The organism is Azospirillum himalayense (assembly GCF_042657465.1).
Lineage (GTDB): Bacteria > Pseudomonadota > Alphaproteobacteria > Azospirillales > Azospirillaceae > Azospirillum > Azospirillum himalayense.
In genome coordinates, this window is record NZ_JBHSLC010000120.1 from 1 (window position 1) to 53,484 (window position 53,484).

Annotated in this window: 44 protein-coding genes and 1 rRNA gene; 21 read left to right on the top strand and 24 right to left on the bottom strand. The window is 69.7% G+C overall.

Features of this window, described 5'->3' with window-relative positions:
* Positions 1–97: 97 nt before the first annotated feature.
* The 3 genes from ACFPMG_RS34040 to ACFPMG_RS34050 are packed head-to-tail and all read right to left on the bottom strand — an operon-like array spanning position 98 to position 1,780.
* Entirely contained in the window at positions 98–661 is a 564-nt protein-coding gene (locus ACFPMG_RS34040) for a DUF3306 domain-containing protein (protein ID WP_377000449.1), read from the bottom strand.
* Entirely contained in the window at positions 654–1,178 is a 525-nt protein-coding gene (locus ACFPMG_RS34045; RefSeq protein ID WP_377000450.1) for a DUF3305 domain-containing protein, read from the bottom strand. The genes ACFPMG_RS34040 and ACFPMG_RS34045 overlap by 8 nt, the downstream gene beginning before the upstream one ends.
* Positions 1,175–1,780 (bottom strand): biotin/lipoate--protein ligase family protein, encoded by a 606-nt coding sequence (locus tag ACFPMG_RS34050; RefSeq protein WP_377000452.1) that lies wholly within the window; start codon positions 1,778–1,780, stop codon positions 1,175–1,177. Before ACFPMG_RS34050 ends, ACFPMG_RS34045 begins: the two co-directional genes overlap by 4 nt.
* 91 nt (positions 1,781–1,871) lie before the next feature.
* Here ACFPMG_RS34050 and ACFPMG_RS34055 point away from each other — a divergent pair, with 91 nt between their 5' ends.
* The 5 genes from ACFPMG_RS34055 to ACFPMG_RS34075 all read left to right on the top strand — a co-directional run bounded on the left by ACFPMG_RS34055 (position 1,872) and on the right by ACFPMG_RS34075 (position 6,588).
* Positions 1,872–2,219, top strand: a complete 348-nt coding sequence (locus tag ACFPMG_RS34055; protein ID WP_237905426.1) for a hypothetical protein — start codon at positions 1,872–1,874, stop codon at positions 2,217–2,219.
* A 101-nt stretch (positions 2,220–2,320) separates the two neighbouring features.
* Positions 2,321–3,331, top strand: a complete 1,011-nt coding sequence (gene nadA / locus ACFPMG_RS34060) for a quinolinate synthase NadA (protein WP_377000454.1) — start codon at positions 2,321–2,323, stop codon at positions 3,329–3,331.
* A 154-nt stretch (positions 3,332–3,485) separates the two neighbouring features.
* On the top strand, positions 3,486–5,108 hold the full coding sequence (locus ACFPMG_RS34065) for an L-aspartate oxidase (protein ID WP_377000456.1): 1,623 nt from the start codon (positions 3,486–3,488) through the stop codon (positions 5,106–5,108).
* A complete protein-coding gene (gene nadC, locus ACFPMG_RS34070; RefSeq protein ID WP_377000458.1) occupies positions 5,093–5,926 on the top strand; it encodes a carboxylating nicotinate-nucleotide diphosphorylase in 834 nt (277 codons plus the stop codon). The genes ACFPMG_RS34065 and nadC overlap by 16 nt, the downstream gene beginning before the upstream one ends.
* Positions 5,927–6,012: 86 nt before the next feature.
* Positions 6,013–6,588 carry a class I SAM-dependent methyltransferase gene (locus tag ACFPMG_RS34075; RefSeq protein ID WP_377000460.1) on the top strand — a complete coding sequence of 192 codons (576 nt, stop codon included), beginning with the start codon at positions 6,013–6,015 and terminating at the stop codon, positions 6,586–6,588.
* Positions 6,589–6,664: 76 nt separating this feature from the next.
* Here the strand turns inward: ACFPMG_RS34075 and ACFPMG_RS34080 are convergent, their stop codons facing one another.
* The 6 genes from ACFPMG_RS34080 to uraD all read right to left on the bottom strand — a co-directional run bounded on the left by ACFPMG_RS34080 (position 6,665) and on the right by uraD (position 12,402).
* Positions 6,665–6,841 (bottom strand): hypothetical protein, encoded by a 177-nt coding sequence (locus ACFPMG_RS34080; protein WP_186466174.1) that lies wholly within the window; start codon positions 6,839–6,841, stop codon positions 6,665–6,667.
* The gene (glf, locus tag ACFPMG_RS34085; RefSeq protein ID WP_377000462.1) at positions 6,838–8,091 is read right to left on the bottom strand and encodes a UDP-galactopyranose mutase; all 1,254 of its coding nucleotides are present in this window, start codon (positions 8,089–8,091) and stop codon (positions 6,838–6,840) included. Before glf ends, ACFPMG_RS34080 begins: the two co-directional genes overlap by 4 nt.
* A 157-nt stretch (positions 8,092–8,248) precedes the next feature.
* Entirely contained in the window at positions 8,249–9,292 is a 1,044-nt protein-coding gene (locus ACFPMG_RS34090) for a GMP reductase (protein ID WP_377000464.1), read from the bottom strand.
* A 145-nt stretch (positions 9,293–9,437) separates the two neighbouring features.
* Positions 9,438–10,670 (bottom strand): M20/M25/M40 family metallo-hydrolase, encoded by a 1,233-nt coding sequence (locus ACFPMG_RS34095; protein ID WP_377000466.1) that lies wholly within the window; start codon positions 10,668–10,670, stop codon positions 9,438–9,440.
* A complete protein-coding gene (locus tag ACFPMG_RS34100; RefSeq protein ID WP_377000468.1) occupies positions 10,667–11,908 on the bottom strand; it encodes an allantoate amidohydrolase in 1,242 nt (413 codons plus the stop codon). The genes ACFPMG_RS34095 and ACFPMG_RS34100 overlap by 4 nt, the downstream gene beginning before the upstream one ends.
* A complete protein-coding gene (gene uraD, locus ACFPMG_RS34105; RefSeq protein ID WP_377000470.1) occupies positions 11,905–12,402 on the bottom strand; it encodes a 2-oxo-4-hydroxy-4-carboxy-5-ureidoimidazoline decarboxylase in 498 nt (165 codons plus the stop codon). Before uraD ends, ACFPMG_RS34100 begins: the two co-directional genes overlap by 4 nt.
* 190 nt (positions 12,403–12,592) lie before the next feature.
* Between uraD and uraH the strand changes: the two genes are divergently transcribed.
* The gene (gene uraH, locus ACFPMG_RS34110; protein WP_377000472.1) at positions 12,593–12,955 is read left to right on the top strand and encodes a hydroxyisourate hydrolase; all 363 of its coding nucleotides are present in this window, start codon (positions 12,593–12,595) and stop codon (positions 12,953–12,955) included.
* Here the strand turns inward: uraH and ACFPMG_RS34115 are convergent.
* On the bottom strand, positions 12,940–14,127 hold the full coding sequence (locus tag ACFPMG_RS34115; RefSeq protein ID WP_377000474.1) for a urate hydroxylase PuuD: 1,188 nt from the start codon (positions 14,125–14,127) through the stop codon (positions 12,940–12,942). The genes uraH and ACFPMG_RS34115 overlap by 16 nt on opposite strands.
* A gap of 147 nt (positions 14,128–14,274) precedes the next feature.
* Here ACFPMG_RS34115 and ACFPMG_RS34120 point away from each other — a divergent pair, with 147 nt between their 5' ends.
* From ACFPMG_RS34120 to ACFPMG_RS34135, 4 genes are all read left to right on the top strand, one after another.
* Entirely contained in the window at positions 14,275–15,210 is a 936-nt protein-coding gene (locus tag ACFPMG_RS34120) for a LysR family transcriptional regulator (RefSeq protein WP_377000476.1), read from the top strand.
* A gap of 87 nt (positions 15,211–15,297) precedes the next feature.
* Complete coding sequence (locus ACFPMG_RS34125; RefSeq protein ID WP_377000478.1) at positions 15,298–16,422, top strand: LacI family DNA-binding transcriptional regulator; 1,125 nt, start codon at positions 15,298–15,300, stop codon at positions 16,420–16,422.
* A gap of 99 nt (positions 16,423–16,521) precedes the next feature.
* Positions 16,522–18,366 (top strand): excinuclease ABC subunit UvrC, encoded by a 1,845-nt coding sequence (uvrC, locus tag ACFPMG_RS34130; protein ID WP_377000480.1) that lies wholly within the window; start codon positions 16,522–16,524, stop codon positions 18,364–18,366.
* A gap of 257 nt (positions 18,367–18,623) precedes the next feature.
* Positions 18,624–18,833, top strand: a complete 210-nt coding sequence (locus ACFPMG_RS34135; protein ID WP_014198000.1) for a hypothetical protein — start codon at positions 18,624–18,626, stop codon at positions 18,831–18,833.
* 102 nt (positions 18,834–18,935) lie between these two features.
* Here the strand turns inward: ACFPMG_RS34135 and ACFPMG_RS34140 are convergent, their stop codons facing one another.
* The 3 genes from ACFPMG_RS34140 to ACFPMG_RS34150 all read right to left on the bottom strand — a co-directional run bounded on the left by ACFPMG_RS34140 (position 18,936) and on the right by ACFPMG_RS34150 (position 20,201).
* Complete coding sequence (locus ACFPMG_RS34140; RefSeq protein WP_377000482.1) at positions 18,936–19,160, bottom strand: hypothetical protein; 225 nt, start codon at positions 19,158–19,160, stop codon at positions 18,936–18,938.
* Between the two features lie 47 nt (positions 19,161–19,207).
* Positions 19,208–19,402 carry a hypothetical protein gene (locus ACFPMG_RS34145; RefSeq protein WP_183181124.1) on the bottom strand — a complete coding sequence of 65 codons (195 nt, stop codon included), beginning with the start codon at positions 19,400–19,402 and terminating at the stop codon, positions 19,208–19,210.
* 247 nt (positions 19,403–19,649) lie between these two features.
* Positions 19,650–20,201 carry a YcbK family protein gene (locus ACFPMG_RS34150; protein WP_377000484.1) on the bottom strand — a complete coding sequence of 184 codons (552 nt, stop codon included), beginning with the start codon at positions 20,199–20,201 and terminating at the stop codon, positions 19,650–19,652.
* A gap of 565 nt (positions 20,202–20,766) precedes the next feature.
* Here ACFPMG_RS34150 and ACFPMG_RS34155 point away from each other — a divergent pair.
* Complete coding sequence (locus tag ACFPMG_RS34155) at positions 20,767–22,584, top strand: hypothetical protein (RefSeq protein ID WP_377000486.1); 1,818 nt, start codon at positions 20,767–20,769, stop codon at positions 22,582–22,584.
* A gap of 63 nt (positions 22,585–22,647) precedes the next feature.
* Here ACFPMG_RS34155 and ACFPMG_RS34160 read toward each other — a convergent pair whose 3' ends face one another.
* On the bottom strand, positions 22,648–22,830 hold the full coding sequence (locus tag ACFPMG_RS34160; RefSeq protein WP_377000488.1) for a hypothetical protein: 183 nt from the start codon (positions 22,828–22,830) through the stop codon (positions 22,648–22,650).
* 63 nt (positions 22,831–22,893) lie between these two features.
* Positions 22,894–23,079, bottom strand: coding sequence for a hypothetical protein (locus ACFPMG_RS34165; RefSeq protein ID WP_377000490.1), 186 nt, complete (start codon positions 23,077–23,079; stop codon positions 22,894–22,896).
* 402 nt (positions 23,080–23,481) lie between these two features.
* Here ACFPMG_RS34165 and ACFPMG_RS34170 point away from each other — a divergent pair, with 402 nt between their 5' ends.
* Entirely contained in the window at positions 23,482–25,458 is a 1,977-nt protein-coding gene (locus tag ACFPMG_RS34170; protein ID WP_377000522.1) for a YgiQ family radical SAM protein, read from the top strand.
* 158 nt (positions 25,459–25,616) lie between these two features.
* Here the strand turns inward: ACFPMG_RS34170 and ACFPMG_RS34175 are convergent, their stop codons facing one another.
* Positions 25,617–26,270, bottom strand: coding sequence for a hypothetical protein (locus tag ACFPMG_RS34175; protein ID WP_377000492.1), 654 nt, complete (start codon positions 26,268–26,270; stop codon positions 25,617–25,619).
* A 114-nt stretch (positions 26,271–26,384) separates the two neighbouring features.
* Here ACFPMG_RS34175 and ACFPMG_RS34180 point away from each other — a divergent pair, with 114 nt between their 5' ends.
* The gene (locus tag ACFPMG_RS34180) at positions 26,385–27,164 is read left to right on the top strand and encodes a C40 family peptidase (RefSeq protein WP_377000494.1); all 780 of its coding nucleotides are present in this window, start codon (positions 26,385–26,387) and stop codon (positions 27,162–27,164) included.
* Here the strand turns inward: ACFPMG_RS34180 and cobA are convergent.
* From cobA to nirB, 4 genes are all read right to left on the bottom strand, one after another.
* Entirely contained in the window at positions 27,087–28,034 is a 948-nt protein-coding gene (gene cobA, locus ACFPMG_RS34185) for a uroporphyrinogen-III C-methyltransferase (protein ID WP_417281726.1), read from the bottom strand. The two genes, ACFPMG_RS34180 and cobA, sit on opposite strands and share 78 nt — an antisense overlap.
* Positions 28,009–30,645, bottom strand: a complete 2,637-nt coding sequence (locus tag ACFPMG_RS34190; protein ID WP_377000498.1) for a molybdopterin-dependent oxidoreductase — start codon at positions 30,643–30,645, stop codon at positions 28,009–28,011. The genes cobA and ACFPMG_RS34190 overlap by 26 nt, the downstream gene beginning before the upstream one ends.
* 163 nt (positions 30,646–30,808) lie before the next feature.
* Positions 30,809–31,165: a nitrite reductase small subunit NirD gene (nirD, locus tag ACFPMG_RS34195; protein ID WP_035677835.1), complete on the bottom strand. Its 357-nt coding sequence runs from the start codon at positions 31,163–31,165 to the stop codon at positions 30,809–30,811.
* 6 nt (positions 31,166–31,171) lie between these two features.
* Positions 31,172–33,637, bottom strand: coding sequence for a nitrite reductase large subunit NirB (gene nirB / locus ACFPMG_RS34200; RefSeq protein WP_377000501.1), 2,466 nt, complete (start codon positions 33,635–33,637; stop codon positions 31,172–31,174).
* Between the two features lie 645 nt (positions 33,638–34,282).
* Between nirB and ACFPMG_RS34205 the strand changes: the two genes are divergently transcribed.
* From ACFPMG_RS34205 to ACFPMG_RS34230, 6 genes are all read left to right on the top strand, one after another.
* Entirely contained in the window at positions 34,283–35,671 is a 1,389-nt protein-coding gene (locus tag ACFPMG_RS34205) for a CmpA/NrtA family ABC transporter substrate-binding protein (protein ID WP_377000503.1), read from the top strand.
* 157 nt (positions 35,672–35,828) lie between these two features.
* The gene (locus ACFPMG_RS34210; RefSeq protein WP_377000505.1) at positions 35,829–36,920 is read left to right on the top strand and encodes an ABC transporter permease; all 1,092 of its coding nucleotides are present in this window, start codon (positions 35,829–35,831) and stop codon (positions 36,918–36,920) included.
* Positions 36,921–36,933: 13 nt separating this feature from the next.
* Positions 36,934–38,598 carry an ABC transporter ATP-binding protein gene (locus ACFPMG_RS34215; RefSeq protein ID WP_377000507.1) on the top strand — a complete coding sequence of 555 codons (1,665 nt, stop codon included), beginning with the start codon at positions 36,934–36,936 and terminating at the stop codon, positions 38,596–38,598.
* A gap of 46 nt (positions 38,599–38,644) precedes the next feature.
* Complete coding sequence (locus ACFPMG_RS34220; RefSeq protein WP_377000509.1) at positions 38,645–39,235, top strand: ANTAR domain-containing response regulator; 591 nt, start codon at positions 38,645–38,647, stop codon at positions 39,233–39,235.
* A 542-nt stretch (positions 39,236–39,777) separates the two neighbouring features.
* The gene (locus tag ACFPMG_RS34225; RefSeq protein WP_377000511.1) at positions 39,778–42,744 is read left to right on the top strand and encodes a methyl-accepting chemotaxis protein; all 2,967 of its coding nucleotides are present in this window, start codon (positions 39,778–39,780) and stop codon (positions 42,742–42,744) included.
* 131 nt (positions 42,745–42,875) lie between these two features.
* Complete coding sequence (locus ACFPMG_RS34230; protein WP_377000513.1) at positions 42,876–43,412, top strand: mismatch-specific DNA-glycosylase; 537 nt, start codon at positions 42,876–42,878, stop codon at positions 43,410–43,412.
* Between the two features lie 40 nt (positions 43,413–43,452).
* Here the strand turns inward: ACFPMG_RS34230 and ACFPMG_RS34235 are convergent, their stop codons facing one another.
* Positions 43,453–44,334, bottom strand: coding sequence for a ParB/RepB/Spo0J family partition protein (locus ACFPMG_RS34235; protein ID WP_377000515.1), 882 nt, complete (start codon positions 44,332–44,334; stop codon positions 43,453–43,455).
* Positions 44,324–45,343 carry a ParA family protein gene (locus ACFPMG_RS34240; RefSeq protein WP_014197973.1) on the bottom strand — a complete coding sequence of 340 codons (1,020 nt, stop codon included), beginning with the start codon at positions 45,341–45,343 and terminating at the stop codon, positions 44,324–44,326. Before ACFPMG_RS34240 ends, ACFPMG_RS34235 begins: the two co-directional genes overlap by 11 nt.
* Before the next feature lie 1,082 nt (positions 45,344–46,425).
* Here ACFPMG_RS34240 and ACFPMG_RS34245 point away from each other — a divergent pair.
* Complete coding sequence (locus ACFPMG_RS34245; RefSeq protein WP_014197970.1) at positions 46,426–47,397, top strand: replication protein RepA; 972 nt, start codon at positions 46,426–46,428, stop codon at positions 47,395–47,397.
* A gap of 313 nt (positions 47,398–47,710) precedes the next feature.
* Here ACFPMG_RS34245 and ACFPMG_RS34250 read toward each other — a convergent pair whose 3' ends face one another.
* Both ACFPMG_RS34250 and ACFPMG_RS34255 read right to left on the bottom strand, forming a co-directional pair.
* Positions 47,711–51,466: an AAA family ATPase gene (locus ACFPMG_RS34250; RefSeq protein WP_377000518.1), complete on the bottom strand. Its 3,756-nt coding sequence runs from the start codon at positions 51,464–51,466 to the stop codon at positions 47,711–47,713.
* On the bottom strand, positions 51,466–52,722 hold the full coding sequence (locus tag ACFPMG_RS34255) for an exonuclease SbcCD subunit D C-terminal domain-containing protein (protein ID WP_377000520.1): 1,257 nt from the start codon (positions 52,720–52,722) through the stop codon (positions 51,466–51,468). The genes ACFPMG_RS34250 and ACFPMG_RS34255 overlap by 1 nt, the downstream gene beginning before the upstream one ends.
* A 476-nt stretch (positions 52,723–53,198) precedes the next feature.
* Here ACFPMG_RS34255 and ACFPMG_RS34260 point away from each other — a divergent pair.
* A 16S ribosomal RNA gene (locus ACFPMG_RS34260) occupies positions 53,199–53,484 on the top strand; the annotation flags it as partial.

Here is a 53,484-nt window from a genome sequence, read left to right on the forward strand (position 1 = left end):
CGTCCGAGCCCCGCATCGCCCCCTCGCTGGCTGCATTCTCCACGACCGTAGAGAATCACGACAGGCCGGCAGGCAACAGACCTTTTTCCGCGTCCTGCTAACTCTCCCCCGCTTTCGCAGGGGAGGGGACTGCCGCCGCTTCGCCTAAGGCACCCTCCCCTGCGCAGCGGGGGAGGGCCGGGGTGGGGGCAAGACCCCCACTTTCCTCAGACTCATCCATGTCAGCGACCACCACCTCCTCCGGCTTCTCCTCGTCCGGCGGCTTCTCGTCGGTGGCGATGCGGTCCAGCAGGTCGGCGATGCGGTCGGTGTCGAGCAGTTTGCCGTAGCCGGGAGCGTTGCAGTCCCAGTCATACTCGGCGAAGCCGCGGAAGCCCGCGATCACCGGGTCGCTGGTCCAGGCCTTGCGCAGGGCCAACCGTTTCAGCTCCTGCGGGACGTTGCCGGCGAGGAAACCGGTGTAGTCGCTGTCCGCGCCCAGGCTCTCCACCGGCGGCAGGCTCTCCGGGTCGAAGGGTTCCGGCGGCGGAGCGGCGATGGCCTGCGGTTGCTCCGCCGTGTCCCGCTCCTCCTGCGGTTCGGGGGTCTCGACGGGCGCCGTGCGCGCCTCCTGCTTGCGCCGCGACCAGCGGGACAGGAAGCCTTCCGACCCGTCATCCATGGCGCTGATCCTTTCCAGGATGAGCAACCGGGGCACGGCGGGCCAGCGCCTCCGGGTCGGCGCGGTCGCGCTGGCGCTTGTAAAAGGGCCGTTCGGTGTGGTGGCGGGCCACGAAATCGCGCATCCATTCCGCGAGGTCGGGCGGCAGGGGAATCGCTTCGATCAGGTCGTCGCCCGCGTCGGAATGGGCGTCGACCTCGCCGGGATCGACGGTGACAGCGAGCAGCCGCAGCCCCGGGTCCTCGGCGCTGCGGCGCAGGATGACGTAGAGCATCGGGTGGCCGCCCTTCAGATTCTCGACGTAGTTCTCCGTCTCGCCAGGATGGAGCACGATCTCCGCGACGCCCGCGTAATAGCCGGTGCGCTCCCCGTCCTGTGCCAGCACGGTCCAGGGCGCGCGGTCGGGCAGCGCCGGCAGGGCGCCGGTCACCCGCCAGCGGGCGTCCACCCACGGGTTGTCGATGCGCTGGCGCTCCACCGTGATCCCGACGCCGCGCCGTTCGGCCTGTCCGGTCATGACCGCCTCCCCTCTGCCTTGCGGATCAGCCGCTGTTCCCAGACCCGCCGCACCGGCTCGAAGCCCGCGTCCATCCAGCGGTCGATCCAGGTCAGGAAATGCCGGGTGAAGCTCTCCAGTACCGCCACTGCGTCGGTCTCGCCAAATCCCTCCTCGCGCAGCGCCGTGCGGTCGGGGTGACGTCCGGGGTCGGGGTCGTCGGGGTCGCCCAGCACCTCCAACTCCGCGCCGACCACGGCCCAGGCGGGAAGCCCGTCCTCGGCGCCGGGGCCGAGAGCGACGGTCACCCCGCCGGCCACCGCGCCGTTGAGCAGCAGGCGGCCCGCGCCGTCGAAACGGATGCTTTGGTTCGGCGGCCCCAGCGCCTCCAGCGCGTCGGCCAGCGCGACCAGGGTGACGGCGGCGAGGCCGTCCCCCGCGTCCGGCCGGTCGGGCACCAGCACCACCGCCACGTCCAGCCGGTCGCGCCGGCCCGCGTGGACGAGCGTGCCGGGCGCCGCCCCTTCCGCGGCGAAGCGGCAGGCGGTGGCGAAGGAGCCGCCCGCCTCGGCGGGCCAAGGGCGGAAGATGGGCGGCAAAGTCGGGGCGTCGGTCGGGTCCATGCCCCTGATAACGCACGAACGGGAGGGTTGGTGCCCGCGCCTGTTGGTGAGGGACGGCCTTGTCCCCCCTTGCGCAAAGGAGTTCGCCGCCTTGCTCGCCGCTCTCATTTCTTCCAGCCTTGTCGCCGGGCTGCTGATGACCGGCAACGTCATCGCCCAGGAAGCCACCAAGGAGTCGCTGTCCAACGACATCAAGGTGCAGCAAAGCCAGGAGCCGCCGCCCAACCAGCAGGGCGTCCGCGCGCCGAAGGCCACCACCAGCGGCGAAACCCAGGGGGCGGAGCTTCAGCAGGCCCTGGCCGACGTCCGCCGTGCGCCACCCGACCTCCAGGGCAACCCGGTGCCCCGGCCGAACCAGTGGGCCAGCGAACCCGACATGGGGCACGAGCCGACCCGCTCGGAGAACCCTTCCGACCTGAGCAGCCAGGAGGCGAAGTAGGGCGAAACACCGACGATCCGCAAGGCGCCTTCTTTTCCGCTTGATATGCTCGTATCGAGTATTTATGGTTTTGCTCATAGCGAGCATTAAAGGAATGCGCCATGCGCGATACCACCGGCCTTGCCTACACGCCCGACATCGCCGCGGCGACGCAGCCGATCTACGAGCGCATGAAGCGCGTAGTCCCCGCCGTCGAATGGCCGTTCCACGCCCCGCTGGTCCATGAGATCAACCGCCTGAAGCGGGAACGCAACGCGGTAATCCTCGCCCACAACTACCAGACGCCGGAGATCTTCCACGGCGTGGCCGACATCGTCGGCGACAGCCTGGCGCTCGCCGCCCGCGCGACCGAGACCGACGCCGATGTCATCGTGCTCGCCGGCGTGCATTTCATGGCGGAGACGGCGAAGCTGCTGAACCCGGTGAAGACGGTGCTGATCCCCGACACCGGGGCGGGCTGTTCGCTCGCCGAATCGATCACCTCCGCCGACGTGCGGCTGTTGCGCGAGCGCTATCCGGGCGTGCCGGTGGTCGCCTACGTCAACACCTCGGCCGACGTGAAGGCGGAGGTGGACATCTGCTGCACCTCCGGCAACGCGGTGGAGGTAGTGGAATCGCTGGGCGTCCCGCGCGTCATCATGCTGCCCGATGAGTATCTGGCGAAATACGTCGCCACCCAGACCAGCGTCGAGATCATCGCCTGGAAGGGCCATTGCGAGGTGCACGAGCGCTTCACCGGCGACGAGATCCGCGAGTTCCGCGGGCGCTTCGACGAGTTGATCGTCATCGCCCACCCGGAATGCCCGCCCGACGTCCTGGAGGCCGCGGACTTCGTCGGCTCCACCGCGCGCATGGTCGATTTCGTGGCGGACCGCCGGCCGCCGCGGGTGCTGATGGTCACCGAATGCTCGATGAGCGACAACGTGGCCGCCGCCTCGCCGGAGACGGAGTTCGTGCGGCCCTGCAACCTGTGCCCGCACATGAAGAAGATCACGCTGGCGAACATCCTCGACAGCCTGCGCACGCTGGAACCGCAGGTGACCATCGCGCCGGAGGTCGCCGACCGCGCCCGCCGTTCGGTGGAACGGATGCTGGCGGTAAAGCCGCGCTGATCCCGTATTCCCTCTCCCCTCTAGGGAGAGGGTCAGGGTGAGGGGGTTGCGCTTGTGCCGAACGCACCGCCACGCGCATCCCCCTCACCGGCCCTTCGGGCCACCCTCTCCCCGGAGGGGAGAGGGCTAGATTCTCCATCGAGAGAACCCGCCCATGCCCACCCCTTACACGGTCCGCGATTCGGAGGTGGTCGTCATCGGCTCCGGCATGGCCGGGCTGACCGCCGCCCTGCATCTGGCGCCGCGCGCCGTCACGCTGCTGACCAAGACGCCGGACCTGCCGGGCGGGTCCAGCAACCACGCCCAGGGCGGCATCGCCGCCGCCATCGGTCCCGGCGACGGGCCGGAGGCGCACGCCGCCGACACGGTGGCCGCCGGCGCCGGCTTCGTGGACGCGAACCGCGCCCTGCTGCTGACCCGCGAGGGGGCGGAGCGGGTGCGGGCGCTGCTCCTCGCCGGGCTGCCCTTCGACCGCGGTGCCGACGGCACGCCCCTGCTGGGGCGGGAGGCGGCGCACGGGGCGGCGCGCATCGTCCATGCCGGCGGCGACGCCACAGGGGCGACACTGGTCGCGGCGCTGGCCGAGCGGGTGCGCGCCACCCCGTCGATCCGGGTGGAGAGCGACGCCTTCGCCGTCGATCTGGCGGTGCGCCACGGGCGGGTCTGCGGCGTGCTCGCCTGCCACCCCGAAGGCTGGGTGTTCCACCGCACGCCGCGCGTGGTGCTGGCGACCGGCGGGGTCGGCGGGGCCTACGCCCGCACCACCAACCCGCCGGAGGCGACCGGCGACGGGCTGGCGCTGGCCGCGCGGGCCGGGGCACTGCTCGCCGACGTGGAGTTCGTGCAGTTCCACCCGACGGCGCTCGCCGTGGACGCCGATCCCGCCCCGCTGCTGACCGAGGCGCTGCGCGGCGCCGGGGCGCTGCTGCTCGACCGGCGCGGGGTCCGTTTCATGGCGGCGGAACATCCCTTGGCCGAGCTGGCGCCGCGCGACGTGGTGGCCCGCGCCATCGGCGCCCGCGTCGCGGCGGGGGAGCCGGTGCGGCTGGACCTGCGCCCGGCGCTGGCCGCCAAGCCGGACGGCTTCCCCACCGTGCTGGCGCTCTGCGCCGCCCATGGGCTGGACCCCTGGCGGGAGCCGGTGCCGGTCGCCCCGGCGGCGCATTACCACATGGGCGGGGTGGTCACCGATCCCGCCGGGCGGACCAGCCTGGACGGGCTGTGGGCCTGCGGCGAGGTCGCCTGCACCGGCGTCCACGGCGCCAACCGGCTGGCCAGCAACTCCCTGCTGGAGGCCCTGGTGTTCGGCGCGCGGGTGGCCCGCGACGTCGCCGGGCGGGACCTGCCCCCCCTGCCGCCCGTCGCTCTGCCCGACGCCCCGGCCGTCGCCGGGGGGATCGGGGCCGGCCTGCTCGACGCCATCACCGACGAGTCCCGCCGCACGCTCTACCAAGGTGCCGGGCTGGTCCGCGACGGGGTGGGGCTGCTGGCCGCCCGGCGCAAGCTGGACCGGCTCGCCGTGGCGCTCGACGCGCTGTGCGGCGGCGGCCCGGCGGACCTCGCCGCCGTCCGCCGCTGGGGCGAGGCGCGCAACCGCCTGCTGGCCGGGCGGCTGATCGTCCACGCAGCGCTCGCCCGCAGCGAAAGCCGCGGGGCGCATTTCCGCACCGATTTCCCTCAGGAAGACCCGGCGGCGCAGCGCCACCGCTTCACCCTCACCGACCTGACCGGGGCCGCCGGCCCCCTTTCCGGAGACGCCGCATGCTCCATCCTCTGACCTATGAACCGATCGTCCGCGCCGCCCTGGCGGAGGACCTCGGGCGGGCCGGCGACATCACCACCGACAGCATCGTCCCGGCGGACGCCGTGGCGACGGCACGGGTGGCCGCGCGCAAGGACGGGCGCGTCGCCGGGCTGGAGGTCGCCCTGTCCGCCTTCCGCACCCTCGACCCGGCGGCGGAACTGCGGGTGGAGCACGGCGACGGCGCCGACGTGGCCCCCGGCGACACCATCGCCACCGTGACCGCCCGCGCCCGCGCCCTGCTGACGGCGGAGCGCACGGCGCTGAACCTGCTGGGCCGCCTGTCGGGCATCGCCACCGCGACCCGCGCGCTGGTCCGGGAGGTTGACGGGACCCGCGCCCGCATCGTCTGCACCCGCAAGACCACCCCCGGCCTGCGCGTCCTGGAGAAGCAGGCGGTGCGGCTGGGCGGCGGCTTCAACCACCGCTTCGGGCTCGACGACGCGGTTCTGGTCAAGGACAACCACATCGCCGTGGCCGGCGGCATCCGCCCGGCGGTCGAGCGCGTCCGCGCCGCCATCGGCCACATGGTGAAGGTGGAGGTTGAGGTCGACACGCTGGCCCAGTTGGAGGAGCTGCTGACCCTGCCGGTCGACGTCGTTCTGCTCGACAACATGGACCCGCAGACGCTGCGCCGCGCCGTCGCCATGGTCGACGGCCGCATGGTGACCGAGGCGTCGGGCAACGTCACCCTGTCCACCGTTCGCGCCATCGCCGAGGCGGGCGTCGACATGATCTCGGTCGGCTGGCTGACCCACAGCGCGCCGAACCTGGACGTCGGGCTGGATATGTAGGGTGGGCGTCCCCCGACCTGTCGTCGCGGACGCGGACGGTGTACGGTCTTGCCGGTGGCAACAACGGCGGACCGAAGGCGCGCAGGATGTCGGACCTCAAGCTCAACCTCGGCTGCGGCGACACGCGGCTTCCCGGCTATGTGAATGTGGACAAGTACGGCACCTTCGGGCCGGACATCCAGGCCGACCTGGAAGCCGTGCCCTGGCCGTTCGAGACGGACAGCGTCGCCGACATCCAGCTCATCCACGCGCTGGAGCATATGGGCCAGACGACCGGGCAGTTCCTGAACATCATGACGGAGATGCACCGCGTCTGCCGGCACGGCGCGCGGATCACCATCAAGGTGCCGCACCCGCGCAGCGACGGGTTCCTCGGCGACCCGACCCATGTCCGGCCGATCACGCCCAACGTGCTGAGCCTGTTCTCGATGGAGGAGAACCGGAAATTCATCGAGCGCGGCTGGCCCAACACCCGGCTGGCCATGCATCTGAACGTGGATTTCCGCATCCTGTCGGTCGGCTACAAGCTGATGCCGCGCTGGCAGCAACGGCTGAAGGCGGGACAGGTCACGAACCAGGACATCGCCGAGGCCATCGAGAGCCAAAACAACGTGGTCGATGAGATCACCATCCTGCTGGAGGCGGTGAAGGACGCCGCCTGACCCGGCCGCGGCGTCCAAACCTCCCTCATCTCCCCCCGGCCTCAGGGACGGGATCGAACCTGCGAAGCGGCGGCCGTCACTCCGCCGGGTGGCCCATGAAGTTGCGGTACTGCACGGTGTTGTCCTGGCTCAGCCGGACCGAGGGGGCGGCGTAGGTCTGGTCGGCGGTGCGGCCGAGCGTGCCCTCCAGGATCACGCTGGCGCCGATGGCGAGGACGACCGCGGTGGCCAGGGCCATTCCGAACGCTTTCATGACGCTTCCCTCCTGCTGTGGACCGGAGCGGACGATGGAGCGGGCTGCGGGGCGGCGCCGATCCCGGAAATGCCGCGCGCGCCCTCCGCCACGGCGCCTTCGGCCTTGGCGATGCGGGTGTAGAGCGCCAGCGCCTGTGCCACCACCTGATCCATGTTGTAGTAGCGGTAGGTCGCCAGCCGCCCGACGAAATGGACGTTCGGCGTCGCGTCGGCCAGTTCCTGGTACTTGCGGTAGAGGGCCGCGTTCTCCGCGCGGGGGATCGGGTAGTAGGGGTCGCCCTCCGCCGACGGGTATTCGTAGGTCAGGCTGGTCCGCGGGTTGGTCTGGCCGGTCAGATGCTTGTATTCGGTGATGCGGGTGTGCGGCACCTCCTCGCCGGGGTAGTTCACCACGGCGACGGGCTGGAACCATTCCTGATCGACCGTCTCGTGCCGGAAGGTCAGGGAACGGTAGGGCAGCTTGCCGAAACGGTACTCGAAATACTCATCCACCGGGCCGGTGAAGATCAGGTTGCGGTAGCGCGCGTCGCGCACCACGTCGCGGAAATCGGCGCCCAGGCGGATGGTGATGTTCGGGTGGTCGAGCATGTTCTCGAACATCCGCGTGAAGCCGTGCAGCGGCATGTTCTGGAAGCTGTCGCCGAAATAGCGGTCGTCGTCGTTGGTCCGCGTCGGCACCCGCGCCGTCACCGCCTTGTCGAGGTCCGAGGGGTCGAGGCCCCATTGCTTGCGCGTGTAGCCGCGGAAGAACTTCTCGTACAGTTCCCGCCCGACCGCGCCGACCACCACGTCCTCCGAGGTGCGGACGTCAGCCACCGGTTCCGCGCGGCTTTTGAGGAACTCCGCCACGCCGGCCTCGTCGAGGTCCAGCCCGTACAGTTTGTTGACCGTCGTCCGGTTGATCGGGATCGGGACGAGCTGCCCGTCCACATGGGCGAGCACCCGGTGCTCGTAGGGGCGCCACTGGGTGAAGCGGGACAGATAGTCCGCCACCGGCTGCGAATTGGTGTGGAAGATGTGCGGGCCGTAGCGATGGATCAGCACGCCCGCGTCGTCGTGATGGTCGTAGGCGTTGCCGCCGATGTGCGGGCGCCGATCGATCAGCAGCACCCGCTTGCCCAGCCCCGCCGCCAGCCGCTCCGCCAGCACGCTGCCGGCGAAACCGGCGCCGACGATCAGGTAATCGAAAACCGCCGGCCCGTCCGTCCGCCCCACATAAGCCGGAGCGGCTCCATCGAAATCACGCATAAGGTCTGCCTTCCTCGTCCCGCCAAAAGGCGGACGAGCGGGGCAAGCCGTCCGGCGCCCCACCCGTCCGCACATCCTGCGAACGGTGGAAGCCGCCGGTGGTTCCGGAGGAAGACGGTCGAGAAGGAGGTACCGATGCAGGGTACCTCCGGTGGCATCACCCCCCGAAGACGGTGTTCAGCTGCGCGCCGACGCGGACGAAGGTGGTCCGCTTCGACACCTCCTTCAGCTTGGTGGCGCCGATGTAGGTCATCATGCTGCGCACGCCGCCCATGATCTCCTGCATCGTGCCGTCGATCGGTCCGCGGTAGGGCACCTCCACGGTCTTGCCCTCCGATGCGCGATAGGAGGCGACGCCGCCCGCGTACTTGTGCATCGCCGTGTCGGACGACATGCCGTAGAAGGTCATCGCCACCGGCACCTTCTGCCCGCCGCGCTCCTCGTAGCGGATGTCGCCCTCGCACTCGTCGTGGCCGGCCAGCATGCCGCCGAGCATCACGAAGTCCGAACCGGCGCCGTAGGCCTTGGAGATGTCGCCCGGCACCGTGCAGCCGCCGTCGCCGCAGACCTGCCCCTTCAGCCCGTGGGCGGCGTCGGCGCATTCGATGATGGCGGAAAGCTGCGGATAGCCGACGCCGGTCATCTTGCGCGTCGTGCAGACCGACCCCGGCCCGATGCCGACCTTGATGATGTCGGCCCCGGCGAGCACCAGCGCCTCGGTCATGTCGCCGGTCACCACGTTACCGGCCATGATGACCATGTCCGGGTTCTCCGTCCGCAACCGGCCGATGACGCGCACGAAGCGTTCCGTGTAGCCGTTGGCGACGTCCAGGCAGAGCTTGGCCACCGGAGCCTTGGCCTTCACCGCCTGGAACTTGTCGTAGTCGGCCTCCGTCGTGCCCAGCGAGTAGAAGACGTTGGCCGTGTCCTCGTCGCGGAAGAAGGGGATCAGGGCGTCGGCCGGGTAGTGCTTGTGCAGCGCGGTCATCGCGCCGAAGCGCGCCAGGGCGCGGGCGACGGCCATGGTGCCGACCACGTCCATGTTGGCCGCGATCAGCGGGAAGCCCGTCCATTCCAGCCCGCTGTGGACGAAGCGGAAGGTCCGCTCGATGTCCACGTCGTTGCGGCTTTCCAGGGTGCTGCGCTTCGGGCGGATCAGCACGTCCTTGAAGTCCAGCTTCAGATCGTTCTCGATGATCACCGGCGGGTCGTCCTTGTCATTATGGGGGCGGGCCGTTGCCCCCTCCCCGGCCCTCCCCCGCTTCGCAGGGGAAGGAGATTAAAGTCCCCTCCCCTGCGCAGCGGGGGAGGGTTAGGGTGGGGGCAAGGTCAGCACCAGTGCAGCCTCACCCCTCGCTCAGCATCTCCAACAGCGACAGCGCCACAACCTCCGTCGCCTTGAACAGGTCGGACAGCGGCAGGCGCTCGTCGGCGCGGTGGGCGTTGGCCTCCTCGATGGTGTGGGGGCCGGCGCCGAACAGCGCGATGGACACGCCCGCGTCGGAGTAATGGCGCGCGTCGGTGTAGAGCGGCACGCCCTTGGTCTCCACCGGCTCGCCCATCACGCGGCTGGCGTGGGCGCAGAGGACGGCGGCCAGCCGGTCGGTGCCGGGCAGCGGAGTCAGCGGGCGGGCCAGCAGGATGCGGCGAATCTCCACACGGGCCTTCGGAAAAGCCTTGGCCGCGTCGGCGATGACCGCGCGCAACGACTCCTCCACCGTCTCCGGCGCCTCCTCCGGGATCATGCGGCGGTCGAGGCGCAGGGTCACGCGGTCGGGGACGACGTTGGTGTTGATGCCGCCCTTGATGAGGCCGACCGTCAACTGCGGCGATCCGATGCCGCCCACCGCCGATACGGTGCCGGCGTAGCCCTTGCGGTGCTCGTAGAGCGCGGCGAGGATCGCGGTCGTCGCCTCCAGCGCGTCGATGCCGGTCATCGGCAGGGCGGCGTGTGCCGACTTGCCGGTGACCTCGACCTCCAGATGCAGGCAGCCGTTGTGGGCGGTGACGACGCCGTAGCTGAAGCCCGCGGCGATGGCGAAGTCCGGCTTGGTCAGCCCCTCGTCGAGCAGCCATTTCGGCCCGATCTCGCCGCCGGCCTCCTCGTCGTAGGTCAGGTGCAGTTCCACCGTGCCGCGATCCAGACCGGCCTTCTCCAGCGCCAGCAGCGCGTAGGTGTAGGTCACGAAGTCGGACTTCGAGACGGCGACGCCGCGCCCGTACATCCAGCCGTCCACCACCTCCGCCCCGTAGGGGTCGCGGGTCCAGCCCTCGCCCGGCGGCACCACGTCGCCGTGGGCGTTCAGCGCCACGGTCGGCCCGTCGCCGAAGCGGTGGCGCACGATCAGGTTGGTGGCGGAGATCATGCCGTTGGCCCGCACCAGCTCCGCCGGGACCGGGTGACGCTCCACCGTCAGGCCCATGGCCTCCAGCAACTCGGCGGCGCGCTCCGCGTGGGGGGCGCAGTCACCGGCCGGGTTGTCGGAAGGCACCTTGACCAGTTCGGCCAGGAAGCGGACCTGCTCGTCGCGGGTCCGCTCCAGGAAAGCGCGGATGGCCTTTTGGGCGGTGTCGGTCATCGTGTCGGGGTCTCGTGCTCGAAGTGGCGGATGATGTCCAGGAGGATCCGCACCGACAGGTCGGCGTCCTCCGCGGTGATGGATTCGGCAGGGTTGTGGCTGATGCCGCCCGCGCAGCGGACGAACAGCATGCCCATCGGCAGCACGCCGGCGAAGGCCATGGCGTCGTGCCCGGCACCGCTGGGCAGCGACAGGGGGCGGACGCCGGCGCGGGTCACGGCGGCCTCGATCTGCCGCCGGATGCCGGGGGAGCAGGGGGCGGCCGCCGCGTCGTGGGTGGTCTCCACGGCCAGTTCCACGCCGCGGCGGGCGGCGATCGCTTCGAAGTCGGCGAGGATGGCCGCGCAGGCGTCCCGCCGCACGGCATCCTCCGGCGCGCGGACGTCGAGGGTGAAGGCGGCCTCGCCGGGGATGACGTTGACCGCTCCCGGCTTCGCCTCGATCCGCCCCACCGTCGCCACCAGCCCGGCGTCGGAGGCCGCGGCCACCCGCTCCGCCGCCAGGGTCATCTCGGCGGCGGCGGCCAGCGCGTCGCGGCGCAGCGCCATGGGCACCGTGCCGGCGTGGCCGGCCATGCCGCGCAGCCGGACGGCGAAGCGCGTGGCGCCGTTGATGGCCGTGACGATGCCGACCGGCAACCCTTCCGCCTCCAGCACCGGCCCCTGTTCGATGTGAACCTCCAGGAAGGCCAGCGCCTCCCCCGGCTTGCGGGCCGCCGCGGCGATGGCCTCGGGGTCGCCGCCGAAGGCGCGCAGCGCGTCGGCCATGCGCACGCCGTCGCGGTCCCGCGTCTCCAGCGCCGCCGGGTCGAAGCGGCCGGCCACGGCGCGGCTGCCGGTCAGGGTCACCGGGAAGCGCACCCCCTCCTCGTCGCCGAAGCCCAGCACCTCGATGGCGAAGGGCAGGCGCTCGCCGCGCCGGTCCAGCTCCGCCACCGCCGCGACGGCGGCGAGCACGCCCAGATTCCCGTCATACCGGCCGGCGTTGCGCACCGTGTCGATGTGGGAGCCGATCAGCAGGGCCGGCGCGCCCGGCACGGTCCCCTCGTAGCGGCCGACCACCGTGCCCGCCGGGTCGAGCCGGGCGTTCATCCCGGCCTTGCCCATCAATTCCATCAGCCAGTCCGCGGCGGCGCGGTGCTGCGGGGTCAGGAACAGGCGGGTCAGCAGCCCTGGCTCCTCCGTGAAACCGGCGAAGGCGTCCAGCCGCGCCATCAGGTCCGCGCCGAACGCCGTCATGGCCCGATGTCCTTGGGAAGCAGATCCTTGAGACGCAGCCAGGTGATGCGCTCGACCTGGGCCAGCGCCGTGGCGAACTCCTCCTCCGGACCGTTGGACAGGCGGGTCTCGAACGCCTCCAGGATGTCGGCGCGGCTGCGGCCCTTGACCGCCAGGATGAAGGGGAAGCCGAAGCGCGCCTTGTAGGCGTCGTTCAATTCGGTGAAGCGGGCGAACTCCTCGGGCGTGCAGCGGTCCAGCCCGGCGCTCGCCTGCTCCGCCGTGCTGTCGGCGGTCAGTTCGCCGCGCAGCGCCAGCCGGCCCGCCAGATCGGGGTGGGCGTTCAGCAGCGCCAGCTTCCGGTCATGGTCGGCGGCGCGCAGGACGACGACCATGGCGGCGTGCAGCCCGTCCGCGTCGTCCGGCACGTTTCCGGCATCCCAGGCGCCTTCGGCGACCCAGGGCGAATGTTCGAACACGCCGCCGAATCGGGCGACGAAACTTGCACGGTCCATCTCGCTCGGTCGCATCCCGGCCTTCCCTGATCGGTCCCCTGCCCCGCAGCATAACCGCAATCGCCGAGGTCCGCTTTTTCGATCCGTTTGAAAGTCTTTTTGCGCAGGCCCCGTTCGGACCCCGCGGCGGTGCGGCATGGGGTGCGGTATAAGGTCTCTTCGCGGCATTCCACGGCGAGGAGAGAGACCCATGTCCGGAAGCGGGCGCCTGACCACCCATGTTCTCGACACGACGCACGGCCGGCCCGGCGCCGGGATCGCCGTCACCCTCTACCGCATCGACGGGGAGCGGCGGGAGCGGCTGACCCGGACCCGCACCAACGCCGATGGGCGCTGCGACGCGCCGCTCCTCGCCGGGGCCGACCTGACGCCGGGGGTCTATGAGCTGGTGTTCGAAGCCGGCGACTATTTCCGCGCCTCCGGCCTGGAGATCCTCGAACCCGCCTTCCTCGACGTGGTGCCGATCCGCTTCGGCGTCGCCAACGCGGACCAGCACTATCACGTGCCGCTGCTCGTCTCCCCCTACAGCTACTCGACCTACCGGGGAAGCTGATCGGTCCAGGCGGCGAGCAGGCGGCGCTCCTCCGGCGTGATCCCGGTGACGTTTCCGGGGGGCATCGCGTCGGACAGCGCCGCCCAGACGCGGATCTGGGGCGCGTGGCGGCTGATCGACTCCGCGCTGTCCAGCGTCACGCCGCGCGGCGCCACGCCGATCCCTTCCCACACCGGCTGCGCCGCGTGGCACATGGAGCAGCGGGAGAGCACCACCTCCTCCACCTGCGCGAACTCGACTTTGACCGGCGCGGCGGCGCTCTCGGTCCGCGTGCCGGCGGCGCTCACGCCCACGATGACGGCGACGCCCGCGGCGGCCACCGCCCAGGTCCACCAGGGCGTCGGCTTGCCGGCGTGGCGGCTGTTGAAGAAATGGCGGATCACCGCCCCCACCACCAGCACCACAGCAACGATCACCCAGCTGTAGCGCGTGCCGAAGGCCAGCGGGTAGTGGTTTGAGATCATCAGGAAGACGACCGGCAGCGTCAGGTAGTTGTTGTGCAGCGAGCGCTGCTTGGCCTGCTTGCCCAGCGCCGGGTCGGGAACCTGTCCCGCCTTCATGGCGGCGACGGCCTTGGTCTGGTTGGGGATGATGATGCGGAAGACGTTGGCCGACATCATCGTGCCGATCAGCGCCCCGACATGAAGCATCGCCGCCCGCCCGCTGAAGAGGTGGCTGAGGCCCCAGGCGACCAGCACCAGGAAGACGAAGCCCGCCGCCGCCAGCTTCACGTCGTCCTTGCCCAGCGGCGACTTGCACAGCCGGTCATAGACGTGCCAGCCCATGCCGAGAGCGCCCAGGCTGAGCAGCACCGCGCCCCACCAGGGGATGTCCAGCACCGCCGGGTCGATCATGTAGAGCGCGGCGCCGTGGTAGTAGAGCACCGACAGCAGCGCGAAGCCGCTGAGCCAGGTGGCGTAGGCTTCCCATTTGAACCAGGTCAGCTTTTCCGGCAGCTCCGGCGGGGCGACCGTGTATTTCATCATGTTGTAGAAGCCGCCGCCGTGGACCTGCCACGCCTCCCCCGCCACGCCGGGGGGCAGGCCGTCGCGCCGCCGCAGGGACAGGTCCAGGTGGATGAAATAGAAGCTCGACCCGATCCAGGCGATGGCCGTGATGACGTGCAGCCAGCGCACCAGAACGTTGACCCACTCCCAGACGATCGGCTCCATGCGTCACGGCCTCTTCCGTTCGGTGATCCTCACCCTGAACTCTACGGTTGCCGCAGCGCAGCGGGGAAGCGGATGCGTGCGCCAGCACTTTCAAAAAAAACGGAAAGGTGGGAGGATTCTCTATGGCGTGTGGGGAAAGGGCCAAGCGTGGCGCTGCTGGAGAACATGCGGGTGTTCGTGCGGGTGGTGGAGCTGGGCAGCCTGTCCGCCGCCGGGCGCAGCCTGCGCCTGTCGCCCGCCGTGGTCAGCCACCGGCTGCAAAGCCTGGAGGAGCATCTGAACGCCCGCCTGCTCAACCGCACCACCCGGCAGGTGCAGTTCACCGAGGCCGGCAAGGTCTTCTTCGAGCATTGCCTGGAGGTGCTGGAGGCGGCGGAACGGGCGGAGAGCAGCGTCGGCGCCATCGGCGGGGCGCCGGTGGGCAGCCTGCGGGTGACGGCGCCGCTGGGCTTCGGCCGGCGCATCCTGGCCCCGATGGTGCCGCGTTTCCGCGCCGCCTACCCCCAGGTGGATGTGCGGCTGCGCCTGTCCGACCATCTGCTGGACCTGCTGCGGGAGGCGACCGACGTCGCGATCCGCATGGCGCCGCTGAAGGATTCCAGCTTCGTCGCGCGCAAGATCGCCGACCTGCCGCGGGTGCTCTGCGCCGCCCCCGCCTACCTGGAGCGGCGGGGCGTGCCGGCCCGGCCGGAGGATCTGCTGTCCCACCACTGCCTGCTGCTGCGCTTTCCCGGCTCGCAGCAGTTCCAGTGGACGCTGACCACGCCGCAAGGCCCGATGACCCTGCCGGTGTCCGGCCAGTTCGACGCCGACGACGGCGACGTGCTGACCGGCTGGGCGCTGGCCGGGGAAGGAATCGTGCTGAAGCCGCTGTGGGAGGTCGCCGACCATCTGCGCCGCGGGGAGCTGCGCGTCGTCCTGCCGCACTGCCCGCCGGAGCCGGTGACGCTCGCCGTGCTCTACCCCCACCGCAACCTGCTGCCCGCCAAGATCCGCGTCTTCATCGACTTCTTCGCGGAGCAGGCGCGCGCCGCCCTGGCGGACACGGAAATGGCCGGAGCGGAACCCAATGCCGCGCCCTGACCGTTCCCGCATTTCCCCCGCTTTTCCAACGGCGTGCTATGATGCCGCCCCGCCGCGCGGCGGGGTTCGCCGCAGGGAAGGACGAGAATGACCGCACAGCCGCCCGCCAAGCCGTTTCCGCCGAAACCCGCCAAACCCATCCGCAAGAAGACCCGCCGCGCCACCGAGCGGCTGACCATGACGGACGTGGCCAACGCCGCCGGCGTGTCGCCCAGCACCGTCTCGCTCTATCTGCGCAAGCCGGAGGCGGTGTCGGAGGAGCTGGCGACCCGCGTGCGGACGGTGATCGACCAACTCGGCTACGTGCCGAACCTCGTGGCGGGCAGCCTCGCCGCGGCGAAGAGCCGGACGGTGGGGGTGATTCTGCCCTCCATCACCAACTCCTTCTTCGCGGAAACCTACAACACGCTGCAAAGCGCCTTCCAGACCGCCCATTACCAGACGCTGCTGGGCGTCAGCGAGTTCGATCCGGAGCGGGAGGAGGAGCTGATCCGCGCCTTCCTCGCCTGGTCGCCCGCCGCGGTGGTGGTCACCGGCCTGCACCACACCGAGCGGACGCGCGCCATGCTGCGCTCCTCCGGCGTGCCGGTGGTGGAGATGTGGGACATCCCTTCCGCCCAGACCCCGGCGGTGGACATGACGGTCGGCTTCTCCCACTTCGAGGTCGGGCGGCGGCAGGCCAGCCACCTTTACGACCAGGGCAGCCGCAAGGTCGCCTACATCGGCGCCGCCGTGCACCAGGACATGCGCGTGCGCAGCCGCACCGACGGCTATGAGGACGAGGTGCGCCGCCGCGGCCTGCACGAGCCGATCGCCTTCACCGCCCCCGACACCGCCTCCACCCCCGTCGGCATCTGGCTGATCGACGAGGTGTTCGCCCTGCATCCCGACATCGACGGGGTTGTCTGCTCCAACGACGCCATGGCGCTGGGCGTGCTGTTCGAAGCGAACCGGCGCGGGCTGAGCGTGCCCGACGATCTGGCGGTGATCGGCTTCGGCGACCTGACCTTCAGCGCCGCCTGCCTGCCGCCGCTGTCCACCGTCCGCCCACCGCAGCGCGAGATCGGCGAACTGGCCGCCGGCCAGATCCTGGCCCGGCTGAACGGCACCACGGTGGCCCAGCCGCATCATGGGCTGGATTGCGAATTGGTCGTCCGCGACAGCACCCGCCCGGACGCGGCGGCGGGCGTGGAGCGGCAGACGGCGGGGTGAGTTTATCCCGGAAGGACAGGGCCGACGATTGTCCCTTGTCCACGGTTCGTTCCCCTGCTTCCTTCCGGCCCATTGTGATCAACACACCGGATTTGCGTGATGGATGGAGCCGCGGTGATCCGCGCCACCCTGCCGACGCTGCCGGACACGCCCGGCGTCTACCGGATGATCGGGGCGGACGGGCGCATCCTGTATGTCGGCAAGGCGAAGAACTTGAAACGCCGGGTGGCCAGCTACACCCGGACGGACGGGCTGCCCAACCGCACCCGCCGCATGGTGGCGCTGACCCGCTCCATGGAATTCGTCACCACCCACACCGAGGCGGAGGCCCTCCTGCTGGAGGCGAACCTGATCCGCCGCCTGCTGCCGCCCTTCAACGTGCTGGTGAAGGACGACCGGTCCTTCTCCTACATCGCGCTCGGCGAGGGTCACGAATTCCCCAGGCTGATGCACCATCGCGGCAGCGCCGATCGGCATGGCAGGAAGCGCGACCTGTTCGGCCCCTACGCCTCCCCCGCCCTGGTCGGCATGACCATCGGGGCGTTGCAGCGCGCCTTCCTGCTGCGCAACTGCGACGACGCCACCTTCACCGCGCGCACGCGGCCCTGCCTCCAGCACCAGATCAAGCGCTGCTCCGCCCCCTGCGTCGGCCGCGTTTCGGCGGAGGAGTACGCCACGCAGATGCAGGGCGTGCGCGACGTGCTGACCGGGCGCAGCGCCGCCGTCCAGGCGGAGTTCGCCCGCCACATGATGGACTGCTCCGACCGGCTGGCCTACGAGGACGCCGCCCGCTGGCGCGACCGCATCCGCGCCCTGACCGCCCTGCAAAGCCGCCAGGACATCAATCTGGAAGGCGTGCTGGAGGACGCCGACGTGCTGGCCGTCCATGCCGAGGGCGGGACCGCCTGCATCCAGGCCTTCTTCTTCCGCGGCGGGCGCAACCAGGGCACCCGCGCCTTCTTCCCTCGGCACGACGGGGAGGAGGAGCCCGCCGCGATCCTCGCCGCCTTCGCCGCGCAGCTCTACGAAGGGACGCCACCGCCCCGCCACCTGCTGCTCAGCCACGCCATCCCGGAGCGCACCCTGCTGGCCGAGGCGCTGACGCTGACCGCCGGGCGGCGGGTGGAGGTCGAGGTGCCCCAGCGCGGTCCCAAGCGCCGCGTCGTCGAGCACGCCCTGACCAACGCGCGCGAGGCACACGGGCGGCGCATGGCCGAACGCTCCGCCCAGGGCAAGCTGCTGGCCGGGGTGGCGCGTGTCTTCGGACTTCCGAAGACTCCGGCCCGTATCGAGATCTACGACAACTCGCACATCCAGGGGTCCTTTCCGGTCGGCGCCATGGTGGTCGCCGGGCCGGAGGGCATCCAGCGCAACGCGGGGCGCCGCTTCCACATCAAGGACCCCGCCGCCGCGGGCGACGACTGCGCGATGCTGCGCGAGGTGCTGGCCCGCCGCTTCGGGCGCGCGCTGCGCGAGGACCCGCAACGCAGCGGCGGCCAATGGCCCGATCTGGTGCTGATCGACGGGGGCTTGGGCCAGTTGAACACCGCCCGCGCGGTGCTGGACGGGCTGGGCATCGCGGGCGTGCCGCTGGCCGCCATCGCCAAGGGTCCGGACCGCGACGCCGGGCGCGAGCGCTTCTTCCTGCCGGACCGCGAGCCCTTCCGGCTGGAGCCCAACGACCCGGTGCTGTACTTCCTGCAGCGGCTGCGCGACGAGGCCCACCGGACAGCCATCGACGCCCACCGCACCCGCCGCCTGAAGGCGATGGACCACACCCGCATCGACGGCATCCCCGGCGTCGGCCCGTCGCGCAAGAAGGCCCTGCTGCACCATTTCGGCAGTTCCACCGCGGTGGCCTCGGCCGGGCTGAAGGATCTGGAGGCCACCCCCGGCATCAGCGCGGCGCTGGCCCGGCGGGTGTTCGAGCATTTTCATGGGTGAGCCGCTGGCCCCCACCCCGGCCCTCCCCCGCTAACGCAGGGGAGGGAGACACACGCGAAGCTGCGCCAGTCCCCTCCCCTGCGAAGCGAGGGAGGGTTAGGGTGGGGGCACAGTACCGCCCGAATTATTCCAAGGACACCGATGCAGCCGCCGCTCATCAGTCCTGCGTTTGTGCGGATTTTGGTTAGTGCTTCCTTAACCCAGCGGGATCATGGTCCGCCCACCGCAAACAGAGCATATGCACAAGGCGCCTGACCATGGGCCAGAAGACCATCAAGTTCTCCGACAAGAACGGCTACCGCGACGTCGAACTCGACAGCCTGCCGCGCAACGTGCGCGCCGCCGTCACCGACATGGCCGCGAAGAACCCCGTCGCCAGCATCATCGTCGACCAGACGGGCATGCTGTACCGGATTCACCTGACCGAGCCGGCGAACGTCTATCTGGACGTGCTCTCGGTCGCCTGAACCGCGGCACTCCATAAGGTTCAGGAACAACGGCGGCGCACCCGGTGCGCCGCCGTTTCCATTTCAGCGTGCCGTTATGAGTATGCCGTCACGAGCGTTCCGTCACTCCGGCAGGACGGACACCGTGCGGTCCAGGGCATCGCGCGGAACCGTCGAGCCGAAACCGGACAGGATCGCGCGGGCGTGCCCCGGTGCCAAGCCGGTCATCCGGGCCAGATCGCCGGCGTCCAGCCCCTGCTGTTCGGCGGCGTGGCGGATGCGGGTGATGGCGTCGCGTTTCTCCGTGCGGTCCATGGCGCTGCTCCGTTTGCGGATGTGATGGGTCATGCGGTCCTCCTGTGCCGACGGGCAGGGAGAGGCGGGTTTGCGGCTCCTCAGTGCGGGCGGCCTTCCAGGCGGCGCAGCGCGCGGTCGAGCGTGCTCACGGGCATCATGAACACGGTGCCGTCCAGAACCGCCCGGACATCCTCGATGTCCAGGCCGGTGGCGGCTGCCACGCCACGCTCGTCCAGGCCGCGGTCCTCGGCGATCACGGCGATCCAGCCCGCCAGCGTGCGGGCCTGGGCCATCCGGGCGGGGTCCGTCAGCGGGTGACGGTGCGCCGATCGGCTGCGGCCTCGGGGGTCCGCAAGGTCGGTTGGGGTTAGCATGGGCTCCTCCCAAAGAGCATTGGCCGGATCATTCGGCCTTCTTTTTCGGGCTATCGTGCGCTTCCTCCGTCCTGCGCACAATCCATCCATCGGCGTAATGCCCTTCGCCCGATGCCCCCTGGCAAAAGGTTCTGCGACGAAAAGTCCCGATTCCGTGCCGCCACGTTCAGGCTCCCATCCAGCGCCGCGTCGGCCCGGTGTCCACATGGACGAAGTTCCGCTTGGCGTAGCAGCCCGCCCCGCCGTCGCCGAAGGACAGGGCGCAACGGTAGAGGTCCACCGCGCGCCGTCCCTGCAGGCGCAGGTCGACCGCCCGCCCCTGCAGATGCAGGCTGCCCGTCGCCGCCCCTTTGACGCGGCGGTTGGTTTCCTTGGAGCGGAAGGCCGACAGCACCTCGAACGGATGCTGGCTGTCCAACTTCTCCTGCATCTCCGACAGACGATTCAGCAGGGCGAGATCGATGCGGTGGCAATCGTCGCTGCGATGGTCGCGCAGCACCCAGTCGATGCGGGCCATCGCCTCCGCGATCGGGCGCCCCTCCGCCCAGTAGACGCCGTCGAAGCCTTCTCCCGTCAGGCAGTTGTAGATCCGCAGCGTGCGCTCCGGTGCCGGTTCCCACGCCGCCGCGCTGCGGCTGTTGCAGACGCCGATCGCGACGGCGGCTCCCAGCCCGAAGATGCCGCGGCGCGTCAGCGCGGACGCGGCGGGCTGGTCCATCGGGGATTTCTGGGGAAACGTTTGAAGGTGAGGGGTCGGATAGCGGCGCGACGGAACGTTCAGAGACGACAAGAAAGACGAAGACAAAAAAGGCATGGAACCACCGGTGCGTTGCGTTACCGAAGCCGAGAACAGGGAAAACCGGGAAATGTCGGCACGCCTTATCGACGGCGGGGGATGCGCGTCGGTGAGCCGGGCGTGCCGCGGGGACGGGAGAAACCTTCAGCCAGTGTTCGGGCTCTCCCGTGTCGAGTCCCCTGTCCGGCGGCGGGTAACCCGGACAACCGCCCGACCGTTCCGCCGCGGCGGGTAGCATACGGTAGTTTACGCCCCGTTCGGCGGGGGTGGCTCCCGCCGCCTTCGGACGTGCGGCGACATCCTTTGGATAGGCGCCCTACCCCAACGATCAGAGAAACGGGCGGACTTCGGGAACATGATCCGTCCTAAAAGCACAGGGCCAATGGACATCAGTTTTTCCCGATGAAAGAATGCCGCCAACACCTCGACCCACCCCTTTTGAGAAAGATCGCCTGTGGTCTTTCTCAACGTTCGGGAGACGTCACGAATGACCGAGGAAACTCCGCCCGCGCAGGGGTGGGCATTGGATGATCGTGCCGTCAGGACCCAGCTTGAGCGGATATTGGCGAGCGACCATTTCGACGCGTCGGACCGCAACCGCCGCTTCCTGCGCTATGTGGTCGAGGAGTGCCTGGACGGGCGGGCGCAGCAAATCAAGGCCTACTGCATCGCCGTCAGCGTCTTCAACCGAGAGCCGAGCTTCGACCCGCAATCCGATCCCATCGTGCGGTTGGAGGCCGGGCGGCTGCGCCGCAGCCTGGAGCATTACTATCTGACCGCAGGCCGTGACGACCCGATCCGCATCGTCGTCCCGAAGGGCGGCTATGCCCCCCGCTTCGAACGGCTGAACGGCGATCCGTCCCCTGCCCTGCCCACCCCTCACGCCATTCCGGCGGCGGAAGCAGTGCGCAGGCCCGTTTCCCTGCGCGTCGCCGGATTGGCCGCTGTGGTGCTGATCGCCGTCGGGCTGGCCGGCTTGCTGGTCGGACGAAACCTCGCCCCACCCATCGACGTGGAAGAGGCCCTGGCGCTCGGTCCGCATCCGATCGCGGCCAGCGCGGAGTCGAGGGGGAACGAGCCGGTGCTGCCCCAATCGACGATGCTGTCGGCGGCCCCGCCGGTGGCGGTCGATGCATCGATGACCCTCGTCGTCGGCCCCTTCCGCACCACCGGCCAGTCGGCGGAGGACGGCGCGCTCGCCGCCATGCTGACCGACGAGATTGCCAACAGCCTCGCCAACCGGACCGATCTTCCGGTGCGGATCGCCCCGCCGCCCACCGCCACCCTGCCCCAGCAAGGATTTCGCCTGTCCGGAAGCCTTCAGGGGCATGATACGGCGGTGCGTCTGGTCGTGCACTTGACCGACCTCGCCACCGGGGCGGTGCTGTGGTCCAGCAGCCTGGACCGGACAGTCGGGCCGGAGGGAGCGCCCACCCCACAAGCCTTGGCGGCCGGCATCGTTGAGCCGCTGACCGCTGCGCAGGGCCCGCTGCTGCCGGTTGCCACCGCGCGTCTGCGCACCAAACCGACCACCAGCCTGTCGCCGCGCGAGTGCGCCTTCCTCGCCACCGGTCGGCATGAAGTTCCGCCCGCCGAGCGGACCGCCCTGAGCGGTTGCCTGACCTCGGCCGCCAGCGCGCTGACGACCAACGCCAGCGAGTCCGCCCGGCTGTGGTCGGCGCTGTCCCTTCTGCAGTCCGACGCCTATCGGACGGAACGGAACGACGTCGCCCTCAACGATGCCCTGACGGCCGCCCTGCGCGCCACCGAACTGGAGCCGACCTCGCCGCGCCCGTTGACGGCGCTCTACACCGCCTATTGCCTGCGCGGGCAGTACGTTTCCTGCTTCGCCGCCGGCCAGCGCGCCTTGCGGGCGTCCCCTGGGAACGCCCATGTGCTGGGTGACCTCGGCCTCTGGCATGTCGAAGCCGGCCAGCCCGCGAAGGGCCTCCCCCTGCTGGAGCAGGCGATGGAACGCGATCCCGCGCAGCGGGAACGGCTCCTGCCCGCCTATAGCCTCGCTCTCCAGCGCCATGGACACCCGGACAGCACGAAGCTTGAGTTCGAGGTGACCGCCGCCGCCCCGGCCCAGGCCGCCCTGGCCGTCGCCTTCGTGCAGATGGGCCGAATGGACGAGGCCAAGGCGGCGGCGACGCGAGCCCTGGCGGCGGACCCCGATTTCGCCCGCCGCGCCGCGCGGGAGCAGCGCATCCAGCCCCTGCCCCCGACGCTGGACGCGGCCATCCGCAGCAGCTATGCCATGGTTGGATTGGCCGCGCCCGCGGGCGAGAGCGTCACCCGGTAGCTTTCATACCCAGTCGCTCTCATACGACGTCGTATGATGAAACCGACGACGCTTTCCGGCCCGTCAACCGGTGCCCGGCTGGACGGACCCGTCATCCTCTTCCGCCCGCCGTCGCAGTTCGTCGGACGTGGTCCCGGCGGGAACGGCGTCCTGGAGCGTCCCGTCACCGGGCGTCTTGGTCTTGTCCTCCAACGGGGAATCCTTCCCCGTCCCAGGAGGGCTGTCGGGTGTCTTCTCGTCAGCCATGGCGAACCTCCGCTTTGTTGTGGTTCCAGCGAACAACGTCCGCGGTGCGTGCGGGGGTCCCCGTCACGGCTGGGGTGCGCTGTCCGGAGAGTCGTCCGTGCCCGGCGCCTTATCCCTTCTGGTGTCGGCGCCCGGCCCTTCGATGTTCTGGAAGCCCATCTTCTCCTCGTCGATGGCGGGGTCGGCGCGGGTGTTCTTGATGTCGAGCGGCTCGTCGCGCTGGTCGCCGTATCGCTTGTCGGTGCTCATGGTTTACTCCTATCCATGGGTGAAGCTTGCGTCTCAGCCCTTCCCAACAGGGTGCTAGGACAGCTGTTGCAACAGGCCCCTTGCCGAGGACGCCACGGCTGCACACATCACGGCGTCATAATCGCGTATAAAGTTGACCCCGACGGTCAGGCAATCCTTGACCGCGCCGCGGCACTTCCGTAGGGACTCGCGCGGTGGACCATGCCGGACATTGCCGGTATGAAACCGGCACCCGACCATCAAGCACCCCGCCCCGGCAGCGCGCCTCGCGCACCGGCGGCCCGAACGGAGAGCGTCATGCTCAACGAAGCCACGCCCACCGTCGCCGTTCCGGCGGCGCGGGACATCTTCTCCCTCCCCCGGCACCGGACGGAGGCCCGGCGGCCGGCGCCCTTCCTGCCGATGACGCGGGCGGAGATGGACCGGCTGGGCTGGGATTTCTGCGACATCGTGGTGGTGACGGGCGACGCCTATGTCGACCATCCCAGCTTCGGCATGGCGATCATCGGGCGGCTGCTGGAGGCGCAGGGCTTCCGCGTCGGCATCATTGCCCAGCCGGACTGGAGCAGCGCCGAGCCGTTCAAGGCGCTGGGCAAGCCGAACCTGTTCTTCGGGGTGACCGGCGGCAACATGGACTCGATGGTGAACCACTACACCTCGGACCGCCGCCTGCGTCACAACGACAGCTACACCCCCAACGACGAGGGCGGCAAGCGGCCCGATCGCGCGGTGATCGTCTACAGCCAGCGCTGCCGCGAAGCCTACAAGGACGTGCCCATCGTGCTCGGCGGCATCGAGGCGAGCCTCCGCCGCATCGCCCAGTACGATCATTGGAGCGAGAAGGTCCGCCGCTCCATCCTCGTGGACTCCAAGGCGGACATCCTGTGCTACGGCAACGCGGAGCGCGCGATCATCGACGTCGCCCACCGCATCGCCGCCGGGGAGAAGGCGCGGGAGATCGACGACGTCCGCGGCACCTCCATCGTCCGCAGCTGCGTGCCGGACGGCTGGACCGTTATCGACAGCAGCAGCATCGACGAGCTGACCCCCGCCGCCCCGCGCGCAGCCGGGGCCGACCGCACCGTGGTCCGCCTGCCCTCCTTCGAGCAGGTCAGCGCCGACAAGGTGCTCTACGCCCACGCGTCGCGCGTGCTGCACCAGGAGAGCAACCCCGGCAACGCCCGTGCGCTGGTGCAGCGGCACGGCGACCGCGAGGTCTGGCTGACCACGCCGCCGATCCCGCTGACCACGGCGGAGATGGACGGGGTCTACGGGCTGCCCTACGCCCGGGCACCCCACCCGTCCTACGGCGACGCGCGCATCCCGGCCTGGGAGATGATCCGCTTCTCGGTGAACATCATGCGCGGCTGCTTTGGCGGCTGTTCCTTCTGCTCGATCACCGAGCATGAGGGGCGCATCATCCAGAGCCGGTCGGAGGGGTCGATCCTCAAGGAGATCGAGGAGATCCGCGACAAGGTGAAGGGCTTCACCGGCGTCATCTCCGACATGGGCGGGCCGACCGCCAACATGTACCGCATGGCCTGCAAGGACCCGGAGATCGAGAAGGTCTGCCGCCGCCCGTCCTGCGTCTTCCCGGACATCTGCAAGAACCTGAACACCGACCACAGCGACCTGATCCAGCTCTACCGCAAGGCGCGCGCCATCCCCGGCGTGAAGAAGATCAACATCGCCTCGGGCCTGCGCTACGACCTCGCCGTCCGCAGCCCGGAGTATGTGAAGGAGCTGGTGACCCACCATGTCGGCGGTTACCTGAAGATCGCGCCGGAGCACACCGAGCCCGGCCCGCTTTCCAAGATGATGAAGCCGGGAATCGGCACCTACGACCGCTTCAAGGAGATGTTCGAGAAGGCGGCCAAGGCGGCGGGCAAGAAGCTCTACCTGATCCCCTACTTCATCGCCGCCCACCCCGGCACCAGCGACGAGGACATGATGAACCTCGCCTTGTGGCTGAAGCGGAACGGGTTCAAGGCCGATCAGGTGCAGACCTATTTGCCCTCCCCCATGGCGCTCGCCACGGCAATGTACCACAGCGACCGCAACCCGCTGCGCCCGATCCGCCGCGAGGGTTCGGAGACGGTGTTCTCCGCCAAGGGGCTGAAGCAGCGCCGCCTGCACAAGGCCTTCCTGCGCTACCACGACCCGGAGAACTGGCCGGTGCTGCGCGACGCGCTGAAGGCGATGGGCCGCAGCGACCTGATCGGACCGGGCGAGCACCAGCTCGTTCCGGCTTGGCAGACGACGGGGGGCGTGGGCAAGGCGGAGAAGCCGAAGCCCGGCAAGACCTTCTACACCCAGCAGGCCGGCAAGGGCCGCCGGGCGCCGGCCAAGGCCGGCAAGCCGACGGGACGGGTAAGGTAGCCATACACCCCCTCTCCCGCCCCGGGAGAGGGAAGGGGCCCACGCGCCAGCGTGGGAAGGGTGAGGGTACCGGCAAGGACCAGCGCCCCATTCTCGGCCTTACCCTCACCCGGCGCATGCGGCGCCACCCTCTCCCCAGAGGGGAGAGGGAATGAGGCTCAGCAGTCGTTGAGCGCCTTGATGCGTTCGATCAGTGCCAACCCGTCGCGCTCGGCCAGAGCGACCTCGGCGACGCCGTCGCAGGCGCGGCCGCTCACATGGACATAGTGGTAGCGCACGCGCACGGCGTCCCGGCCAATGGGCTCCGCGGCCAGCAGGCGGACGGGAACGCTCATGTTGCCGTAGAAGCGGGTCATGGACGCGATGTCGTAAGCCCCGCTGCCTCGCTTCTCGGGAATGACGTAGGTGTTGGCCCGCGCGGCGTCCGCCTGCCCCAAGGCGTCATAGAAGGCGCGCACCGCCGCGACCCCGTCGGTCGGTTGGGGGCGCGGCGTGGGCGGATGGATTTGGGCCGGGTCAGCGCTCGCGGCGGGCTGCGGGATGGGCGCAGGGTTGGCCACGGGCTGACCCGGCCGGACCACCGTGGCCGCCGGGGACGGCTGCGATGGAACGGGGACCGGCGGGGCAGGGGGCTGCTCCACCGCCGGAGAAGGAGCCGGAGAGGGAATGGGCTGCGGCACGAGCCGCAGGGGACCGCTGGTGGCGGCCTGGGGGATGGCCGCCTGGGGGGTCGTCTGTGCGGCGGCTATACCGGCCAGCAGACATGTTCCTGCCGCCGCCGCGAGCCCCAGACGCCTCACACGGTTGCCCATCGCACTCTCCTGTCGAAAAGCGTCAAATCCATAGCAAATCCCTGTTCGCCGGAGGATTGTCCGGAACGGTCCTCTGGCTTGCATTCCAGCGGGGCGGGCTCTAGCGTGACCGGCATGACCGATGCACAGACCACTCCGATCCGCCGGCTCGCCGCCCCGCAGGCCGTTCTTCTGGAACAGCCGAGGCACGGTGTCCCGCAAACCAGCGAGATGCTGTTCGGTGAGACATGTACGCCGCTCGACCAGGATGGCGACTGGGTGAAGGTGGAAAACCGCACCGACGGGCATGTCGGCTGGCTTCCTCCCGGCACGGACCTGACGGAGCCGGTCGCCCCGACGCACCGCGTGTCCGGGCGCGTGGCAAACCTGCATCCGGCGCCCACCCACAAGGCGGTGCCCGTGGCGGCGCTGAGCTTCGGCAGTCTGGTGACCGTGGCGGAGCAAGCGGATAGCGGCTGGGTCCGGCTGGACAACGGGCTCTGGACCTTCGACAAGCGGCTGGAGCCGGTGAACGTGCCGCTGGACCGCGTTCCGGTGGAAACGGCGCTGCGCTTCCTGGAAACGCCCTATGTCTGGGGCGGGCGGAGCGCCTTCGGCATCGACTGTTCCGGCCTCGTCCAGGTGGCGCTGAGGGCGGCGGGGATCACCACCCACCACAGCAGCGGGATGCAGCGCAACGACGACCGGCTGGGGCCGATGCTGTCCACAGACGGGCAGGGGGTCGATTACCGCCGTGGCGACATCGTGTTCTTCCCCGGCCATGTCGGCATCATGCTGGACGGCGCCACGCTGCTGCACGCCACCGTCTTCACCATGTCAGTCGTGACCGAACCCCTGGCCGACGTGGCCGCCCGCGCGGAGGGCATCACCGGCGTGCGCCGCCCGCTCATATAGCGCCCGGTCCTCTAGCGCCCAGCCGATCAGAAGCAGCGTCGGGCCGTCGCCCGCCGCCACGCCCCGCTCGGCCATGGCGCCCAGCGTCGTCCGGTGGTGGCGCTCGTCGGGGCGGCAACCGTTCTCCACCGCCAGCACCGGCGTGTCGGGGGACAGGCCGCCGGCGGTCAGGCCGCGCCCGACGCGGCGGGCGGCCTCGCGGCCCATGTAGATCGCCAGCGTGCCCTTGGGGTCGGCCAGCCGCGCCCAGTCCGGCTCGGTCGCATCGCCCTCGCGGGCGTGGGCGGTGACGAAGGTGACGGCGCGCGACACGCCGCGCTTGGTCAGCGACAGGCCGGCGCTGGACGCGCAGCCAAGCGCCGCGGTGATTCCAGGGATGACCGACACGCTGATTCCGACACGCTCCAGATGCTCGATCTCCTCGCCGGCCCGGCCGAAGATCATCGGGTCGCCGCCCTTCAGCCGGACGGTGCGCCGCCCGGTGCGAGCCTGCGCCGCGATCAGGGCGTTGATGGCCTCCTGCGAGTGGGAATGCTGGCCAGACCGCTTGCCGACGCAGATCAGCTCCGCCCCCGGCTGCGCCAGGGCGAGGATGCCCGGCCCGACGAGGTGGTCGTAGAGGATCACTTCGGCCTGCGAAATCGCCCGCGCCGCCGCGACGGTCAGCAGGTCGGGGTCCCCCGGCCCGGCGCCGACCAGCATCACGTGGGGCGTCCGCGTGCCTGCCTGCGGGATGGCCCGGGCGACGCGGCGGGCCGTGCGCGGACGCAGCGCCGATCCCAGCGCGGCGCGCAAGGCGACGATGAAGTTGAAACGCTTGCCCCCGGACCGGGAGACAAGACCGTCAAGCCACATGGCAGCGCTGGGCATCGGCAAGGATCTCCTTGAGTTCGGGAATGCAGGAGCCGCAGTTGGTCCCGGCCCGCAGGGCCGTTCCGACCTCCTGGACCGTGGTCAGGCCTTGGCTTTGGATGGCGGCGATCAGGCGGTTGACGCCGACGCCGAAGCAGGAACAGACCGTCCGCCCCTCGTCCATCGTGGGAACCGGCGAGCGGCCGGAGAGCAGGGCGCGGCGGGCGGATGCGTCCAGCGCCTCCGCCGACAGCAGGTCGACCAGCCAGCCCCGGCTCGGCAAACCGCCGGAGGTGGACAGGAACAGGCAGGCCTCCAGCCGGTCGTGGGTCACCCAGGCGCGGCGCAGCATGCCGCGGGCGGCGTCGCTGTAATCGACCGTCGCCCCGGCGAAGCCGAACGCCAGCGCGTCGGGGGCGGGCAGGGCACCCTCGCCGGCCAGCTCAATCAAGTGGCCGCCGGGGACGACGCGGCGGGACCAGTAGCCGCCATGGGTGGGCTCCACCGGGGTCCGAGCGATCAGGAAGCCGGTCCAGGCGGTGGGGTAGGGGACGACCGTCACCGGCATCCGCTTCAGGTCGGGCTGGCCCGACACCGGGTCCACGGCCATGTCGTCCACCAGCCGCCCGACGACGCAGGAGGCGGCGAAGCGGTCGGTCCAGTGCATGGGCAGGAAGGCCTCCCCCACCCGCTGCGCCTCGGTCACGCGCAGCCGGGCCAGCGCCGTGCCGACAGGGGTCGAGAGGCTGACCAGGGCGCCGTCCGTCAAGCCGCGCGCCGCCGCGTCCTGCGGGTGGAGGTCCAGGCAGGGTTCCGGCGCGTGGGCGGAGAGGCGCGGCGACAGGCCGGTGCGCGTCATGGTGTGCCATTGGTCGCGCAGGCGGCCGGTGTTCAACATCAGCGAACCCGGCTCCACGGAGCGGGGCAGGGGGCGGGAGATGACCGGGACGAAGCGCGCCCGGCCGTCCTCGGTGAAGAAGCGCCCGTCGGTGTAGAGACGGCGCGTCGGACCCTCGCCGACCCGCCGCGGCCAGGGGGCGGGAGCGAGCGTTTCAAATTCAGCGTCGGACAGCCCGGCAAGGCCGCCGATGTCGAAGGCGCGCGTGCCGTCGTTCTCGAAGGCGGAGAGGGCGGCGTGCTCGCGGAACAGGTCGGCGGGCGTCTCGAAGGGGAAGGCGTCGGCGAAGCCCATCGCGCGGGCGACCTGGGTGACGATCCACCAGTCGGGCCGCGCCTCGCCCGCCAGGGGACGGAAGGCCCGCTGGCGGGAGATCGTCCGGTCGGAATTGGTGACGGTGCCGTCCTTCTCGCTCCAGCCCGCGGCGGGCAGACGGATGTGGGCCAGCCGCGCCGTGTCGGTGTCGGCGATGCAGTCCGACACGATCACCGTCTCGCATTTGGCCAGCGCGCGGCGGACGCGGGCGGCGTCGGGCATGCTGACCGCCGGGTTGGTCGCCATCACCCAGACGGCGCGGACCGTGCCTGCCTCCACGGCGCGGAACAGGTCCACCGCCTTCAGGCCGGGCTTGTCGGCCACGCGCGGCGCGTTCCAGAAGCGGCGCAGCCGGTCCACCGACTCCGGCTCGAACCCCATGTGCGCGGCAAGTTGGTTGGCGAGCCCGCCGACCTCGCGTCCGCCCATGGCGTTGGGCTGGCCGGTGACCGAGAAGGGACCCATGCCCGGCGCGCCGATCCGCCCGGTCAGGAAATGGACGTTCAGGATGGCGTTGACCGTGTCCGTCCCCTGCGAGGACTGGTTCACCCCCTGGGAGTAGACGGTGACGGTGCGGCGGACCGTTGCGACTTCAGCGTAGAAGGCCTCGATCTCGGCCCGCGGCACACCGCAGCGGGCGGCGACATGGGCGGGGGAGGGCGCGTCGGCACGCGCCGCCTCCAGCGCCTTGGCCAGACCGGCGGTGTGCTCCGCGACGAAGCGGGCGTCGATCAGGCCGTGGTCGGCAAGATGGACGAGCAGCCCGTTGAACAGCAGGGCGTCGGTGCCGGGTCGGATGGGCAGGTGCCGGTCTGCCCCGTCCACCGAGGCGGTGCGGCGCGGGTCGATGACGACGATGCGGGTACCGCGCGTCCGCTTGGCCGCCAAAAGCCGCTGGTTCAGGATCGGGTGGCACCAGGCGAGGTTGGAGCCGACCAACAGGACCAAATCGGCCTCGTCCAGATCCTCGTAGGTCACCGGCACCGCGTCGGCGCCGAAGCCGCGCTTGTGGCCCGCTACGCTGGAGGCCATGCAGAGGCGCGAGTTGGTGTCGATGTTGGCGGTGCCGAGGAAGCCCTTCGCCAGCTTGTTGACGGCGTAATAGTCCTCGGTCAGCAACTGGCCGGAGACGTAGAAGGCGACCGAGTCCGGCCCGTACTTCGCGATGGTGTCGGACAGGCGCGTTGCGACTTCCGCGATCGCCTCGTCCCAGGCAACGCGCCGCCCGTCCACCTGCGGGTGGAGCAGCCGCTCGCCGAGGCCCAGCGTGTCGGGCAGGTTAGTGCCCTTGGAGCAGAGCTTCCCCCGGTTGGCCGGGTGGTCGGGATCGCCGGAGACGGTGACGGCGCCGTCGGCGGAGACGGAGGCCAGGACGCCGCAGCCGACGCCGCAGTAAGGGCAGGTGGTGCGGACCATGTACCCTCCCATTTCCCTCTCCCGCCTCGGGAGAGGGTGCCCGCGCAGCGGGCGGGTGAGGGTCGTGCGAGGATCAAGGCGCTGGTCCTCGGCAGCACCCTCACCCTCCCACGCTGGCGCGTGGGTCCCTCCCTCTCCCGGGGCGGGAGAGGGGCTATCAGCGTCACCCATGGCCGCACCCTCCGCGTCCGGGACGGAAAGCCGCCAGCCCGAGCTGCACCGCGCCGTCCACCACCCGCACCGGGCAATGGCCGGCGCAGCCCTCGTCGGGGCCGACCGCTTCGCCGCTGGCGAGGTCGATCACCCAGCTGTGCAGCGGGCAGGTCACCCGCGCTCCATGGACGATGCCCTGCGACAGCGGGCCGCCGGCGTGCGGGCAGCGGTCCTCCAGCGCGTAGACCTCGTCCGCCACGGTGCGGAACAGGGCGATGTCGCCGAAGTCGGTCCGCACCACGCGGGACCCCTGGCGGGGAATGTCCTCGACCGAGCCGACGGTGATCCAGGAAATGCTCTGATCCATGTCTCGTTACCCCACCTGAGCGAGCGGCGCGAATTCGTGACGGTCCACCGACCCGTTGGCCCGCTCGGCCCACGGATCGTCCTGCGAAAAGCTCTGGGAGAAGAGGAAGCGGGCGTTGAGCGCCGCGCGGCCCTCGGCATCATCGACCAGCCGGCGCTTGATGTACTCCAGCCCGACGCGCTCGACCCACGGGGCGGTGCGCTCCAGATAGCGGGCCTCCTCGCGGTAGAGCTGCATGTAGGCGCCGGTGTATTCCAGCACCTCCGCCTCGGTCTCCACCTTCACCAGCAGGTCGCAGGCCCGGACATGCATGCCGCCGTTGCCGCCGACATGCAGCTCGTAGCCGCTGTCCACGCAGACGACGCCGAGGTCCTTGATGGTGGCCTCCGCGCAATTGCGCGGGCAGCCGGAGACGGCCAGCTTCACCTTGTGCGGGGTCCAGGTGCCCCAGGTCATCCGCTCCAGCTTGACGCCCAGGCCCGTGCTGTCCTGCGTGCCGAAGCGGCACCATTCCGACCCGACGCAGGTCTTCACCGTGCGCAGCCCCTTGGCGTAGGCGTGGCCGGACACCATGCCGGCGGCGTTCAGGTCCGCCCATACCGCGGGCAGATCCTCCTTCTTCACGCCGAACAGGTCGATGCGCTGGCCGCCGGTGACCTTCACCGTGGGAATGGCGAACTTGTCCACCACGTCGGCGATGGCGCGCAGCTCCTGCGCGCTGGTCAGCCCGCCCCACATGCGCGGGACGACGGAGTAGGTGCCGTCCTTCTGGATGTTGGCGTGGACGCGCTCGTTGATGTAGCGGGACCGGCTGTCGTCCTTGTACTCGCCCGGCCATTCGCACAGCAGGTAATAGTTCAGCGCCGGACGGCAATGGTGGCAGCCGTCGGGCGTGCGCCATTCCAGCCGCTGCATCACGTCGGGGATGGATTTCAGTTCCAGCGCGGTGATGGCCCGGCGCACCTCGTCGTGGGTGCGGTCGGTGCATTTGCACATCGGCTTGGCCTTCGCCTCGCCCGCGTAGCCGTCGCCCAGCGTCAGGGCCAGGAGCTGCTCCACCTGACCGGTGCAGCTTCCGCAGGAGGCCGAGGCTTTGGTATGAGCCCTCACCTCATCCAGGTTGGACAGGCCCTTCTCGGTGATCGCCGTGACGATGGTGCCCTTGCACACGCCGTTGCAGCCGCAGATCTCCGCACTGTCGGGGAGCGCCGCAACGGCGGCCTTAGGGTTTGCGGCGCCCTCCGCCCCGAACCCCTGGCCGAAGATCAGGGTGTCGCGGACCGGCGCCACTTCGGTCCCGTCCTTCAGCATCTGGAAGTACCAGCCGCCATCCTTGGTGTCGCCGTAGAGAACGGCGCCGAGGATGCGGTTCTCCTTGACCACCACGCGCTTGTAGACGCCGCGGGCGGCGTCGCGGAACACGATGTCCTCGCAGTCCTTGCCGCCGGTGAAGTCGCCGGCCGAGAAGACGTCCACCCCCGTCACCTTCAGCTTGGTCGAGGTGACGGAGCCGGTGTAGGCGGCCTCCGTACCGCCGGCCAGCCGGGCGGCGGCGACCTTGGCCATCTCGAACAGCGGGGCGACGAGGCCGTAGGTCTGGCCGCGATGCTCCACGCACTCTCCGACCGACAGGATTGCCGGGTCGGAGGTGGTCATGGCGTCGTCCACTTGGATGCCGCGCCCGCAGGCCAGCCCCGCCGCCTTGCCCAGCGCCATGTTCGGGCGGATGCCCACGGCCATGACCACCAGATCGGCGGGAAGCTCCTGCCCATTTTTCAGGCGAACCGCAGAAACGCGCTCATTGCCTACGATTTCAGCAGTGTCGGCGCCGGTCAGCACGGTGATGCCCCGGCGCTCCAGCTCGTGCCGCAGCAGCGCCCCGGCGGAGCGGTCGAGCTGCCGTTCCATCAGCGTGTCCATCAGGTGCAGGACCGTGACGTCCATGCCCTTGACCTTCAATCCGTTGGCGGCCTCCAGCCCGAGCAGGCCGCCGCCGATGACCACGGCGCGCCCGCCCTTTGCCGCCGCCTCCAGCATCGTGTCAACATCGGCGAGGTCGCGGAAGCCGACGACGCCGGGCAGGGTCGAGCCGGGCACCGGGATGATGACGGGGGTGGAGCCGGTGGCGATCAGCAGCTTGTCGTAGGCAACAGTCAGGCCGGAAATGGCCGTGACGGTGCGGTTCTCCCGGTCGATCACCTCCACCCGGTCGCCGGTCAACAGCTTGATTCCGTTGGCCTCGTACCAGTCGCGCCCGTTCAGCACAATCTGCTCGAAGGTCTTCTCCCCGGCCAGCACGGGGGAGAGCATGATGCGGTTGTAGTTGGGGTGCGGCTCGGCACCGAAGACGGTGATGTCGTAACGGTCCGGCGCCTTGGCCAGCAGCTCCTCCAGCGTGCGGATGCCGGCCATGCCGTTGCCGACGACGACCAGCCTTTCGCGCGGAGTCGGTGGATTGGTGTGCGTGCTCATGCTGTGTGCCCTCTTGCGAGGCCGCGAGGCCGAAAAGAAAAAGGCGCCCGAAGCCCTGGGGACTCCCGCGGGATTCCCAGGGTTTCGGACGCCGTTGTCCGGGTGGTTCGCCGTCGAACCGGCCATGGCGCCGTTGCCCTGGCCCTGATCTGCCCGTCCTTCTGGCAAGCCGCGTGCCAACACCGGCACTAAGGTATGAGAAAGGGACCGGAATGGCGGATTTCCGCCATTTGCAGGGCTTCGCCGCCGCTGGTCGATGACGGGAGCGTCGGTACCAAAACACGCGCTTTTGTCCTGCATCGACCAAAAAGCGGTCCGAAAGCCAACAAATTGTGCAATGCGGCATCACCAAGGTACTAGCACAAACAATGGGCAATTCGCGTCAAAGCCGCAGAAATAAAGACCTTTGGCTCTGTTTGGAAGATCATTCAGCCTTTGGCATGATCCTTGCGAGAGGAACGGCGGGACGCGCCAACGGCGGTGCGTCCATCCCATACGCCCAAGGTTGGGCCCCTCGGCACCGTCGCTGACCCGGTTCGACAGCCCTTCATGGCTGGAGAGCCCTCAACGGCGCGTCGCCGGTGGGGCGTTGGATCGAGGTCGGGCGTGCCGCGGGGTTCCGGAACGAGAGATGGAGCGACCGACGTGACCCGATTTCCCGCCTCCCCCCGCACCGCCCTGCTGTCCGCCGCCGCCACGCTGGCGCTGACGCTCGGGTCCGCCCAGGCCGCTCCGCTCGACGTGGAGAAGGACCAGCTCAAGCTGGGCTTCATCAAGCTGACCGACATGGCCCCGCTCGCCATCGCCGCGGAGAAGGGCTTCTTCGAGGACGAGGGCCTGTCGGTGACGCTGGAGCCGCAGGCCAACTGGAAGGTGCTGCTCGACCGCGTCATCTCCGGGGAACTGGACGGCGCCCACATGCTGGCCGGCCAGCCGCTGGGCGCCACCATCGGCTTCGGCACCCAGGCCAACGTGGTGACCGCCTTCTCGATGGACCTCAACGGCAACGGCATCACCCTGTCCAACGAGGTGTGGGAGCGGATGAAGCCCAACCTGCCCAAGGGGCCGGACGGCAAGCCGCTGCACCCGATCAAGGCCGACGCGCTGAAGCCGGTCATCGCCCAGTACCGGGCGGAGGGCAAGCCCTTCACCATGGGCATGGTCTTCCCCGTCTCCACCCACAATTACGAGCTTCGCTACTGGCTGGCCGCCGGCGGCATCAACCCCGGCTACTACGCGCCCAACGACGTGTCGGGCCAGATCCAGGCCGACGCGCTGCTGTCGGTCACTCCGCCGCCGCAGATGCCGGCGACGCTGGAGGCCGGGACCATCTTCGGCTACAGCGTCGGCGAGCCGTGGAACCAGCAGGCGGTGATGAAGGGCATCGGCGTGCCGGTCATCACCGACACCGAGATCTGGAAGAACAACCCGGAGAAGGTTTTCGGCGTCACCGAGGGCTGGGCCGCCAAGAACCCCAAGACTCATCTGGCGCTGGTCAAGGCGCTGATCCGCGCGGCCATGTGGCTGGACGAGAACGACAACGCCAACCGCGCCGAGGCGGTGAAGATCCTGGCGAAGTCGGAGTATGTGGGGGCCGACGCCAAGGTCATCGCCAACTCGATGACCGGCACCTTCGAGTATGAGAAGGGCGACAAGCGGGCGGTTCCCGACTTCAACGTCTTCTTCCGCTACAACGCCACCTATCCCTTCTATTCCGACGCCGTCTGGTACCTGACGCAGATGCGCCGCTGGGGCCAGATCGCCGAGGCCAAGCCGGACTCCTGGTACGACGAGACCGCCCGCAAGGTCTACAAGCCGGAGATCTACCTGAAGGCCGCGCGGCTGCTGGTGGAGGAGGGCAAGGCCAAGGAGGCCGATTTCCCCTGGGCCAGCGACGGCTACAAGCCGCTGGACGAGGGCTTCATCGACGGCATCGCCTACGACGGCCGCAAGCCCAACGAGTACCTGACGAAGCTGCCCATCGGCCTGAAGGGCGGGCAGGCGCTGCAGGGCGGGCAGCTGGTCGGCGGTTGAGACTGCGGACTTCCGATACTCGCGCCGTGGTCGCGACGGGCCCCCACCCTAACCCTCCCCCGCTTTGCAGGGGAGGGGACTGCCTCCCTCTCCCGCCCAGCGGGGGAGGGCCGGGGTGGGGGCCGCGGCGCCCCGCGCCAAACAGAAAGATCACCCCATGACCAGCGTGACCGAAGCCTCCACCCTCTCCTCCGCCGAGGCGCTGCGCGCCCGGCGCAAGGCCCGCCTCGCCCAGACCCTGAACCGCGCCGCCGCCGCCCTGCAAATCGTCGGGCTCGGCTGGCTCAGCCCGCTGCTGCGCATGGCCGCCGGGGACAGCCCGCGCCAGCAGGGGCAGGAGCTGTGGCAGCAGATGGGCGTGCCGCTGACCGCCCTGATGCTGTTCCTCGCCGCCTGGGCGTGGCTGGCGCCGCAGGTGAACACCAGCCTGGGCGCCATCCCCGGCCCGGCCCAGGTGTGGGAGCAGGTGGGCGTCCTGCACGCCGACCATCAGGCCGAACGCGCCAAGGAGGCCGCCTTCTACGACCGGCAGGCCAAGCGCAACGCCGAGCTGCTGGCGAAGGACCCGGCGGCCGAGGTGAAGACCCGCCCCTACGCCGGCAAGCCGACCTATCTGGACCAGATCGTCACCAGCCTGAAGACCGTCTTCACCGGCTTCCTGCTCGGCGCGCTGGTGGCGGTGCCGCTGGGGGTGGCCTGCGGCCTGTCGCGCACGGTCAACGCGGCGATGAACCCGCTGATCCAGATCTTCAAGCCGGTGTCGCCGCTGGCCTGGCTGCCGCTGGTCACCATGGTGGTCAGCGCCACCGTGTCGAGCGACAACCCGACCTTCGAGAAGTCCTTCCTGACCTCCGCCATCACGGTCACGCTCTGCTCGCTGTGGCCGACGCTGATCAACACGGCGGTCGGCGTGTCCTCCATCGACAAGGACCTGATGAATGTGGGCAAGGTGCTGCAGCTCTCCGGCCCGACGATGGTGCGCCGGCTCGTGCTGCCCTCGGCGCTGCCCTACATCTTCACCGGCCTGCGGCTGTCGCTGGGCGTGGGCTGGATGGTGCTGATCGCGGCGGAGATGCTGGCCCAGAACCCCGGCCTCGGCAAGTTCGTGTGGGACGAGTTCCAGAACGGCTCCTCCTCCTCGCTTGCCCGCATCATGGTGGCGGTCTTCACCATCGGCCTGATCGGCTTCCTGCTCGACCGCGTCATGCTGGCCTTCCAGGCCGCCGTTTCCCACACCGGCACCCGCTGAGGAGTCCCCGAGCATGGCCATCCTTGAGCTGAAGAGCGTCGCGAAGTCCTACGGCGGGACCGAGGTGCTGCGCGGAATCGACCTGTCCATCGCGGAGGGGGAGTTCGTCGCCATCGTCGGCTTCTCCGGCGCCGGCAAGACCACGCTGGTCAACCTGATGGGCGGGCTGGCCGCCCCCGACGCGGGCGAGGTGCTGTTCCGCGGCGCGCCGGTGCGCGGGCCGGGGGCGGAGCGCGGCGTCGTGTTCCAGAACTACTCGCTGATGCCCTGGCTGAGCGTGAAGGACAACGTGGCGCTGGCCGTGGACGCCGTGCACAAGGGCAAGGCCACGGCGGAGCGCGGCGTGCTGACCCGCCGGGCGGTGGAGACGGTGGGGCTGGGCCACGCCACCGACCGCCGCCCCAAGGAGCTGTCGGGCGGCATGCGCCAGCGCGTCGGCTTCGCCCGTGCGCTCGCCATGAGCCCGGAGATGCTGCTGCTGGACGAGCCGCTGTCGGCGCTGGACGCGCTGACCCGCGCCAAGCTCCAGGACGAGATCGAGGCGATCTGGCGCAAGGACCGCAAGACCGTCGTCCTCATCACCAACGACGTGGACGAGGCGATCCTGCTGGCCGACCGCATCATTCCGCTGACGCCCGGTCCGGGGGCGACGCTCGGCCCCGCCTTCGCGGTGGACCTTCCGCGCCCGCGCGACCGCACCGCCGTGAACCACGACCCGGACTTCAAGCGCCTGCGCGCCGAGGTCACGGCCTGGCTGATGGAGGCCGGGGCCAGCCGCGCCGCCGCCGCGGTGGACGAGACCCTGACCCTGCCGGCGGCGACGCCGATCACCGCCGCACCGCCGCCCAAGGCTTATCTGGCCGGGCAAGCCGGCGGCCTGTCCGACGACCGCTATGTGGAGTTCAGCCGGGTCACCAAGACCTTCGCCACGCCGAAGGGACCGCTGACCGTGGTGGACGGCTTCGACCTGAAGATGCGCAAGGGGGAGTTCATCTCCCTGATCGGCCATTCGGGCTGCGGCAAGTCCACGGTGCTGTCGATGGTCGCCGGGCTGGCCGACGTCTCCAGCGGCGGCATCGTTCTGGACGGCAAGGAGGTCGTCGGCGCCGGCCCCGATCGCGCGGTGGTTTTCCAGGCGCCCAGCCTGTTCCCCTGGCTGACCGCGCTGGAGAACGTCATGCTGGGGGTGGACCGCGTCTACCCGCAGGCCGGCCGGGGGGAGCGCAACGACATCGCCCGCTACTACCTGTCGCGCGTCGGGCTGGGCGATGCCATGCACAAGAAAGCGGCGGAGCTGTCCAACGGCATGAAGCAGCGCGTCGGCATCGCGCGGGCCTTCGCCTTGTCGCCGAAGCTGCTGCTGCTGGACGAGCCCTTCGGCATGCTGGACAGCCTGACCCGTTGGGAGCTTCAGGAGGTGCTGATGGAGGTGTGGGCGCGCACCCAGGTCACCGCCATCTGCGTCACCCACGACGTTGACGAGGCGATCCTGCTGGCCGACCGTGTGGTGATGATGTCCAACGGGCCGAACGCCCGCATCGGCCACGTCCTGGAGGTGGACATCCCCCACCCCCGCACCCGGCAGGCCCTGCTGGAGCATCCCCGCTACTACGCCTACCGGGAGGAGTTGCTGAACTTCCTGGAAGGCGGGCACCACGGGACGGTGAAAGCGGCGTGAGATGGGCGGTGTGAAGTGGGCGGCGTGAGGGGAGGGCGGAGCGGCCATGGCGAACAAACCCCTGACCATTCTGGTGGCCGGCCCCGACGCCGACGCCACGCGGCCGGTGGAGGACGGCTTGGCCGGGGCAAGGGGCGCCGACCGGATCGCCGTTCTCCATGGCGTCGCCGATCTGCCGGCCCGTGTCGCCGCACTGGCGCCGGACGCGGTCGTCGCTGTTTTGGAAACATCGGACCCTGCGGCGCTGGACGGCGTCTTCCGGCTAGCCCGGTCGGGAGCCTGCGCCGTCGTCCTGTTCGCCGACAAAGCCCCGTCGGGGGCCGCGGCGCAGGCGGCGGAAGCCGGGGTGGCCGCCTTCGTCATCGACGGGCTGCATCCCGCCCGCGTGCGGCCCATCCTGGAAACCGCGCTGGCCAGATTCGCTGCTTTTGAAACGCTGAAACGCGAACGCGACGAGGCGCGCACCCAGCTCGCCGACCGCAAGCTGATCGAGCGGGCGAAGGGCATCCTGATGCAGCAGAAGTCCTTGACGGAGGAGGCGGCCTACAACGCCCTGCGCAAGGCCGCCATGAAGCAGGGCCGCCGCATCGCCGACATCGCTCAAAGCGTCATCACCGCCGCCCAGATCGAGCTGTGATGCGTTACGAATCAATGGCTTGATAAGGAAATGATACGAAGCGCCGTATTTACTTCCTAGACTGGAGAAAGAGCCTCCGAGCGATCCGGTGACGGCGTGTTCCCCTCAACAGTGCCAGAGGTTGCGGGCCGCGACAAGCCGTGCCGCTTTCGGACGGTTTATGTGAAAAGCCGGGACGGGGGTTTGTCTTCCTTCGGTCACAGCCCAACGGCACCGGCTGCGAGAGGCCTTTTCCCGCACAGCTCGACGCGACAGTGCTCCGCCGGACCAGGCGTCATAGCAATTCCCATTTTGCGAACGGGTCGGAGGTTGCAAATGCATAATGCAATGCGTGCTTCCGCATGCCTATTGGAGGAATGATTCTCTCGTCGAACTTCCTGGGCCGTCGCTTCGCCCGTCTTTGGCATATCTGTTGCTTGGATCGGCAAACTCTCTGCAGCGATGCCAGCCACAACCTTGATCCTTTGGTTGTTCTTATATGGCTCGAACGTCGATAAGTCGCATGGCGCGGAGATGGAGAAAACGTCCCAAACAGGTGGTCCATGCGCATCAACGAGCCGATTACCGACACCGAGGTCGAGTTGCAGGAGGGGGTACCGTTGGTGTCGCGCACCGACCCCAGCGGCCGGATCACTTTCGTCAACAAGGCCTTTGTCGAGATCAGCGGCTTCGATGAAGAGGAACTGATTGGCGCCCCTCACAACATCGTCCGCCATCCCCACATGCCGAAGGAGGCCTTTGCCAATCTCTGGGCCACGATCAAGTCCGGCCGGCCCTGGGAAGGGCTGGTGAAGAACCGGACGAAGCGCGGCGATTTTTATTGGGTCCGCGCCAACGTCACCCCGGTCGTGGAGAACGGACAGGTCACCGGCTACATCTCCATACGCTCCAAGCCAAGCCGGGCAGAAATCGCCGAGGCCGAGGCCGCCTACGCCGCCATCCGCGAGGAGCGGGCTCCGCGACTGGGACTGCACGAGGGCGCTCTGGTTCACCGGGGGTTCGGGCCGCGGCTGGCGGACGGGGTCCGCAGCATCGCCGGACGCCTGACGCTGCTCGTCGGAATGCTGATTCTCATCATCGCGTTCGCGGGCGGTGTTGGGCTGTACGGCATGGAGGGTTCCAACGCCGTCCTGAAGACGGTCTACGAGGACCGCACGGTGCCGGCGGTTCAACTCGGCGACATCCTGGACCTGATGCGCGCCGACATCCAGGAAACCACCCTTCTCATCATCGACGCGCGCGACGGCAGCGAAGCCAAGGTGGTCGAGGAGCGGATACGCCGCATCCTCGCCAACAAGGAACGCGTCGACACGCTCTGGAAGGAGTATCTGGCAACCTATCTGACCCCGGAAGAAAAGCAGCTGGCCGACCAGTTCCAGGAGCGGCGCGGCGTCTTCGTGCGCGAGGCCTTGCTGCCCGCCCTGGACATGGCGAAAGCCGGAGACGCCCTGCGGCTGGAATCCCATCTGGGCGCGAAGCTCCTCCCGTCGTTCCATGCCGCCGTCGAGGTCAACCGTGCGCTGCTCGCCCTCCAGATCCGCGTCGCCAAGGAGGAGTATGATGGTGCCGTATCCGCCTTCAACCGGAACGTCACCGAAATCCTGCTCATGATCGTTGCCGGAACAATCGCCGCGGTCGCCATGGGCCTGCTGCTGTTGAGAGCCATGCGCCACCCCCTGCACCTTCTCGAGGACAGCTTCGAACGGATCGCACGCAATGACTTCATCACGCCCGTTCCCCTCTCCGGCGTGGCGGAGTTCCATCGCATCGGTTCGGAATTGCGGGCCATGAAGGCCAAGGTCGCCTACAGCCTGCATGAACGGCAAGAGATTGAGGAGCGCGGCAAGGCGGCCACACGAACCGCGCTTTTGGAAACCTGCATGGCCATCGAAAGCGATCTCGACGCCACGTGGGTCAGGGTCGAGCAGGCGGCCCAGCGGGCCGATGACGGCATCGGCAACCTGATGGCGGCGCTGAGTGTGGTGGGCGAGAACACGATCGTCGTGGCAACCGCGTCGGAGCAGGCAAGCACCAACGCCTCGGGCGTCGCCGCCGCAACGGAGGAATTGACCGCCGCCGGCCGCGAGATCGCCCGGCAGGCGGTGCGGTCCAGCGAGGTGGCCCAGCGCGCCGTCCGTCGCGCGCGCGACTCCGCCGAGGCCATCACCCGGATGGAGGTGGCGACCGAGGAAATCGGCAAAGTCGCCAAGCTGATCAACGACATCGCCGGCCAGACCAACCTACTGGCTCTGAACGCCACCATCGAGGCGGCCCGTGCGGGTGAGGCCGGCAAGGGATTCGCCGTGGTGGCCGGCGAGGTCAAGTCGCTGGCCGGACAGACGGCGCGCGCCACCGGCGACATCGCCCGCCAGATCGCCCAACTGCAGCAGGCGGTGGAAGGCAGCGTCTCCTCCATCCAGATGGTGATCCGAGTGATCGAGGAGATCGACGAGGCTGCCACCGCCACCGCCGCCGCGGTTGAGGAGCAGGCCGCCGCCAATGCGGAGATCGGGCGCAACGCCGCCAGTTCGGCCCAGGGTGCCTCCCAGGTGTCGTCCAGCGTCCTGCGCATCCGCGATCAGGCGGACGAGATCAACGGAACCGCCACCGACGTCAGCCGACGCATGACGGACACGCGCACCGCCGTTTCCGACCTGAAACGCCGCTTGGTCATTGCGCTCCGCCAGTCGGTGGCCGGCGACCGCCGCATCTCCGATCGCATTCCGTGCGACGTCCCGGTGTCGGTGAACATCGCCGGCGCGCCGCATCCCACCACCATGCTGGACCTGTCCCTGAACGGCATGCTGATCGATCCCGGGCCGCTCCCGGCCCTGCCCGAGCAGAGGCGCGTCGGTGTGGCGATCCAAAACGTCGGCGAGGTGTTTTGCGTCGTCGCCGGCGCCAGCGACCTCGGTCTGCACCTCGCCTTCGAAAGCTATGACGCGGCGCTGGCCGGCCGGCTGGAAGCCTTCTACGACGCGCTGGTGGCCAATGACGCGCGTTTCATCGAAAAGGCTCAGGAGACCGCGGAGGCCTTGTCGCGGGCGTTCGAAGACAGCGTGCATCGCGGCGAGATCAGCGAGGCGGATCTGTTCTCCACCGACTTGGTCACCATTCCCGGCAGCGAGCCGGAGCAATTCACAGCCCCCTTCCTGACGGTGACCGACCGGCTGTTCCCGGCCGTGCAGGAACCGGTTCTGGCCTTCGACCAAAGGGTGCAGTTCTGCGCTGCGGTCAACACGATCGGCTATCTGCCCACGCACAACAACCGCTGCTCACAGGCCCAGCGGCCAGGCGACACCGTCTGGAATACGGCCAACAGCCGCAACCGCCGAATCTTCGCCGACCGGGCCGGGTTGAGCGCGGCGCGGAACACGCGGCCGTTCCTGCTGCAGGCCTACCACCGCGACATGGGCGGTGGGCAGATCGTGCGCCTCAAGGAGGTGGACGCCCCGATCATCGTGCGCGGGCGCCATTGGGGTGGTCTGCGTCTCGCCTACAAGGCGTGACGCAGAGGGACGCTGTTTCGATGTCCAATTCTGCTGACGGAGTCAGTCGTGAAGAGGCACATTGGGGGCGTTTCAAATTCAGCGTTGCCGGTTCAGCGTTGCCGGACGCCGTTTTCTACTGTTGACGCACCATGACCGATTCCGAAGGCCCGATCCCCGACATCATCGCCCCCGGCCTGAACGCTTTGTTCGTCGGCTTCAACCCGGGAACGCGCTCCGGCCGGCTCGGCCACAATTACGCAGGGCGGGGCAACCAGTTCTGGAAGTTGCTGGCGGAGGCCGGCCTGACGCCGCGCCTGCTGCGCCCGGAGGAGGACCGGCTGTTGCCGGAGTTCGGGCTGGGCTCCACCAACCTCGTGGCGCGGGCGACGCCGGGCGCCGCCGATCTCAGCCGGGCGGAGCTGCGCGGCGGCGTGCCGAGGCTGCGCGCCCTTGTCTCGGAATTCCGGCCCCGGGTGATCGCCTACACGGGGAAGGGGGTCTATCTCGCCGCCGCCGATCGCGTCCGGGCGGATTGGGGCGTGCAGCCGGACCGCCTGTTCGGTGGTCCGGTGGACGTCGTTCTGCCCTCGCCCAGCGGGCTCGCCCGGCTGCCCTTCGCGGAAAAGCTGCGCTGGTTCCGCGAGGTCAGGCGGGTCATCGACGCTGAAGTTGACACCCGCCGCTGACGTCAGCGGGTGTGCGTTACAAATTCAGCGTTGCCGACGGTCAGGCCAGCAGCTCGTCGAGAAGGGCGTGGAGGCGGCGCAACTCCTGCCATTGCGCCTCGCTGAGCTGCTTGCGGTGCGCCCGCAGTTCCCCGGCGTCGACGGCGGAAAAATCCTTGGCGATGCGCTGCACGGCGGAGACGAAACGCACCGCCGGGGCCGGCTGAACCCGCGCCGTTGCCGCGAAATCCGACTCGCCGCCGCCCATCTGGGCGCGCTTGGCCTCGCGCAACGCCTTGACCGTGCCGCCGTCCTTGATCGTGTCCCACAGCTTCCGCTGCAGGACCGGATCGTCCACCGCGGCGATCTCCGTCAGGATGCTTTTCGGGACGGAACGGTGGCGCGTTTCAAATTCAGCGACGATGTCCGCCGGCAGACGCAGCAGCGACAGGGTGCGCGTCACCTCCGCCTGGCTGCGCCCGATGACCTGCCCCAGCGCCTCGTGCGTGTAATCGTGCCGCTCGATCAGCCGCGCGAAGGCGCGGGCCAGCTCCATGGCGTCGAGGTCGACACGCTGGATGTTCTCGATCAGCGCCAGCTCGTCGGGGTCGCCGTCGGTGACGATGGCGAAGATGGTTTGGCGGCCGGCCAGCCCGCAGGCGCGCAGGCGCCGCTCACCCGCGATCAGCCGGTAGTCGCCGTCGCCGAGATCCTGCACGAGAACCGGCTGCTTCAGCCCGTGGCGGGCGATGGAGTTGGCCAGTTCCTGCAGCGACTGGTCGTCGAAATGGCGGCGCGGCTGGTCGGGATTGGGGTGCACCCGGTCGAGATCGACCTCGATCAGCCGCGGGAAGTCGGCAGACAGCCCGAACAGGGCGTCCCCGCCGCGCTGCGCCGCCTTGTCGAAAATGCGGGTGCTGGTCCGTTCGAGTTTACGAGACATGGGCGTCTTCCGCAGTCTGGAGGTGGGCGGCCAGTTCGCGCGCCAGTTCGCCGTAGGCCTGGACGCTGTTGGAATTCGGATCGGCCTCGATGGCCGGGCGGCCGGCGCCCGACGCCTGGGCGAACAGGGTGGCGCGCGGCACCGCGTTCAGGACGCGGGTGCGCCCCTCGTAATGCTCCTGAATCTCGCGCAGGCTGGCCTGATCTTGCGTCAAGCGGGACGAGAACATGGTCGGCAGGATGCCGAAGATGTTCAGCGACGGGTTCGAGCGGCGGCGGATCTTGGCGATGGTTTCCAGCAGCAGCGGCACGCCAAGCCCGGCGAACACCTCCGTCTGCACGGGAATCAGCACGAGATCGCTGGCCGCCAGCGCGTTGATGGTCAGAAGGCCGAGGTTGGGCGGGCAGTCGATCACGATGACATCGTAACGGTTCCGCACCTCCGCCAGCTTCTCCTTGAGCACCAGGGAGTTGTCCGGCTCCGCCACCAGCTCGGTCTCCGCCGCGGCCAGCCCGATGCTGGAGGGGGCGAGCATGACGGCGCCGCCGCACACCGGCTGGAGGATGCTGTCGAAGGACGCCCCGCCGCGCACCACATTATAGATGCCCTTGCGCTGGGTTTCGATCTCGCCGGGGTCGAGCCCCATATGGACGGTGGCGTTGCCCTGGGGATCGCTGTCGAGAAGCATCACCTTCAGGCCCAGCGTGGACAGCGCATAGGACAGGTTGACCGCCGTCGTCGTCTTGCCGACGCCACCCTTCTGATTCGCCACGGCCACCACGGCGCGCTGCATCTTGGGCACACCGGCGTTCTGTGGCACCGCCGCCATGCCGCCCTGACCCGCCAGGAAACCGGCGACCTGCTGGGGGATGCGCTCCGCCCCGCTTTCCCACCGGCTGATCCGGGAGCGGTCGTAGCGGCGGTTCAGTGCGCCGTTGAGCCAAGTCGCGAAGCTCAACTGATCCTCGGCACGCCGTTCGCGGATGGCGCGCAGTTCTTCCCCGTTCATCGGGCCTCCGGCTTTCCCTGTGTGTGGTCCTTTCTTGCAAAATGTGACGCAACTGGTCAAGCCGGAGCGTGCCTATTTGCGTCAATTGGCGACGGGAGCCAGTGTCATGCGACGTCGTATGGGACTATGGTCATAGAAAGGACAAGCTGTTCCCGGCCGTTTTGAGCGGCGCGGAACCGTTCCGGAGGCGAATCGACCAGGACCCCGTCAAGCCCATTTTCCAAAGCGTTACCAATTCAGCGTTGCTCCGTGAACCTGATTCCGATTCGGGCCTTGATACGCCTGGATTCCTTTGTTTCAAATTCAGCGTTGGTGTTCGATTCGCCGGTTTCCTCTGGCGTTGCAAGTTCTGCGCGGGACTCGTCGAGTCGGCTAAGCCCCGGAAAGCCTTGGGTTTCCGAGTCGAATGTTACCAATTCAGCGTTGGGACCGATTCGGCTTTGTATCAAATTCAGCGTTGGGACCGGTTGACAGTTGACGGTCCTGACCGGGAAGCCTCGATCCACGCCGATGCTCGCTGTGGTGGAGGATCAGGGTTCGGAACACCCTCGAATGCCCGGTTGGCGATTCTCCGCCTCCCCCGACGTTGCGTTTTCAGCGAAGGGGGTCGCGCCAGCACCCGCGCAACCGGTCTAACCGGAGAATCCTATAGGGACTCATATAGGACATGGTTGCGAGTTCAGCGTGGATAACCGCCTTTTGTGACTCGTCTTCAGCGTGGATGAGCGGGTCCCCGTTGCGACTTCGGCGTTCCCACCGTTGCGGAGTCAGCGAGCCGATCCGGCCATTTTCGCCCGCTGCGATTCCAACTCAGCGTGGACAAGCCCGTCCGGCTGTGGACAAGCGGTGTTCCGGCGCCGGGTGTTCTGTTGACGACGCTGATTTTGAAACGTTGCCTCGGCGGTCGCCGGCAGGGACGGGGGTGGCTGGGAGAGCGGAAGGCCGCTTCGCTGAAGTTGAGTCGGAATCTGCAGCTTCCGTTGCAACTTCAGCGATTCGTGGGATGGACGCGCTTCACAGCCACCACATTTTGTGTTTTCTGAAATGACAGGAACGTGACCGAACGAGGCCGGAGGGGTCCCATGGCGAAAATCCACGAGCAGCTTACCCTGGAGGGATTCGAGGCGGTTCTTGCCCGCACCGAAGACCCCAAGGAGCGCCGCCGTGTGATGATGGCCCATGAAGCGCTGTCCAACGAAATGGACGCGATCGGCTATCTCCACGCCGGCTTCTGCCAAGCCTCCCTGCCGCACCGCAAGCCCAAGGACGAGACCGCTCCCTGGGTGCGCAACAACGGCAAGTACCAGCTCGTCGTCCGTCCCGGCATCCTGCCGCTGCGCGACGGCACGGTCCTGGACGTCGGCGTTCCCTACGGCGCCAAGGCGCGCCTGATCATGATCTACCTGCAGACCGAGGCGCGCAAGACGCGCAGCGCCCACGTCGATCTGGGGCCGAGCATGAGCGCGTGGCTGCGCCGTCTCGGGCTGGCCCCGACGGGTGGCGAGCGCGGCAACTACAAGCCGGTGCGCGAGCAGGTGCTGCGGATCGCCCGTAGCGAATTCACCCTGCGCACCACCACCGGCCCTTCGACGGCGGAGATCTCCGACCAACGCCTGATCGACGGCATCAAGCTGTGGCGGGACGAGGAGGACACGCCGGACCTGTTCCGCACCGGCGGCGAATGGGTGCGCTTCGTTCGCCTGACCCAGAGCTTCTTCGAGCATCTGATGGAGCACGCCGTCCCTCTGGACGAGCACGCCATCGCCAAGCTGAAGAACTCGGCCCTGGCCCTCGACGCCTATGTGTGGCTGGTCCACCGCCTGCACCGGCTGGACAAGCAGACAGTGGTTCCCTGGCACGCCCTGTCGCAGCATTTCGGCTCGGTCAGCGAGCATCGCGTCCTGGCCTTCCGCCTGAAGGAGGCGTTGAAGGACGTCATGGCCGTCTATCCCGACGCGAACATCGAGCCGACCTCGAAGGGCCTCGTCCTGCGTCCCTCGGCGCCGGCCGTACCGTCGAACAAGCACCTCGTCCTGCGCCCCGTCCGCGGCTGATCAGGCGTTGGCTGAGCGCTGCGGACGGACCTGTCCGCACGCATGCGTCGTTCTGAAATGCGCCTCTGAAAGGTGATGCGGCCACGCGGTGCGATGGCGGGCCGGATGCCGCGGAGCAGCCTGAAGGCCGGCCTGTCTCTCAGGCCTGGGGAATCCGGTACCAGGATCCGCGGTTGTTCCGGAATCGACCGGAACGTCATCGGTGCCGCATTGTGCGGCGGCCCTTTCACCACGCAGACACAGAGACACGGAGGAAAGCGGCGTCCCTGCGTCTGCGTGTCTCCATGGTAAGACCGTGCCTCCCCGAGCGCTCCTACAAGGGCAGCAGTTCCCGCTCCGCCGCGTCCGGTGACGGCGCGGCCAGGGTCCCGCGGGTGACCGTCACGGCGCTGTGCCCGCCGCCCTGCGGGGTGACGCGCACCTGCACGCCGATCCGCTCCACCAGCGCCGGGACGTGGCTGATGACGCCCACCTGCCGCCCGGTGGCCTGAAGCGCTTCCAGGCAGGACAGCGCCAGATCCAGGCTGCCGGGGTCCAGCGTGCCGAACCCCTCGTCGATGAACAGCGTGCCGATTCCGCCGCCGCTGCCCCCCGCCATGGCCGACAGGCCGAGCGCCAGGGCCAGCGAGACCAGGAACATCTCGCCGCCGGACAGGCTGTGCACGCCGCGCCGCTCGTCGCCCATTTCCCCGTCCACCACCTGGATCTCCAGGTCGGCCCCGCCGACCCGCTCCAGCCGGTAGCGGCGGGCGAGATCCGCCAGATAGCGGTTCGCCTGCACCAGAAGCAGGTCGAGGCTGAGGCTCTGGGCGAAGTTGCGCAGCTTCCGCCCGTCGGCGGAGCCGATGAGCTGCGCCATGGTTGCCCACAGGCCCTGCTCCTTGCGCTGCGCTTCCACCCGGTCGAGCACGGCGGTGAGGCGGCCGCGGTTCTCCGTGTCGGCGCGCAGCCGGGCCTGGGCCTCTCCCAACCGGCCGCGGGCCTCCCGCAGGCGCCGGCCGGTCTCGGCCACGGCACCGCCGGCCTCCTCCGCGTCGAGCGCAGGCCGTCCGGCTGCGTGGTGCTCCTGCCGCAGCCGCGTCCGCTCCGCCGCCACCAGCGCGTCCTCGCGCCACGCCGACTCGAGGGCGGCCAGCGCCCGCTCCTCTGCGGCCAGCCAGTCCTCGTCCCGGACCAGATGGACGCGCGCCGCCTCCACGGTCACGCCGCAACGCTCCGCCGCGGCGGCCAGGGCGTCCGCCGCCGCTTCCGCCTCGGCGGCGCAACGGCGTACGGAGTCGCCGCGCGTGGCGACGGTCTGCTCCGCTCCGGACAGGCGGGCCGCCGCGTCCTGCCGGGCGATGGTGGCCTGCTCGACCAGGGCCTCCGCTCGTTGGCAGGCTTCGGCCAGCTCCTTCTTCACGACGGCCACCCCCCGCCCGCCCAGCAGGGACGCCCGCGCCGAGCGTCGTTCGCCCAGCGTCGCGGCCAGATTTTCGCATCGCCGCCGCGCCGTCTGTTCGGCCAGCCGCGCCCCCTCCAGTTCCGCCGCCTTGGCGCCGGCCTGCCGCTCCAGGGCCTCCACGTCGCGTCGCGCCTGGGCCGAGCCCTCTCGCTGGCGCAGGACCTCGGCGACCCGCCCGCCAAGGTCTTTGCGGAACCCGTCGGGATCGCTTTCCAGTGCGTCGCCCCAATCGGTCAGCCCGGCGAAGGGCTGGGCCAGCTCCGCCCGCACGGCTGCCCGCGTGTCCGCCGCCTGATCGCGCCGCGCCACGGCCAGGGATTCGGCGTGGTGGGCGGCGTCACGCTGACGGGTCCGCGCCTCGATCGCCCGCTCCACTTCGGTCAGCGCCGCGTCCCGGTCCCGGCAGGCCTGCACCGCGGCGTCGAACCGCGCCTTGTGGTCAAGCGCCTTGGCCTCGGCCCGTCCGGCTTCCGCCAGTTCCGCGTCCACACCGGCCAACCGCCGGGTGACCGTCTCCGAGTCCGGTTCGGCGGGCAGCCCGAAGCCCGGCGCCCGCTCCGCCCAGCGCACCGCCGTGGCTGTCCGGTCCGCCGCCAGGGCGGCCAGCCGCCCATCCAGAGCCGCGGCACGCTCCCGCGCCGCCTGCGCCGCGGCGGTGTGGGCGCCCTGATCCGTAGCCAGCCCGGTTACTTCGGCGCGCAGGGCGGCAACGTGGCGCTCCTGATCCTCGGCAAGCCGGTCGAGCAGGGTGTGCCCGGCTCCCCAGGGATGCTCCGTGGCGCCGCAGACCGGGCAGGCCTCGCCCTCCGTCAGTTGAGCGCGCAGCGACGCCACATCCTCGCTGCGGGCAAGGCGCAAGCGGTGCAGGGTGGCGTCCGCTTCCTCCAACGCCGCCCGGCGCTGGTCCAGCCGCGCTTTCGCCGCCGCCGCATGGGCCTCCCCGTCCGCCGCGGCCGTGCGCCGCTGCTCCCGTTCCGCTTCGGCCTCCGCGGCGTCCGCCGCCAGCCGCGCGGCCCGCTCCGCCAGCTGGGCCAAGGCCGCCAATCCATCACGCCGTTCCGCCAGCGCCGTGCGGCGTCCGCGCAGGGCGTCCAGCGACTCCACCGCCTCGGCCTTCAGCGCGGACAGCGTCCGCTCGGCTGCGTCCCGCTGTGCTTCGGCGTCCCGCCGGACGGCGGACAGGCGGGCCAGCTCCGCCTCGTGGGCCATGGCTTCCGTGGCGGCACGGCCGGCCTCCGCCTCCCGCACCGCCCTTGCCGAGTCGCGGTGGCGCAGCAGCAGCGCGTCCCAGCGCGCCCACTGGTCGGCCACCGGCCACAGCGCCGTCTGGCCGGCCAGCCAGCCGTCCCGTTCCGCCGCATCGGTGCGGGCCTGGTCCAGCGCCGTCCGGGTGGCGCTCCAGCTTTCCCCAATCCCCTTGGCGTCCGCCTCCGCCGTTGCGGCGTCGGCGAGCGCACCGGCCTGTTGACCGGTCAGCGCGGCGATCTCGGCGTCCAGCGCGGCTGCCCGCTCCAAGTCCGGCTCGGCGGCGTCGATGGCGCCGCGGGCCACCTCGTAGGCGGTGCGCACCTCGCGATGACGGGCCTCGGCCTGGACCAGCCGGTCCTGCGCCTCCGTCACGGCGGCGTGGGCGCAGGCCAGAGCCTCCCCGGCCGCCGCCGCCGCCGCGGCGCAGCGGTCCGCTTCGCTCAACCGCACCCGCAAGGGCTGCAGGCGGCGCAGCAGCGCGGCCTCCTCCCGCCGCGCCGCGGCCTCCTGCCAGACCGCTTCGGCCCGTGCGCTCGCCGCGGCGGCGTCCGCCTCCGCCTTGGCCAGCCGGGCGTCCTGCTCATGCCAGGCGACGGCGGCGCGGGCCTGCTCGAACACCGTCTCCTCCCGCCGGACCGCTTCGGCCGCCGCTTCGGCCTCGGCGTCCAGGGCGGCGCGCTCGTCGTCGGTCAGCACGCCGATGCCCGCGCATTGGGCCTCCAACGCCTCCAGCGCCCGCTGCTCCTCGCGGGATCGCTCATGCGCGGCGACGGAGATGCGGGAATAGATCTCGGTGCCGGTCAGCAACTCCAGCAGGGCGGAGCGCTCCATCGCCGGGGCCTTGAGGAAATTGGCGAAATCGCCCTGGGCCAGCAGGACGGCGCGGCGGAACTGCTCGAAGCTGAGCCCCAGCCGGGTGGAAATCTCGTCCAGCACGCTGGTCTTGCCGTCGCCCAGCCGCTTGCCGTCCGCGAGCGCGGTCAGGCTCATCGTCTGCTTCTGCAACTGGCCGCGCGCGTTCTGCCGCGCCCGCCGCAATTCCCAGCGCGCCCGGTAGGCGGCGCCGTCGATCCCGGCGAAATCCACCTCGGCCCAGCCGGACCCGGCGCCACGACGCAGGACGCTGCGCACGTCGGTGGTGCTGATGGCGTCGGTGTCGCCGCTGGCGCCCAGCGCCACGCCGCGCCCGTCCGGCAGCCGGGGCATGCGGTCGAACAAAGCGAGGCACAGCGCGTCCAGGATCGTGCTCTTTCCCGCACCGGTCGGGCCGGTGATGGCGAACAGCCCGGCGTGGCGCAGCGGCCCGCCGGCCAGTTCCACCGCGAAGGTCCCGTCCAGGCTGGCCAGATTGCAGCCACGAACCGCCAGAATCCGCATCACGCACCCTCCTGGACGGTCGCGACCAACTCGTGGAAGGCGGCGAGCAACGCCGATTCCGGCTCGCCCTCGTGATGGCGGCGGTAGAGCCGCAGGAACACGTCCTCCGGCGCGAGATCCGCCAGATCGGCCAGCGGCACGGATTCGGCCAGCGCCTCGCCGCTGCCGGTCAGCCGCAGAGCCAGCTTGACCAGGCGTGCCGGGCGCCCGGCCAACGCCGCGACCACTTCCTCGCGCAGGGCCGGCCGGGGCGCCGGCAGTTCCACCGAGACCTCTATGTAAGGCCAAGCCTCGCGCGGCAGCTCCTCGTCCAGTTCCAGCGCGGCCAGCGCCGTCAGCGCGTCCTCCGGCGCCGAGAACCGTCCGCCGCCGGGGATTCGCCGGATGGCGACGAAGCGGGGCACCCGCAGCGATTCGACATTAGCCAGCCGTCCCTCCGCGAAGTCGGCCAGCACCACCTGATGCGGGTAGGGCTCCTCGTCCACCGCCAGCGGGAGGGGGGAGCCGCTGTAGCGCACCGACTCGCGCCTCCCCACCGCCTGCGCACGGTGCAGATGGCCCAGCGCCACATAAGCCGCGTCCTCCGGGAAGACGTCCACCGGCAGCGCGTGCTGGTTGCCGCCGAGGATCTTGCGCTCGCTGAGTTCGGACAGGGCGCCGTCGCGCATGTAGCAATGGCCGGTGAGGATCAGCGCCTCGCCGGGCCGCAAGGCGCGCCGTCCGGCCTCCGCCGCGTCGGCGTAGACCCGGCGCACCCCTTCGACCAGCGGGTCGGCGCCTGCCGCGATCTCCTCTTCGCTCAGCGGCGGCAGGTCGGCGGGGCGCAGATAGGGCACCGCGACGCAACGCGCGGCGACCGTCCCGTCGCGGCCGGTCAGCGGAACCACCAGCCCCTCCGGTGCCACGGCGCCATCCCCGTCCACCGGCAGGGCGCCGATCACCCGCACCCCCATTTCCGTCAGCAGGGGGGAGGGCGCCTCCAGCCGGCTGCCGCTGTCGTGATTGCCGGCGACCACCACGATGTCCAGCGTCGGGCTGCGCGCCTTGGCCTTCGCCAGGAACCGGTAGAACAGGCCGAGCGCCGGGATCGGCGGGTTCTGCCCATCGAACACATCCCCGGCGATGACCAGCGCGTCGACGGCCCGATCCTCGAGCCGGTCGAGAAGCCAATCAAGGAACCGCGCGTGCTCATGCTCGCGCGCGAAGCCGTGCAGAGTCTGCCCGAGGTGCCAGTCGGCGGTGTGGAGAAGGCGCATGGGGAAAAGCGGGTCCATCGGAAAGGGGACCGGCATTCTACGAAAGCGCGGCGACGAAGGCGCCGTGTGAAAAAGGCAGCGGGGAAAAATCGCCGGGGGACGAAAAAAGTGCTTGCCACCCCCGGGACACCCCGCATATAAAGCGCCTCCCGACGCGGTGGCCGCCAACGAGGCGCCGACGGGTCGGAAACACAGAAGACATTCTGGCCCTGGCGGCCCATTCCTCGAAGGGAATGGGCGCGGGGTGTTGCGGTTCTCCTGAGGGCCGCGGGATCTTGGAAATCGTTGATACCGTGTTGTGAGAAGGGATGCGCAGGCGGCGGTTTTGGCCGTTGGTCGCGGACCGGTTCCGGAAGGGACTGGCATCGCGGGTCGCTTGAGCATCTCGGTCAAGCAGTAAGAGACGAACAGTTTCGAAAGCTTGGGTGAGGTCGCGTTGAGCGGCCCTGTCAAGTGGATGCTTCGGTATCCAGCTTGAACCTGAGAGTTTGATCCTGGCTCAGAACGAACGCTGGCGGCATGCCTAACACATGCAAGTCGAACGAGGGCTTCGGCCCTAGTGGCGCACGGGTGAGTAACACGTGGGAACCTGCCTTTCGGTTCGGGATAACGTCTGGAAACGGACGCTAACACCGGATACGTCCTTCGGGAGAAAGTTTACACCGAGAGAGGGGCCCGCGTCCGATTAGGTAGTTGGTGGGGTAACGGCCCACCAAGCCGACGATCGGTAGCTGGTCTGAGAGGATGATCAGCCACACTGGG

Coding starts and splice junctions, on each gene's coding strand:
- ACFPMG_RS34040 (WP_377000449.1), bottom strand. CDS start 661: ATGGATGACGGGTCGGAAGGCTTCCTGTCCCGCTGGTCGCGGCGCAAG.
- ACFPMG_RS34045 (WP_377000450.1), bottom strand. CDS start 1,178: ATGACCGGACAGGCCGAACGGCGCGGCGTCGGGATCACGGTGGAGCGC.
- ACFPMG_RS34050 (WP_377000452.1), bottom strand. CDS start 1,780: ATGGACCCGACCGACGCCCCGACTTTGCCGCCCATCTTCCGCCCTTGG.
- nadA (WP_377000454.1), top strand. CDS start 2,321: ATGCGCGATACCACCGGCCTTGCCTACACGCCCGACATCGCCGCGGCG.
- ACFPMG_RS34065 (WP_377000456.1), top strand. CDS start 3,486: ATGCCCACCCCTTACACGGTCCGCGATTCGGAGGTGGTCGTCATCGGC.
- nadC (WP_377000458.1), top strand. CDS start 5,093: ATGCTCCATCCTCTGACCTATGAACCGATCGTCCGCGCCGCCCTGGCG.
- ACFPMG_RS34075 (WP_377000460.1), top strand. CDS start 6,013: ATGTCGGACCTCAAGCTCAACCTCGGCTGCGGCGACACGCGGCTTCCC.
- ACFPMG_RS34080 (WP_186466174.1), bottom strand. CDS start 6,841: ATGAAAGCGTTCGGAATGGCCCTGGCCACCGCGGTCGTCCTCGCCATC.
- glf (WP_377000462.1), bottom strand. CDS start 8,091: ATGCGTGATTTCGATGGAGCCGCTCCGGCTTATGTGGGGCGGACGGAC.
- ACFPMG_RS34095 (WP_377000466.1), bottom strand. CDS start 10,670: ATGACCGACACCGCCCAAAAGGCCATCCGCGCTTTCCTGGAGCGGACC.
- ACFPMG_RS34100 (WP_377000468.1), bottom strand. CDS start 11,908: ATGACGGCGTTCGGCGCGGACCTGATGGCGCGGCTGGACGCCTTCGCC.
- uraD (WP_377000470.1), bottom strand. CDS start 12,402: ATGGACCGTGCAAGTTTCGTCGCCCGATTCGGCGGCGTGTTCGAACAT.
- uraH (WP_377000472.1), top strand. CDS start 12,593: ATGTCCGGAAGCGGGCGCCTGACCACCCATGTTCTCGACACGACGCAC.
- ACFPMG_RS34115 (WP_377000474.1), bottom strand. CDS start 14,127: ATGGAGCCGATCGTCTGGGAGTGGGTCAACGTTCTGGTGCGCTGGCTG.
- ACFPMG_RS34125 (WP_377000478.1), top strand. CDS start 15,298: ATGACCGCACAGCCGCCCGCCAAGCCGTTTCCGCCGAAACCCGCCAAA.
- uvrC (WP_377000480.1), top strand. CDS start 16,522: ATGGATGGAGCCGCGGTGATCCGCGCCACCCTGCCGACGCTGCCGGAC.
- ACFPMG_RS34135 (WP_014198000.1), top strand. CDS start 18,624: ATGGGCCAGAAGACCATCAAGTTCTCCGACAAGAACGGCTACCGCGAC.
- ACFPMG_RS34140 (WP_377000482.1), bottom strand. CDS start 19,160: ATGACCCATCACATCCGCAAACGGAGCAGCGCCATGGACCGCACGGAG.
- ACFPMG_RS34145 (WP_183181124.1), bottom strand. CDS start 19,402: ATGGCCCAGGCCCGCACGCTGGCGGGCTGGATCGCCGTGATCGCCGAG.
- ACFPMG_RS34150 (WP_377000484.1), bottom strand. CDS start 20,201: ATGGACCAGCCCGCCGCGTCCGCGCTGACGCGCCGCGGCATCTTCGGG.
- ACFPMG_RS34155 (WP_377000486.1), top strand. CDS start 20,767: ATGACCGAGGAAACTCCGCCCGCGCAGGGGTGGGCATTGGATGATCGT.
- ACFPMG_RS34160 (WP_377000488.1), bottom strand. CDS start 22,830: ATGGCTGACGAGAAGACACCCGACAGCCCTCCTGGGACGGGGAAGGAT.
- ACFPMG_RS34165 (WP_377000490.1), bottom strand. CDS start 23,079: ATGAGCACCGACAAGCGATACGGCGACCAGCGCGACGAGCCGCTCGAC.
- ACFPMG_RS34170 (WP_377000522.1), top strand. CDS start 23,482: ATGACGCGGGCGGAGATGGACCGGCTGGGCTGGGATTTCTGCGACATC.
- ACFPMG_RS34175 (WP_377000492.1), bottom strand. CDS start 26,270: ATGGGCAACCGTGTGAGGCGTCTGGGGCTCGCGGCGGCGGCAGGAACA.
- ACFPMG_RS34180 (WP_377000494.1), top strand. CDS start 26,385: ATGACCGATGCACAGACCACTCCGATCCGCCGGCTCGCCGCCCCGCAG.
- cobA (WP_417281726.1), bottom strand. CDS start 28,034: ATGCCCAGCGCTGCCATGTGGCTTGACGGTCTTGTCTCCCGGTCCGGG.
- ACFPMG_RS34190 (WP_377000498.1), bottom strand. CDS start 30,645: ATGGTCCGCACCACCTGCCCTTACTGCGGCGTCGGCTGCGGCGTCCTG.
- nirD (WP_035677835.1), bottom strand. CDS start 31,165: ATGGATCAGAGCATTTCCTGGATCACCGTCGGCTCGGTCGAGGACATT.
- nirB (WP_377000501.1), bottom strand. CDS start 33,637: ATGAGCACGCACACCAATCCACCGACTCCGCGCGAAAGGCTGGTCGTC.
- ACFPMG_RS34210 (WP_377000505.1), top strand. CDS start 35,829: ATGACCAGCGTGACCGAAGCCTCCACCCTCTCCTCCGCCGAGGCGCTG.
- ACFPMG_RS34215 (WP_377000507.1), top strand. CDS start 36,934: ATGGCCATCCTTGAGCTGAAGAGCGTCGCGAAGTCCTACGGCGGGACC.
- ACFPMG_RS34220 (WP_377000509.1), top strand. CDS start 38,645: ATGGCGAACAAACCCCTGACCATTCTGGTGGCCGGCCCCGACGCCGAC.
- ACFPMG_RS34225 (WP_377000511.1), top strand. CDS start 39,778: ATGCGCATCAACGAGCCGATTACCGACACCGAGGTCGAGTTGCAGGAG.
- ACFPMG_RS34230 (WP_377000513.1), top strand. CDS start 42,876: ATGACCGATTCCGAAGGCCCGATCCCCGACATCATCGCCCCCGGCCTG.
- ACFPMG_RS34235 (WP_377000515.1), bottom strand. CDS start 44,334: ATGTCTCGTAAACTCGAACGGACCAGCACCCGCATTTTCGACAAGGCG.
- ACFPMG_RS34240 (WP_014197973.1), bottom strand. CDS start 45,343: ATGAACGGGGAAGAACTGCGCGCCATCCGCGAACGGCGTGCCGAGGAT.
- ACFPMG_RS34245 (WP_014197970.1), top strand. CDS start 46,426: ATGGCGAAAATCCACGAGCAGCTTACCCTGGAGGGATTCGAGGCGGTT.
- ACFPMG_RS34250 (WP_377000518.1), bottom strand. CDS start 51,466: ATGCGGATTCTGGCGGTTCGTGGCTGCAATCTGGCCAGCCTGGACGGG.
- ACFPMG_RS34255 (WP_377000520.1), bottom strand. CDS start 52,722: ATGCGCCTTCTCCACACCGCCGACTGGCACCTCGGGCAGACTCTGCAC.